At 70.5% G+C, this 56,004-nt stretch carries 54 protein-coding genes, 1 pseudogene and 1 riboswitch (2 of these 56 cut by a window edge); of the genes and pseudogenes, 22 read left to right on the top strand and 33 right to left on the bottom strand.

Annotation, left to right across the window (positions count from 1 at the left end; all coding sequences use genetic code 11):
• The 4 genes from ACZ5NH_RS23835 to ACZ5NH_RS23820 all read left to right on the top strand — a co-directional run.
• Nucleotides 1-610: the end of a sensor histidine kinase gene (locus ACZ5NH_RS23835; RefSeq protein ID WP_468777922.1), read on the top strand. It extends 725 nt beyond the left edge of the window; only the last 610 of its 1,335 coding nucleotides appear in the window; its start codon lies off the left edge, out of view; it ends in the stop codon at nt 608-610.
• A 121-nt stretch (nt 611-731) separates the two neighbouring features.
• A complete protein-coding gene (locus ACZ5NH_RS23830) occupies nt 732-1,421 on the top strand; it encodes a LuxR C-terminal-related transcriptional regulator (RefSeq protein ID WP_468777920.1) in 690 nt (229 codons plus the stop codon).
• 243 nt (nt 1,422-1,664) lie between these two features.
• Nucleotides 1,665-3,593 (top strand): 2-oxoacid:acceptor oxidoreductase subunit alpha, encoded by a 1,929-nt coding sequence (locus ACZ5NH_RS23825; RefSeq protein WP_468777918.1) that lies wholly within the window; start codon nt 1,665-1,667, stop codon nt 3,591-3,593.
• Nucleotides 3,586-4,647 (top strand): 2-oxoacid:ferredoxin oxidoreductase subunit beta, encoded by a 1,062-nt coding sequence (locus ACZ5NH_RS23820; protein WP_468777916.1) that lies wholly within the window; start codon nt 3,586-3,588, stop codon nt 4,645-4,647. Before ACZ5NH_RS23825 ends, ACZ5NH_RS23820 begins: the two co-directional genes overlap by 8 nt.
• A gap of 17 nt (nt 4,648-4,664) precedes the next feature.
• Here the strand turns inward: ACZ5NH_RS23820 and ACZ5NH_RS23815 are convergent, their stop codons facing one another.
• Complete coding sequence (locus ACZ5NH_RS23815) at nt 4,665-5,069, bottom strand: winged helix-turn-helix transcriptional regulator (protein WP_468777915.1); 405 nt, start codon at nt 5,067-5,069, stop codon at nt 4,665-4,667.
• A 101-nt stretch (nt 5,070-5,170) separates the two neighbouring features.
• Between ACZ5NH_RS23815 and ACZ5NH_RS23810 the strand changes: the two genes are divergently transcribed.
• From ACZ5NH_RS23810 to ACZ5NH_RS23800, 3 genes are all read left to right on the top strand, one after another.
• Nucleotides 5,171-6,025 (top strand): SDR family oxidoreductase, encoded by an 855-nt coding sequence (locus ACZ5NH_RS23810; RefSeq protein ID WP_468777913.1) that lies wholly within the window; start codon nt 5,171-5,173, stop codon nt 6,023-6,025.
• 112 nt (nt 6,026-6,137) lie between these two features.
• Nucleotides 6,138-7,088 (top strand): EamA family transporter RarD, encoded by a 951-nt coding sequence (rarD, locus tag ACZ5NH_RS23805; protein ID WP_468777911.1) that lies wholly within the window; start codon nt 6,138-6,140, stop codon nt 7,086-7,088.
• A gap of 37 nt (nt 7,089-7,125) precedes the next feature.
• Nucleotides 7,126-7,593, top strand: a complete 468-nt coding sequence (locus tag ACZ5NH_RS23800; RefSeq protein WP_388619461.1) for a VOC family protein — start codon at nt 7,126-7,128, stop codon at nt 7,591-7,593.
• 29 nt (nt 7,594-7,622) lie between these two features.
• Here the strand turns inward: ACZ5NH_RS23800 and ACZ5NH_RS23795 are convergent, their stop codons facing one another.
• Nucleotides 7,623-8,750, bottom strand: coding sequence for a hypothetical protein (locus tag ACZ5NH_RS23795; RefSeq protein WP_468777909.1), 1,128 nt, complete (start codon nt 8,748-8,750; stop codon nt 7,623-7,625).
• A gap of 194 nt (nt 8,751-8,944) precedes the next feature.
• On the opposite strand from ACZ5NH_RS23795, the gene ACZ5NH_RS23790 reads away from it, so the two are divergent.
• Nucleotides 8,945-9,532 carry a flavodoxin family protein gene (locus ACZ5NH_RS23790; RefSeq protein ID WP_388619457.1) on the top strand — a complete coding sequence of 196 codons (588 nt, stop codon included), beginning with the start codon at nt 8,945-8,947 and terminating at the stop codon, nt 9,530-9,532.
• A 15-nt stretch (nt 9,533-9,547) separates the two neighbouring features.
• Here the strand turns inward: ACZ5NH_RS23790 and ACZ5NH_RS23785 are convergent, their stop codons facing one another.
• The 4 genes from ACZ5NH_RS23785 to ACZ5NH_RS23770 form a co-directional block, all read right to left on the bottom strand.
• Nucleotides 9,548-10,465, bottom strand: a complete 918-nt coding sequence (locus ACZ5NH_RS23785) for an ABC transporter permease (RefSeq protein WP_468777907.1) — start codon at nt 10,463-10,465, stop codon at nt 9,548-9,550.
• Nucleotides 10,452-11,483: an ABC transporter ATP-binding protein gene (locus ACZ5NH_RS23780; protein ID WP_468777905.1), complete on the bottom strand. Its 1,032-nt coding sequence runs from the start codon at nt 11,481-11,483 to the stop codon at nt 10,452-10,454. Before ACZ5NH_RS23780 ends, ACZ5NH_RS23785 begins: the two co-directional genes overlap by 14 nt.
• A gap of 71 nt (nt 11,484-11,554) precedes the next feature.
• Nucleotides 11,555-12,754 (bottom strand): LolA family protein, encoded by a 1,200-nt coding sequence (locus ACZ5NH_RS23775; protein WP_468777903.1) that lies wholly within the window; start codon nt 12,752-12,754, stop codon nt 11,555-11,557.
• Nucleotides 12,755-13,323: 569 nt separating this feature from the next.
• Nucleotides 13,324-14,334, bottom strand: coding sequence for a polyprenyl synthetase family protein (locus ACZ5NH_RS23770; RefSeq protein ID WP_388619446.1), 1,011 nt, complete (start codon nt 14,332-14,334; stop codon nt 13,324-13,326).
• Nucleotides 14,335-14,937: 603 nt separating this feature from the next.
• Nucleotides 14,938-15,119, top strand: a riboswitch (cyclic di-AMP (ydaO/yuaA leader).
• A gap of 3 nt (nt 15,120-15,122) precedes the next feature.
• Here ACZ5NH_RS23770 and ACZ5NH_RS23765 point away from each other — a divergent pair.
• Nucleotides 15,123-15,617, top strand: a complete 495-nt coding sequence (locus ACZ5NH_RS23765; protein ID WP_468777901.1) for a transglycosylase SLT domain-containing protein — start codon at nt 15,123-15,125, stop codon at nt 15,615-15,617.
• A gap of 169 nt (nt 15,618-15,786) precedes the next feature.
• Here ACZ5NH_RS23765 and ACZ5NH_RS23760 read toward each other — a convergent pair whose 3' ends face one another.
• From ACZ5NH_RS23760 to ACZ5NH_RS23750, 3 genes are all read right to left on the bottom strand, one after another.
• Nucleotides 15,787-16,599: an HAD family hydrolase gene (locus tag ACZ5NH_RS23760; protein ID WP_468777899.1), complete on the bottom strand. Its 813-nt coding sequence runs from the start codon at nt 16,597-16,599 to the stop codon at nt 15,787-15,789.
• A gap of 127 nt (nt 16,600-16,726) precedes the next feature.
• On the bottom strand, nt 16,727-17,929 hold the full coding sequence (locus ACZ5NH_RS23755; protein WP_468777898.1) for an FAD-dependent oxidoreductase: 1,203 nt from the start codon (nt 17,927-17,929) through the stop codon (nt 16,727-16,729).
• Nucleotides 17,930-17,976: 47 nt separating this feature from the next.
• Entirely contained in the window at nt 17,977-19,221 is a 1,245-nt protein-coding gene (locus ACZ5NH_RS23750) for a carboxylate--amine ligase (RefSeq protein ID WP_388621014.1), read from the bottom strand.
• Nucleotides 19,222-19,525: 304 nt separating this feature from the next.
• Here ACZ5NH_RS23750 and fahA point away from each other — a divergent pair, with 304 nt between their 5' ends.
• From fahA to ACZ5NH_RS23730, 4 genes and pseudogenes are all read left to right on the top strand, one after another.
• The gene (fahA, locus tag ACZ5NH_RS23745) at nt 19,526-20,743 is read left to right on the top strand and encodes a fumarylacetoacetase (RefSeq protein WP_468777896.1); all 1,218 of its coding nucleotides are present in this window, start codon (nt 19,526-19,528) and stop codon (nt 20,741-20,743) included.
• 480 nt (nt 20,744-21,223) lie between these two features.
• Nucleotides 21,224-22,162 carry a M56 family metallopeptidase gene (locus ACZ5NH_RS23740; RefSeq protein ID WP_468777894.1) on the top strand — a complete coding sequence of 313 codons (939 nt, stop codon included), beginning with the start codon at nt 21,224-21,226 and terminating at the stop codon, nt 22,160-22,162.
• Nucleotides 22,163-22,297: 135 nt separating this feature from the next.
• Nucleotides 22,298-22,816: pseudogene (locus ACZ5NH_RS23735) on the top strand (GntR family transcriptional regulator); the annotation flags it as partial.
• A 26-nt stretch (nt 22,817-22,842) separates the two neighbouring features.
• The gene (locus ACZ5NH_RS23730) at nt 22,843-23,091 is read left to right on the top strand and encodes a HEAT repeat domain-containing protein (RefSeq protein ID WP_468777892.1); all 249 of its coding nucleotides are present in this window, start codon (nt 22,843-22,845) and stop codon (nt 23,089-23,091) included.
• A gap of 36 nt (nt 23,092-23,127) precedes the next feature.
• On the opposite strand, the gene recQ is transcribed toward ACZ5NH_RS23730, so the two are convergent.
• From recQ to ACZ5NH_RS23655, 15 genes are all read right to left on the bottom strand, one after another.
• On the bottom strand, nt 23,128-25,116 hold the full coding sequence (gene recQ / locus ACZ5NH_RS23725) for a DNA helicase RecQ (RefSeq protein ID WP_468777891.1): 1,989 nt from the start codon (nt 25,114-25,116) through the stop codon (nt 23,128-23,130).
• A gap of 210 nt (nt 25,117-25,326) precedes the next feature.
• Nucleotides 25,327-26,976 carry an NADH-quinone oxidoreductase subunit NuoN gene (gene nuoN, locus ACZ5NH_RS23720; RefSeq protein WP_468777889.1) on the bottom strand — a complete coding sequence of 550 codons (1,650 nt, stop codon included), beginning with the start codon at nt 26,974-26,976 and terminating at the stop codon, nt 25,327-25,329.
• A complete protein-coding gene (locus ACZ5NH_RS23715) occupies nt 26,973-28,544 on the bottom strand; it encodes an NADH-quinone oxidoreductase subunit M (RefSeq protein WP_468777887.1) in 1,572 nt (523 codons plus the stop codon). The genes nuoN and ACZ5NH_RS23715 overlap by 4 nt, the downstream gene beginning before the upstream one ends.
• 5 nt (nt 28,545-28,549) lie before the next feature.
• On the bottom strand, nt 28,550-30,490 hold the full coding sequence (gene nuoL, locus ACZ5NH_RS23710) for an NADH-quinone oxidoreductase subunit L (protein WP_468777886.1): 1,941 nt from the start codon (nt 30,488-30,490) through the stop codon (nt 28,550-28,552).
• 15 nt (nt 30,491-30,505) lie between these two features.
• On the bottom strand, nt 30,506-30,805 hold the full coding sequence (gene nuoK, locus ACZ5NH_RS23705; protein WP_023547474.1) for an NADH-quinone oxidoreductase subunit NuoK: 300 nt from the start codon (nt 30,803-30,805) through the stop codon (nt 30,506-30,508).
• The gene (locus ACZ5NH_RS23700; RefSeq protein WP_388619418.1) at nt 30,802-31,644 is read right to left on the bottom strand and encodes an NADH-quinone oxidoreductase subunit J; all 843 of its coding nucleotides are present in this window, start codon (nt 31,642-31,644) and stop codon (nt 30,802-30,804) included. The genes nuoK and ACZ5NH_RS23700 overlap by 4 nt, the downstream gene beginning before the upstream one ends.
• Nucleotides 31,641-32,243 carry an NADH-quinone oxidoreductase subunit NuoI gene (gene nuoI, locus ACZ5NH_RS23695; protein WP_451554339.1) on the bottom strand — a complete coding sequence of 201 codons (603 nt, stop codon included), beginning with the start codon at nt 32,241-32,243 and terminating at the stop codon, nt 31,641-31,643. The genes ACZ5NH_RS23700 and nuoI overlap by 4 nt, the downstream gene beginning before the upstream one ends.
• Nucleotides 32,236-33,600, bottom strand: a complete 1,365-nt coding sequence (gene nuoH, locus ACZ5NH_RS23690; RefSeq protein WP_468777883.1) for an NADH-quinone oxidoreductase subunit NuoH — start codon at nt 33,598-33,600, stop codon at nt 32,236-32,238. Before nuoH ends, nuoI begins: the two co-directional genes overlap by 8 nt.
• A complete protein-coding gene (locus ACZ5NH_RS23685) occupies nt 33,597-36,125 on the bottom strand; it encodes an NADH-quinone oxidoreductase subunit G (RefSeq protein ID WP_468777881.1) in 2,529 nt (842 codons plus the stop codon). The genes nuoH and ACZ5NH_RS23685 overlap by 4 nt, the downstream gene beginning before the upstream one ends.
• Nucleotides 36,122-37,468 carry an NADH-quinone oxidoreductase subunit NuoF gene (gene nuoF / locus ACZ5NH_RS23680; protein WP_468777880.1) on the bottom strand — a complete coding sequence of 449 codons (1,347 nt, stop codon included), beginning with the start codon at nt 37,466-37,468 and terminating at the stop codon, nt 36,122-36,124. The genes ACZ5NH_RS23685 and nuoF overlap by 4 nt, the downstream gene beginning before the upstream one ends.
• On the bottom strand, nt 37,468-38,334 hold the full coding sequence (gene nuoE / locus ACZ5NH_RS23675) for an NADH-quinone oxidoreductase subunit NuoE (protein WP_468777878.1): 867 nt from the start codon (nt 38,332-38,334) through the stop codon (nt 37,468-37,470). Before nuoE ends, nuoF begins: the two co-directional genes overlap by 1 nt.
• Nucleotides 38,331-39,653, bottom strand: coding sequence for an NADH-quinone oxidoreductase subunit D (locus ACZ5NH_RS23670; protein ID WP_388619400.1), 1,323 nt, complete (start codon nt 39,651-39,653; stop codon nt 38,331-38,333). The genes nuoE and ACZ5NH_RS23670 overlap by 4 nt, the downstream gene beginning before the upstream one ends.
• Nucleotides 39,650-40,420: an NADH-quinone oxidoreductase subunit C gene (locus ACZ5NH_RS23665; protein ID WP_468777876.1), complete on the bottom strand. Its 771-nt coding sequence runs from the start codon at nt 40,418-40,420 to the stop codon at nt 39,650-39,652. The genes ACZ5NH_RS23670 and ACZ5NH_RS23665 overlap by 4 nt, the downstream gene beginning before the upstream one ends.
• Entirely contained in the window at nt 40,417-40,971 is a 555-nt protein-coding gene (locus ACZ5NH_RS23660; RefSeq protein WP_143628055.1) for a NuoB/complex I 20 kDa subunit family protein, read from the bottom strand. The genes ACZ5NH_RS23665 and ACZ5NH_RS23660 overlap by 4 nt, the downstream gene beginning before the upstream one ends.
• Nucleotides 40,972-40,984: 13 nt before the next feature.
• Nucleotides 40,985-41,344, bottom strand: a complete 360-nt coding sequence (locus ACZ5NH_RS23655) for an NADH-quinone oxidoreductase subunit A (protein ID WP_003992243.1) — start codon at nt 41,342-41,344, stop codon at nt 40,985-40,987.
• A 752-nt stretch (nt 41,345-42,096) separates the two neighbouring features.
• On the opposite strand from ACZ5NH_RS23655, the gene ACZ5NH_RS23650 reads away from it, so the two are divergent.
• Both ACZ5NH_RS23650 and def read left to right on the top strand, forming a co-directional pair.
• Nucleotides 42,097-42,900: a C40 family peptidase gene (locus ACZ5NH_RS23650; RefSeq protein WP_388619394.1), complete on the top strand. Its 804-nt coding sequence runs from the start codon at nt 42,097-42,099 to the stop codon at nt 42,898-42,900.
• 150 nt (nt 42,901-43,050) lie between these two features.
• Nucleotides 43,051-43,680, top strand: a complete 630-nt coding sequence (def, locus tag ACZ5NH_RS23645; RefSeq protein ID WP_468777875.1) for a peptide deformylase — start codon at nt 43,051-43,053, stop codon at nt 43,678-43,680.
• Between the two features lie 4 nt (nt 43,681-43,684).
• Here def and ACZ5NH_RS23640 read toward each other — a convergent pair whose 3' ends face one another.
• The gene (locus ACZ5NH_RS23640) at nt 43,685-44,977 is read right to left on the bottom strand and encodes a geranylgeranyl reductase family protein (protein WP_468777873.1); all 1,293 of its coding nucleotides are present in this window, start codon (nt 44,975-44,977) and stop codon (nt 43,685-43,687) included.
• 97 nt (nt 44,978-45,074) lie between these two features.
• On the opposite strand from ACZ5NH_RS23640, the gene ACZ5NH_RS23635 reads away from it, so the two are divergent.
• Nucleotides 45,075-45,593, top strand: a complete 519-nt coding sequence (locus ACZ5NH_RS23635; RefSeq protein ID WP_468777871.1) for a GNAT family N-acetyltransferase — start codon at nt 45,075-45,077, stop codon at nt 45,591-45,593.
• A gap of 109 nt (nt 45,594-45,702) precedes the next feature.
• Nucleotides 45,703-46,011, top strand: a complete 309-nt coding sequence (locus ACZ5NH_RS23630) for a PASTA domain-containing protein (protein WP_388619384.1) — start codon at nt 45,703-45,705, stop codon at nt 46,009-46,011.
• 16 nt (nt 46,012-46,027) lie between these two features.
• Here the strand turns inward: ACZ5NH_RS23630 and ACZ5NH_RS23625 are convergent, their stop codons facing one another.
• The 6 genes from ACZ5NH_RS23625 to ACZ5NH_RS23600 all read right to left on the bottom strand — a co-directional run bounded on the left by ACZ5NH_RS23625 (nt 46,028) and on the right by ACZ5NH_RS23600 (nt 52,205).
• On the bottom strand, nt 46,028-46,723 hold the full coding sequence (locus tag ACZ5NH_RS23625) for a demethylmenaquinone methyltransferase (protein WP_468777869.1): 696 nt from the start codon (nt 46,721-46,723) through the stop codon (nt 46,028-46,030).
• A gap of 42 nt (nt 46,724-46,765) precedes the next feature.
• The gene (locus ACZ5NH_RS23620; RefSeq protein ID WP_468777868.1) at nt 46,766-47,365 is read right to left on the bottom strand and encodes an imidazolonepropionase-like domain-containing protein; all 600 of its coding nucleotides are present in this window, start codon (nt 47,363-47,365) and stop codon (nt 46,766-46,768) included.
• Between the two features lie 16 nt (nt 47,366-47,381).
• Nucleotides 47,382-48,581 (bottom strand): cyclic dehypoxanthinyl futalosine synthase, encoded by a 1,200-nt coding sequence (mqnC, locus tag ACZ5NH_RS23615; RefSeq protein WP_468777866.1) that lies wholly within the window; start codon nt 48,579-48,581, stop codon nt 47,382-47,384.
• A gap of 82 nt (nt 48,582-48,663) precedes the next feature.
• The gene (locus tag ACZ5NH_RS23610; protein WP_468777865.1) at nt 48,664-49,404 is read right to left on the bottom strand and encodes a prepilin peptidase; all 741 of its coding nucleotides are present in this window, start codon (nt 49,402-49,404) and stop codon (nt 48,664-48,666) included.
• Between the two features lie 34 nt (nt 49,405-49,438).
• Nucleotides 49,439-51,280, bottom strand: coding sequence for a serine/threonine-protein kinase (locus ACZ5NH_RS23605; protein ID WP_468777863.1), 1,842 nt, complete (start codon nt 51,278-51,280; stop codon nt 49,439-49,441).
• A 76-nt stretch (nt 51,281-51,356) separates the two neighbouring features.
• Nucleotides 51,357-52,205: a menaquinone biosynthetic enzyme MqnA/MqnD family protein gene (locus tag ACZ5NH_RS23600; protein WP_468777862.1), complete on the bottom strand. Its 849-nt coding sequence runs from the start codon at nt 52,203-52,205 to the stop codon at nt 51,357-51,359.
• A 297-nt stretch (nt 52,206-52,502) separates the two neighbouring features.
• On the opposite strand from ACZ5NH_RS23600, the gene ACZ5NH_RS23595 reads away from it, so the two are divergent.
• The gene (locus tag ACZ5NH_RS23595) at nt 52,503-52,706 is read left to right on the top strand and encodes a cold-shock protein (protein ID WP_004984723.1); all 204 of its coding nucleotides are present in this window, start codon (nt 52,503-52,505) and stop codon (nt 52,704-52,706) included.
• A gap of 134 nt (nt 52,707-52,840) precedes the next feature.
• Here ACZ5NH_RS23595 and ACZ5NH_RS23590 read toward each other — a convergent pair whose 3' ends face one another.
• On the bottom strand, nt 52,841-53,416 hold the full coding sequence (locus ACZ5NH_RS23590) for a helix-turn-helix domain-containing protein (protein WP_468777860.1): 576 nt from the start codon (nt 53,414-53,416) through the stop codon (nt 52,841-52,843).
• A 68-nt stretch (nt 53,417-53,484) separates the two neighbouring features.
• On the opposite strand from ACZ5NH_RS23590, the gene ACZ5NH_RS23585 reads away from it, so the two are divergent.
• From ACZ5NH_RS23585 to ACZ5NH_RS23570, 4 genes are all read left to right on the top strand, one after another.
• Entirely contained in the window at nt 53,485-54,174 is a 690-nt protein-coding gene (locus ACZ5NH_RS23585) for an AzlC family ABC transporter permease (RefSeq protein WP_468777859.1), read from the top strand.
• Nucleotides 54,171-54,485: an AzlD domain-containing protein gene (locus ACZ5NH_RS23580; protein ID WP_468777858.1), complete on the top strand. Its 315-nt coding sequence runs from the start codon at nt 54,171-54,173 to the stop codon at nt 54,483-54,485. The genes ACZ5NH_RS23585 and ACZ5NH_RS23580 overlap by 4 nt, the downstream gene beginning before the upstream one ends.
• Before the next feature lie 26 nt (nt 54,486-54,511).
• Nucleotides 54,512-55,216, top strand: coding sequence for a class I SAM-dependent methyltransferase (locus tag ACZ5NH_RS23575; protein WP_468777856.1), 705 nt, complete (start codon nt 54,512-54,514; stop codon nt 55,214-55,216).
• Nucleotides 55,217-55,423: 207 nt separating this feature from the next.
• Nucleotides 55,424-55,627: a hypothetical protein gene (locus ACZ5NH_RS23570; RefSeq protein WP_388619357.1), complete on the top strand. Its 204-nt coding sequence runs from the start codon at nt 55,424-55,426 to the stop codon at nt 55,625-55,627.
• Nucleotides 55,628-55,768: 141 nt separating this feature from the next.
• Here the strand turns inward: ACZ5NH_RS23570 and ACZ5NH_RS23565 are convergent, their stop codons facing one another.
• Nucleotides 55,769-56,004 carry the 3' end of an AfsR/SARP family transcriptional regulator gene (locus ACZ5NH_RS23565; protein WP_468777854.1) on the bottom strand. Its footprint extends 2,806 nt past the window's final position, so the window shows 236 of its 3,042 coding nt (coding positions 2,807-3,042); its start codon lies beyond the right edge, outside the window; its stop codon occupies nt 55,769-55,771.

Genomic DNA, 56,004 nt, shown 5'->3' with positions numbered 1-56,004 from the left:
GGACCGCGGGGTGGTGGTCGACACGGCCGCCGCCGATCTGCGGCGCATCGAGCGGGACCTGCACGACGGGGCCCAGGCGCGGCTGGTCAACCTGGCGATGGACCTGGGGCTGGCGAAGGAGAAGCTGCGGGAGGATCCGCGGGCGGCGGCGGCGATGGTGGAGGAGGCGCACGGCGAGGTGAAGACGGCGCTGCAGGAGCTGCGCGACCTCGCCCGCGGCATCCACCCGGCCGTGCTGACCGACCGCGGCCTGGACGCGGCGCTGTCCTCGGTCGCCTCGCGCTGCACGGTGCCGGTGCGGGTGGAGGTCGATCTGCCGGCCCGCCCGGCACCGGCCATCGAGGGCATCGCCTACTTCACGGTCTCCGAGCTGCTGCAGAACGTCAGCAAGCACAGCCGGGCCCGCTCCGCGTCGGTGGACGTGTGGCGCGCGGAGGACCGGCTGATGCTGCAGGTGATCGACGACGGCGTCGGTGGCGCGGACGCCTCCCGCGGCACGGGCCTGGCCGGTCTCGCCGGCCGCCTGGACGCGGTGGACGGCGTCCTCGTGGTGGACTCCCCGGAAGGCGGACCCACCCGGGTGATCGCGGAACTGCCCTGGCGCACCTGACGCGAGGACCCGGCCCGGCCTTTCCCGCCTCCGCCCCGGGGGCGGGATTGTGCTGGTGCCGCGAGCGGCGCGTACCGAATGCTGGAATGCTGGACCCCCGTACGAGACCTGCGTAGGGACCATGGGGGGCCGGGAGATCGTGGAGGACAGGGTGCGGGTGGTCATCGCCGAGGACTCAGTGCTGCTCAGGGAGGGCCTGACCCGGCTGCTGACCGACCGCGGGCACGACGTCGTGGCCGGCGTCGGGGACGCGGAGGCCCTGGTGAAGACCGTCGCCGACCTGGACGCCCAGGGCGAGCTGCCCGACGTGGTGGTGGCGGACGTACGGATGCCGCCGACGCACACCGACGAGGGCGTACGGGCGGCCGTACGGCTGCGGAAGACCCACCCGGGGCTCGGGGTGCTGGTGCTGTCGCAGTACGTGGAGGAGCGGTACGCCACCGAACTGCTGGCCGGTTCCAGCCGGGGCGTGGGCTATCTGCTCAAGGACCGGGTCGCCGAGGTGCGCGAGTTCGTCGACGCGGTGGTGCGGGTGGCCCAGGGCGGTACGGCGCTCGACCCCGAGGTGGTCGCGCAGCTGCTCGGCCGCAGCCGCAAGCAGGACGTGCTGGCGGGGCTCACCCCGCGGGAGCGCGAAGTGCTGGGGCTGATGGCGGAGGGGCGCACGAACTCGGCGATCGCCAGGCAGCTGGTGGTCAGTGACGGCGCCGTGGAGAAGCACGTCAGCAACATCTTCCTGAAGCTCGGGCTGGCCCCGAGCGAAGGGGACCACCGGCGTGTTCTGGCCGTACTGACCTATCTGAACTCCTGATCCGAAGAACACTGTGTCAGCAGGGCGTCAGACGGTCCGGCTTCTGTGGGAAGTCCGGGTACCCGGATGGAAGACAGGAGGAGGCGACCGGGGAAGGACGCCCTGACACCTCAGTGCCGACTCGATGTCGTCCATTCTGTGGATCGCCTCGGGAAGGCGACCCTAACCGACGTAGGGTTGATCCTGGGATGGTCCGTGGGACGACCACGCCCCGGACAGCCGCCTCGAAGGAGGTCCAGTTCAGTGACCAGCCAGGTCAGCAGCCAGGCGGAGCAGACCGACGGAGCCGTCGTCGGAGAACAGCGCAAACCGGGCGGCGCCAAGGACGTGCGGCGCCTGGACCGGGTGATCATCCGGTTCGCGGGGGACTCGGGTGACGGCATGCAGCTCACCGGTGACAGGTTCACCTCGGAGACCGCGTCCTTCGGCAACGACCTCTCCACCCTGCCCAACTTCCCCGCCGAGATCCGCGCGCCCGCCGGCACCCTGCCCGGCGTCTCCAGCTTCCAGCTCCACTTCGCCGACCACGACATCCTCACTCCGGGCGACGCGCCGAACGTCCTGGTCGCGATGAACCCGGCCGCGCTGAAGGCGAACATCGGCGATCTGCCGCGCGGCGCCGAGATCATCGTCAACACCGACGAGTTCACCAAGCGCGCCCTGCAGAAGGTCGGCTACGACGCCTCCCCGCTGGACGACGGCTCGCTGGACGGCTACAACCTGCACCCGGTGCCGCTGACCACCCTCACGGTGGAGGCGCTGAAGGAGTTCGACCTCTCCCGCAAGGAGGCCGAGCGCAGCAAGAACATGTTCGCGCTGGGTCTGCTGTCGTGGATGTACCACCGGCCGACCGAGGGCACCGAGAAGTTCCTGAAGTCCAAGTTCGCGAAGAAGCCGCAGATCATGGCGGCGAACATCGCCGCGTTCCGGGCGGGCTGGAACTTCGGCGAGACGACGGAGGACTTCGCGGTCTCCTACGAGGTCGCCCCGGCCGCCAAGGCCTTCCCCGTGGGCACCTACCGCAACATCTCCGGCAACCTCGCCCTGGCCTACGGCCTGATCACCGCGTCCCAGCAGGCGGACCTGCCGCTGTTCCTGGGCTCGTACCCGATCACCCCGGCATCCGACATCCTGCACGAGCTGAGCAAGCACAAGAACTTCGGCGTGCGGACCTTCCAGGCCGAGGACGAGATCGCGGGCATCGGCGCGGCGCTGGGCGCGGCGTTCGGCGGTTCGCTCGCGGTGACGACGACGTCCGGTCCCGGGATCGCGCTGAAGAGCGAGACGATCGGGCTCGCGGTCTCCCTGGAGCTGCCGCTGCTCGTGGTCGACATCCAGCGCGGCGGCCCGTCCACGGGTCTGCCGACCAAGACCGAGCAGGCGGACCTGCTGCAGGCGATGTTCGGCCGCAACGGCGAGGCCCCGGTGCCGATCGTCGCGCCGAAGACGCCGGCGGACTGCTTCGACGCCGCCCTGGAGGCGGCACGGATCGCCCTGACCTACCGCACCCCGGTGATGCTGCTGTCCGACGGCTACCTGGCCAACGGCTCCGAGCCGTGGCGAATCCCCGACCTGCACGAACTGCCCGATCTGCGGGTGCAGTTCGCCTCCGGCCCGAACCACACCCTGGACGAGGGCACCGAGGTCTTCTGGCCGTACAAGCGCGACCCCGAGACCCTCGCCCGGCCATGGGCGCTCCCGGGCACCCCGGGACTTGAGCACCGCATCGGCGGCATCGAGAAGCAGGACGGCACGGGCAACATCTCCTACGACCCGGCCAACCACGACTTCATGGTCCGCACCCGGCAGGCCAAGGTCGACGGCGTCGAGGTCCCCGACATCGAGGTGGACGACCCGCACGGCGCGACCACCCTGGTACTGGGCTGGGGCTCCACCTACGGGCCGATCACGGCGGCGGTACGGCGGCTGCGCCGCTCCGGCGAGGCGATCGCCCAGGCCCACCTGCGCCACCTCAACCCCTTCCCGCGGAATCTGGGTGAGGTCCTGAAGCGGTACGACAAGGTGGTCATCCCCGAGATGAACCTCGGGCAGCTCGCCACCCTGATCCGGGCGAAGTACCTGGTCGACGCCCACTCCTACACCCAGGTCAACGGCATGCCGTTCAAGGCGCAACAGCTCGCCGCGGCGCTGAAGGAGGCCATCGATGACTGACACCGGCAACGGGCTGCTGCAGCTGGTCCCCAAGGCCGAGGCCAAGCAGTCGATGAAGGACTTCAAGTCGGACCAGGAGGTGCGCTGGTGCCCGGGCTGCGGCGACTACGCGATCCTCGCCGCCGTGCAGGGCTTCATGCCGGAGCTGGGGCTGGCGAAGGAGAACATCGTCTTCGTCTCCGGCATCGGCTGCTCCTCCCGCTTCCCGTACTACATGAACACCTACGGGATGCACTCCATCCACGGCCGCGCCCCCGCCATCGCCACCGGCCTGGCCACGAGCAGGCGGGATTTGTCGGTGTGGGTGGTCACCGGTGACGGCGACGCGCTGTCGATCGGCGGCAACCACCTGATCCACGCCCTGCGCCGCAACGTCAACCTGAAGATCCTGCTGTTCAACAACCGGATCTACGGCCTGACCAAGGGCCAGTACTCGCCGACCTCCGAGCTGGGCAAGATCACCAAGTCGACGCCGATGGGCTCGCTGGACGCGCCGTTCAACCCGGTGTCGCTGGCGATCGGCGCGGAGGCGTCCTTCGTCGCCCGCACCATCGACTCCGACCGCAAGCATCTGACCGAGGTGCTGCGCGCGGCCGCCGACCACCCGGGCACCGCGCTGATCGAGATCTACCAGAACTGCAACATCTTCAACGACGGCGCCTTCGACGCCCTGAAGGACAAGCAGCAGGCCGAGGAGGCCCTGATCCGGCTGGAGCACGGACAGCCGATCCGCTTCGGGGGCGCCGGCGCGCGCGGCGTCGTACGCAACCGGGTCACAGGTGACCTGGAGGTCGTCACGGTGACGCCGGAGAACGAGGCGGACATCCTGGTCCACGACGCCCACGCCGCGTCCCCGACCACCGCCTTCGCCCTCTCCCGGCTCGCCGACCCCGACACCCTGCACCACACTCCGATCGGTGTCTTCCGCTCGGTCGACCGGCCGGTCTACGACACGGCGATGGCCGAGCAGCTGGACACCGCGATCGAGCAGAAGGGCAAGGGCGACCTGGCCGCGCTGCTGGCGGGCGGGGACACCTGGACGGTCATCGGCTGAGGACGCCCTCGGCTTGGCTACGAGGCCCGGGACCGGACGTCCCGGGCCTCGTCGTATGCCCGGCGGGCGCCGAGGACGTCGTCCATGCGCCGCTCGGTCCACCGGGCCAGTGCGCGCACCTGCTCCGCCGCCTCGCGGCCCAGACCCGTCAGGGAGTAGTCGACGCGCGGCGGGATGACGGGCTTGGCGTCCCGGTGGACGAGACCGTCGCGCTCCAGGGTCTGGAGGGTCTGCGTGAGCATCTTCTCGCTCACGCCACGCCCGCCGAGACCGCTGATCGCCCGGCGCAGTTCGCTGAAGCGGTACGGGCGTTCGAGGAGCTGGATCAGCACCAGCACACCCCAGCGGCTGGTGATGTGCTCCAGGACCAGGCGGTGGGGGCACATGGCCTCGCCGTCACCCTTCCAGTCACTTACCGACATGACCGTACCTTACTTCAAAGTGGCTACTTTCGTTTGGTTAGCGCCCATCCTAGGGTGAGTGTCAAACGAGAGTCACGGCACCCCACAAGGAGTTCTGAACCATGAGCATCGTCGTCACCGGAGCCACCGGACACCTCGGCCGGCACGTAGTGGAGCAGCTGCTGGAGAAGGTACCCGCGGAGCAGATCACCGCCGTCGTGCGCGACGAGGCGAAGGCCGCCGACTTCGCCTCCCGCGGGGTGAAGCCGGCCGTCGCCGACTACAACGCGCCCGAGACTTTCGACGGCCTGTTCGCCGCCGGTGACAAGGTGCTGCTGATCTCGGGCAACGAGTTCGACAGGGGCCGGGTGCAGCAGCACAAGGTCGTCATCGACGCCGCGCAGGCGGCCGGTGTGGCGCTGCTCGCCTACACCAGCGCCCCGGGCAGCCTCACCGCCGCGCTCGCGGACGACCACCGGGCGACGGAGGAGGTGCTGCTCGCCTCCGGCCTGCCGTACACCCTGCTGCGCAACGGCTGGTACCACGAGAACTACACCGAGAACCTGGCCCCGGTGCTGGAGCACGGCGCGGTCGTCCAGGCCGCCGGCGACGGGCGGGTCTCCTCGGCCGCCCGCGCCGACTACGCCGCCGCGGCGGTCGCGGTGCTGACCGGCGAGGGTCACGAGAACAAGACCTACGAGCTGGGCGGCGACGAGGCGTGGGGCTTCGCCGAGTACGCGGCCGAGCTGAGCCGGCAGACCGGCAAGGAGATCGTCTACAACGCGGTCTCCGTGGAGACCTTCGCCGACATCCTCACCGGCGCCGGGCTGCCCGGACCGCTGGCCACGATCCTGGCCGGCGTGGACGCCTCGATCGAGAAGGGCGAGCTGGTGGTCTCCTCCGGCGACCTGTCGCGGCTGACCGGCCGTCCCACCACCCCGCTGACGGAGGCGGTCACCGCCGCGCTCAAGGGCTGAGCGGCCCATGATCCACCGCGGCTGTCATGACCGTATGGCGATACGGCCATGACAGCCGCGGGTTTCGGCGCTACCTTCGTTCTCGCGTGTCTGATGCGAGAGGGAGGGCCCGGTGGCCGGGAAGTCCAAGGGTGAGCACCGAATAGGCCTGCTGAACGGCTTCGCCGCCTACGGCATGTGGGGCCTGGTGCCCCTGTTCTGGCCTTTGCTGAAGCCCGCCGGGGCGGTGGAGATCCTCGCTCACCGCATGGTGTGGTCCCTGCTCGTCGTCGCCGTCGCCCTGCTCTTCGTACGGCGCTGGGCGTGGGCCGGTGAGCTGCTGCGCCGGCCGCGCCGGCTCGCGCTCGTCGCCGTGGCCGCCGCCGTCATCACCGTGAACTGGGGCGTCTACATCTGGTCCGTGAACTCCGGTCATGTGGTCGAGGCCTCCCTCGGATACTTCATCAACCCGCTGGTGACCATCGCGATGGGCGTGCTGCTGCTCAAGGAGCGGCTACGGCCCGTGCAGTGGGCGGCGGTCGCCACCGGCCTCGCCGCCGTCGTCGTCCTGACCATCGGCTACGGCCGCCCGCCGTGGATCTCGCTCGTGCTCGCGTTCTCCTTCGCCACCTACGGCCTGGTCAAGAAGAAGGTCGCCCTCGGCGGCCTGGAGTCGCTGGCTGCCGAGACCGCGATCCAGTTCCTGCCCGCACTCGGCTATCTGCTGTGGCTCGGCGCGCACGGCAAGGCCAGCTTCACGAGCGGCGGGACCGGGCACGCCGCCCTCCTCGCCTCCACCGGCCTGGTCACCGCACTGCCCCTGGTCTGCTTCGGCGCGGCGGCCATCCGCGTGCCGCTGTCCACACTCGGCCTGCTGCAGTACCTGGCTCCCGTCTTCCAGTTCCTGCTCGGCATCCTGTACTTCCACGAGGCCATGCCGCCCGAGCGCTGGGCCGGATTCGCGCTGGTCTGGCTGGCCCTGATGCTGCTCACGGGCGACGCCCTGCGCTCGGCGCGGCGGACCAGGCAATCGCTCGTGGTGGCACGCGGCGACCGGGCCGAGTCCGCGGCGGTGGAGGCCTGACGGCCATTGTCAGTGCCGCGCGCTATAAGTGGCGACCATGTCGACACAGACGCCCGCACCACTGCACTGGAAGCTCGTCATCGACGCGGCCGACCCGCACGCCCAGGCCGACTTCTGGGCCGCCGCGCTGCACTACACGGCCGAGGACAACAGCGCCCTCGTCGAGCGGTTGCTGGCGGCCGGAGCGCTGCCCGGCGGGGCGACCGTCGAGTACCACGGCCGCCCGGCCTTCCGTGACCTGATCGCCGTACGGCATCCCGAGGATCCGTACGACCCGGACACCGGCACGGGGCTGGGCCGGCGCCTGCTCTTCCAACGTGTCCCGGAACCGAAGACGGTCAAGAACCGGCTCCACCTCGACCTGCACGCCGGCCCGGAACGGCGCGCGGCGGAGGTGGCACGCCTGGAGGGGCTGGGCGCGCGGGTGGTTCGCGAGGTGAAGGAGCCGGGCGGGCAGTGGCTGGTGATGACGGACCCGGAGGGCAACGAATTCTGCCTGCAGTAGGCGCGTTGCCCGGCGCCGGGTGCCACAGGTTACGACTGTGCGGCGCGGGCCGCCCGGTCGGTCAGGCGGACCATGCGGGCGCGGGCGGACTCCAGCGGGCGCGGGTCGTCGGCGGCGGGACCCGGCTCGGTGGTGAGGTCCGCCCACAGTGCGATGAGGTCGCGGCCCAGTCGCAGGCCCTCCTCGGGATCGCGCACCGCGCGCCACGCGGTCGCCGCGCTCTGCACGTTGCCGTAGGCGGCCTCCGCGTCCCGCGCCTGCCGGCGCAGCCGCGCGAGGTCCAGGGACTGCCGGCAGGCGCCGACCGGATCGCCTCCCAAGTAGGCGATGTAGGCCGACAGTTCGCGCAGGTGCAGCACCTCGGCATGGCCGGGGCCCAGCACGGTGGCCGCATCGGCGACCGTACGGTCGGCGAGCTGCGCCGCCGCCTCGATACGGCCGGATCGCACGGCCTCGTTGATCCGCGTCATCGGCTCGGTGAGCAACTCGGCCCCCTCCGCGGTCTCGGTCACGGGCTCGTCCCCGAGCACCTCCTCGGCGACGGCGTCGAAGCCCCGGGCGGGGGTCGGGGTCGGGGTGGTGGGGGCGGGCTCGGGCTCGGGGACGTAGGCGACGGGCGCCGGGGCCTTGGTGACCGGCATGACCGGCGCGGGGCCGAACTGTCCCGTCGGCGCCTGCACGGTCCCGGCCGGCACGGACGCCGACTGCTTCGGCGGGGACGCCTCCCGCACGCCCTCCGACGAAGGGTCGGCCGCCTGCGAAGGCACGGCCGCCTGCAAAGCCCCTGCCGCCGGTGGAGGGGCGTCCGCCGTGGTCGGCCGCTCCGGCGAAGCCGCGCCCGCGGCATCAGACTTCGCCGGTGCGGCCACGCGTACCGCCTGCCCCGTGACCCTGCTGGAGCCGTCCGCCGAGACCTCCAGGGGAACCACGCAGCCCGCCAAGTCGTCGCGGATCGTGGCGCGTATGGGGGCGCCGAGGCTTATGGCCAGACGCTGGAGGTGGTTGAGGACGGCCTGCTGGATCTCCTCCCCCGGCGACGCCACCACCGACGTCCCGCCCACCGACGCGCCTCCCGCGCCGAACACCCGGACCGGTACCACCGCCGGATGCGCCATGGGCTGCTGTGCCTGCTTCTTCTCGAAGCTGACTCGAGACATCGGCTTTCCCTCACTCCCCCGGCGTCGCGATCCGGTCGTACGCGTCCTGCCGACCAGTGTGTCGGTTCGCTTCGCTTTCCGCGTCACCGCAGCGTCACAGCCTCGCACCAGCCGCACCCTGGCGCGCATTACTTGCTTGTGCATAAAATGCACACGCCTCTATCTTTGTACGACCGCACACCCCGGGGGATCCCATGAGCCGTCGTTTTCTCTTCGTCCTGGGCAGCGCCCGCGCCGAGGGCAACACCGAACTGCTGGCCCGCGCGGCGGCCGAGCAGTTGCCCGCTGACACCGAACAGCGCTGGATCCGCCTGGCCGAGCACCCGCTGCCCGACTTCGTGGACCTGCGGCACGACAGCGACCACGTACGACCGCCGTCGGACAGCGCGACCGGGCTGCTGCTGGACGCCACCCTGGCGGCCACGGACATCGTGATCGCCTCGCCGCTGTACTGGTACTCGGTGTCCGGCCTCACCAAGCGCTACCTCGACTACTGGTCGGCCTGGCTGCGCACCCCGGACGTCGACTTCAAGGCGACCCTGGCCGGGCGCACCCTCTGGGGCATCGCCGCGCTCGCCCACGCCGAGCAGTCGGTCGCCGAGCCCTACACCGGCACGCTCAACAACTCGGCCGCCTACATGGGGATGCGCTTCGGCGGCGTCCTGCTGGGCAACGGCAGCGCTCCGGGTGACGTACTGAAGGACACCGATGCGCTGGCACGCGCCAAGACCTTCTTCGCCCAGGACGCCCCCTTCGCACGTTTCCCGTACGACATCGCCTGAGACGGCCCAGAGGGATCAGGCACTGATGTCCTTCGTCGTGAACCGCGCCCAGGCCGCCGAGCCGAACACCGCCGCGTACAGCGCCTGCAGGCCGAGGTTCTTCACCAGGTCGTCCCAGTAGACGGGGTCGCGCACCAGGTCGGCGAAGGACAGCCAGTAGTGCGAGAAGAGGTACGGCCGCAGCGCGTGCAACTGGGGTATCTGGTCGAGGATCTGGACCGTGATGACCAGGCCGACGGTGGTCGCCATCGCCGCGATGCCGCTGTTCGTGAGGGTCGACACGAACAGACCGAGCGCCGCCACGCCGACCAGTGAGGCGGCGACCACCAGGGCGATCAGCAGGGCCCGGCCGAGGCCCTCGGCATAACTGATCTGCGTGCCGGATATGGTCGTCAGGTCGCCCAGCGGGAAGAGCAGCGCGCCCACGATCAGCGCCGAGCCGGCGACGACCAGCGTGGCCAGCAGACAGAAGGCCATCACCGTCGTGTACTTGGTGAGCAGCAGCCGGGTGCGGCCGGCCGGGGCGACGAGCAGATAGCGCAGGGTGCCCGCCCCCGCCTCGCCGGCTATCGCGTCGCCCGCGACGACCCCGACCGCCATCGGCAGGAAGAACGGCAGGGTCGCGGCCAGTGCCGTGAACACCAGGAAGAGGCCGTTGTTGGTGATCTGCGTCATGAACGCCGGGCCCTGGCCGCTGTGGTCCACCGTCCTGCCGCCCCGCGTCTGGATCTTCACCGCGATCCCGACCAGCACCGGCACGGCGGCCAGCACCCCGAGCAGGGCGAGCGTGCGCCAGCGGCGGAGGGTCGTGACGAGTTCGCTGCGCAGCAGCCCGAACGTCCACAGCGGGCTCGGCCGACGCACTGCGGATGCGGGGGCCGTCCCGGACCTGGGACCCGTACCGCTCACCGAGGCCGTGTCAGCCCGCGACATCGAAGCCCTCCCCCGTCAGTGCCACGAACGCGTCCTCCAGCGAGGCCCGTTCGACCGTGAACCCCCGGACCCGGACCCCCGCCGCGACCAGGGCCGCGTTCACCTCGGCGAGGTCCCGCCCGGGTGGCTCGCCGGTGACCCGGTCGCCGTCGGCGGTGACGTCCCCGACCCCCTGCTCCTTCAGCACCCGGGCCGCCTCGGCCGGATCCGGGGTGGTCACCACCAGCCGGCCGCGCGCCCCGGCCGCCAGGTCGGCCACCGCGCCCTGGGTGATGAGCCGGCCCCGCGCCATGACCGCCGCGTGGGTGCAGACCTGCTCGATCTCGTCGAGGAGGTGGGAGGAGAGGAAGACGGTCGTGCCGTCGGCAGCCAGCTCCCGGATCAGGGCGCGGATCTCGCGCATGCCCTGCGGGTCGAGACCGTTGGTGGGCTCGTCCAGGACGAGCAGCCGGCGCGGCTGGAGCAGCGCGGCGGCCAGGCCGAGGCGCTGTCTCATGCCCAGCGAGTACGCCTTCGCCTTCTTGCCCGCGGCGGCCGCGAGGCCCACCCGGTCCAGGGCGGCGGCGACGCGGGCGTGCCGGGTGCGCGGGTCGGCGGTCGGGTCGGCGGCGTCGTAGCGCAGCAGGTTGTCCCGGCCGGAGAGGAAGCCGTACAGCGCGGGGCCCTCGATGAGCGCGCCGACCTGCGGGAGGACGGACCGGTCCGCTCGGGGCATCGGGCGGCCCAGCACGTGTGCCGTGCCCGCCGTGGGCTCGATCAGGCCCATCAGCATGCGGATGGTGGTCGTCTTGCCCGAGCCGTTCGGACCGAGGAAGCCGAAGACACTGCCCGCCGGGACGGTCAGGTCGAGGCCGTCGACGGCGAGCTGTCCGCCGCGGTAGCGCTTGGTGAGGCCGCGGGTGGCGATGACGCTCGCCTCCGTCGGCCCCGGAGCAGGCTTCCCCGCGGCCTCCGCCTGCCCGGGGGCACGCTTCCGCGCCTCCCCCGCCTCCCGCTCCATGGCGGACGGTCCGTCCATCGGCTCCCCCTCGATCCGCGCCTCCCTTGAAGAGTGAACGTACGGTCACGGTCCGTAGTTCCCGGACGGGGTCACTTTCCCGCGTTCGCCGCCTTCACCAGGGCGTCCTTGGTCACCGCGCCGGCGTAGACCTTGCCGTCGTCGGTGATCAGGGCGTTGACCAGGCGGGTGGAGAAGACCGTGCCCTTGCCGAACTTGCCGGAGACCTTGTCGCCGAGCGAGCCGAGGAAGCCGCCGAGGTCACCGCCCCGGGAGCCGGTCGGCAGGCCGCCCTTGGCGCCGCTGTCGAAGGTGGCGATGGACGTCCAGCCCTTGCCCAGGACATCGGCGCCGTTCATGCCCTTGGCGAAGTCCTCGCCGGGCTGGGCCGCGTGCTTGCGAGCCGCGGAGTCCTGCTTCTCCTCCGTCGCCTTGGCGCCCTTGGGCGGGGTGAAGGCGAAGGTGGAGCCGGCCGGCCGGCCGAAGGTGACCTGGGTGAAGCCCACGTCGAGGACGGCGGCGCCGCCGCTCTTCGGCGTCAGCGTGAACTTCAGCGGCATGCCCGTCTTCGCGTCGACGGCGATGCTGATGGCGCCCACCGTGGTGCCGGACTGCCTGGGCTTGATCAGCAGCTTGTAGGCGTCGCGGCCGGCGACCCGCTCGGTGCCGTCGACCGTGACGGACGTGGTGCCGTCCACCGACTTCAGCGCCTGGTCGGCGAAGTCCTTCGGCGTGGCCGGGGTCTCGGCCTTGCGGTCCTTGCCGGAGTCGGCCGAGGTGCCGTGGTACACCTCGTTGGTCCTGCTGTTGTAGCCCCATACGTTCTTGCCGTTGTGGATGAGGCTGTACTCGGAGCCGCTCTCCAGCAGCGACAGCTTCTGCTTCTCGGGCCCGTCGGCGGCGACGCGCAACGTGTGCGTGCCGGAGACCAGCGAGGTGAACTGGGACTGCGGGTCGGCGGAGGAGCCGTCGCCGGAGCCCTTGCCGGCGCCGGGGGCCAGGTTGTTCGCCAGGCCACCGAGGTCGGGCAGGCCGAGGTCGGTGTCGGTGCGCACGGTGCCGGACAGCTGCTGCACGTCCGACTTGGCGATCTTCTCGATGAGCTGCTGTGCGGTGATCCTGGGCAGGTCGGGGTCACCGGAAGCGGCGAGCGCCGGGACCAGACCGATCGTGGCCGCGGCGACCCCCACCACGGCGACCGGGACCGCGTAACGGGCCGTCCTGCGGCGTCGGGCGTGCCGCTCCTCGTCCCGAGCGGCGTCCACTGCGTCGTCGGATTCGTACGGTGCCATGTGTGCCTTACCTCCGTCGTCGGCGGCGGCTGTTCTCACGCTGGTCCATCAGAGCCGCCATTCTCACCCGAATCGGTGAGGGGTGGTGAATTCCGTGGTTTCCATCTCACCAAATCGGCCATGAAGAAGCGTCAGACCTCGGGGCCAACTCCGCATACGACTGGGGTATGACACGCGGGAGCAGGAACTCCCCCAACCCGTAGGGGTCTCACCGGAAAGGGGGGCCGTACGGGAGCGCGGGGGGCGTACGGACTCATGGGCGTACGGATCGCAGAGCTGGAGGAGTTGCGCGACGGGCGGCCGGAGGCATGCCGAGGGCGCCGACCCAGCGGCCCGTGGAACGGCCTGAGCGCGGCGAGGGGCACGGCTGGAGACATCCCGGGGCTCGCGGGCTGAACGCGGCGAGTCGCACGGCCGGAAACGCGGAGTGACGGACAGCCGGAAGCGTGCCCCGGGCGCACGGCCTGAACGCTGCGAGGCGCACGGCCGGAATCCCGGCGCGACGGAGGACCCGCAATCGCGCCCGGGGCGCGGCCGGAGCTGTGGTGCGGTGTGTGACAGGCGTCCGGTCAGCCGGCGCGGTGGACCACCGCGTCGCACAGCTCCATCAGCGCGGCCTTGGCGTCGCACTCGCGCAGCGGCGCCAGCGCGGCCCGCGCCTCCTCCGCGTACCGCACGGTGTCCCGGCGGGCCTGCTCCAGCGCGGGGTGGGCGCGCAGCGCGACCAGCGCCTCGGCGTGTCGGGCGTCGTCACTGAGATCGGAGTCCAGCAGCTCGCACAGGGCGATGTCCTCGGCCAGGCCGAGCCGGGCCGCCCGCTCGCGCAGCCGGAGCACGGGCAGGGTCGCGATGCCCTCGCGCAGGTCGGTGCCCGGGGTCTTGCCGGACTCTTGCGAGTCGGAGGCGATGTCCAGGACGTCGTCGGCGAGCTGGAAGGCGACCCCGAGCCGCTCGCCGTACTGGGTGAGCACGTCCACGACCGTCTCGTCGGCACCGGACATCATCGCGCCGAACCGGCACGAGACCGCCACCAGCGAGCCCGTCTTTCCGCCGAGCACGTCCAGGTAGTGCTCGACCGGGTCACGGCCGTCGGAGGGACCGGCGGTCTCCAGGATCTGGCCCGTGACCAGCCGCTCGAAGGCGAGGGCCTGCACCCGGACCGCCTCGGGGCCGAGGTCGGCGAGGATCTGGGAGGCGCGGGCGAAGAGGAAGTCGCCGGTGAGGACCGCGACGGAGTTGCCCCAGCGGGTGTTGGCGCTGTCCACGCCGCGCCGCACGGCTGCCTCGTCCATGACGTCGTCGTGGTACAGCGTGGCCAGGTGGGTCAGCTCCACGACCACGGCCGAGGGCACGATGCCCGGCGCGTAGGGATCGCCGAACTGGGCCGCGAGCATTACGAGCAGCGGCCGGAACCGCTTCCCGCCGGCTCGTACGAGGTGCTGCGCGGCCTCCGTGATGAACGGGACCTCGCTCTTGGTGGCCTCGAGCAAGCCTTCCTCGACAGCCGCCAATCCGGCCTGGACATCGGCTTCCAGAGCCTGGTCCCGCACGCTCAGCCCGAACGGCCCGACGACGGTCACGAGGGGTCTCCTGTCTGCTGGTGTCTGCTGGCGATTACACGGTTTGTCGATAGGTCGCTGCCATCACTCAAGTCAGCGTATCCGGTCCCTGTTCGATCACCGATAGCGCCCACCGGTCCAGCCTGGGCGGTATCAGATCACGACCGGTATGTTTTTGATCAAGTAATAAGAGCGGACATTTGTCGACTTAACAGGAACCCACACACTTTGTCGCGAACCGAGGGGCGAGCGGAGTAATGCCTACACCCCGGACAACGACGGGCGCCACACCGGGGGTTCCGTCACGGGTTCCGCCATGGGCTCCGTCACGGCGTCCGCCGCGGGCTTCCACCGATCCACTCGAATCCATCTTGTCCGATTTGAAATACTTTGTTATTTAGTGAATTGGGTCACGGTGACCTCTGGCACCGAACGCCCACCGAACCCCCTTCCCCCCTTGCACCGTCCGCGAGTTGAGGGTTGGCAGCCGCAAAGGATCAAGTACCCCATATGACACAGACCAAGGTCAAATAGTGCATTGTGCGCATCAGGTACTTGTTTCGGACATGTGCTCTCGCATACGTTCCGGGCCGTCGGGCGGACGCCGAATCCTGCCGCCGCCCGTGTGACCCATCGACGAACTCATTCGTACGGCAGGAGCGGGGGACCCAGGTAAGTCGCCTGACCGGTCGGCATACGCCGCACCGGGACGGCTAGGGGTGAAGCCGTGCCTTCTCACGAAGGCGCGGCCGGGCACCTCCCCGCCCGAACCCGACAGCTCACCTCGTAGGCGACGGAGAGGACTTCCCATGCCTTCTGCCGCTCGGCACCGCCGCCCCCGCACCAACCGTCTCACCCGCACCCTCGCCGTCGTCGGCACCGGAGCCGCCGTCCTCGCCCTGCCGCTCATCGGCGCCGCCGGCGCCTCCGCGGCCACCGGCACGACGACCACCAAGCCGGCCTCCACCACCCTCGCCGGGTACCCGAACAACCTCGACGGCTGGATCCGCCACTCCCTCGCGATCATGGCCCAGAAGGGCATCCCGGGCACCTACAACGGCATCTACCGCAACATCATGCGGGAGTCCTCCGGTAACCCGTACGCCATCAACCTCTGGGACTCCAACGCCGCCAAGGGCATCCCGTCCAAGGGGCTGCTCCAGGTGATCGACCCGACCTTCAACGCGTACCACGTGGCAGGCACCGCCCTCAATCCGTACGACCCGGTCGCCAACATCACCGCGGCCTGCAACTACGCCGCCGCCCGGTACGGGTCCATCGACAACGTGTCCAGCGCGTACTGACCGGTCCCGCCGGCCGGCACGGCATCGGCCGCCCGGTGCGCCCACACCTGACGGAGGGGCGCACCGGGCGGCCGTCGCTTCTTCCCGAGACGGTCGTGCACCAGGACGCCGACTACGGGCCGGGGACGGCTGCGTACGGACCGAGGACGGCCGCGTACTGATGTGCCGGTCAGTCGGTCGGGAACAGCCTTTCGAGGACGACGGCGATGCCGTCGTCCTCGTTCGACAGAGTGATCTCGTCGGCCACCGCCTTCAGTTCGCCATGCGCGTTGGCCATGGCGACCCCATGTCCCGCCCAGTCGAACATCGGGATGTCGTTGGGCATGTCGCCGAACGCCAGCGCCTCCTCCGCCGCGACCCCGAGCCGCTCGGCAGCCAGCGCGAGACCGGTCGCCTTGGTCACCCCGGACGGCTGGAGCTCTACGGTCCCCGGCCCCGACATGGTGACCGTGGCCAGCGAGCCCACCACCGCGCGCGCCGCTTCCGCCAACTCGTCGTCCGACAGGAATGCGTGGCGCAGCAGCACCTTGCTGATCGGCGCGCACCACAAATCGTCGCGCCGGCCGACCCGCACCGCGGGCAGGGTCGGGTGCGGCATCCGGTACCCGGGCTCGATGAGCGTGAGCCCGTCGACCCCGTCCTGGTCGACGGCCGCGTACACCTGCCCCACCTCGGCCTCGATCTTGCCGAGCGCCGTCTCGGCCAGCTCCCGGTCCAGCCGGACCGACCACAGCAGGCGGCCGGTCCCGGCGTCGTACACCTGTGCACCCTGTCCGCACACCGCGAGCCCCGTGCAGCCGAGGTGCGCCAGCAGCGGCCGCACCCGCGGGGCCGGGCGGCCCGTCACCACCAGGTGCCGGGCACCGGCCCGCGCCCCCCGCGCGAGCGCGGCGAGCGACCGGTCGGAGACGGTGTCGTCGCCGCGCAGCAGTGTTCCGTCCAAGTCGGTGGCGATCAGTGAATATGTGGGGGAGGCTGCCATGATCAGAGAATACGGATACTGAGCCCCACCGACTCACCTTGTCGCCCTGCGCACTTACGTACTGGTCCACCCCAAGTAGTGCCCGTCGGCTCCTCGTTGAGAAGGGCGACAGGGCTTGCAGGAGGTCTCAGCCGTGGGCCGCCGCCAGGTGTTTCGTCAGGCGCGGTGAGGCGAACTCCGTGCCGCAGACGAAGCGCATCACCGGTCCGTACGACGACGCCGCCGGCAGACCGGTGAAGTACAGGCCAGGAACGGACGAGACGAAGCCGGGTCCGAGCTTCGGCGTGCCGCGGCTTACCGCGAGCCGGGTGCGCAGTTCGTGCCCGAGGAAGTCCATCGCCGCGATGTCGACCCGGTAGCCGGTGGCGGCGATGACATGGTCGGCGGTGAGCCGCTCGGTGTGCCCGCCGTGGGTGCGGACGGTGAGGACGGGGCTGCCGCCCGGTGCCTCGGCGTTCACGACCCGCTCCACGTCCTGCACCTGCACCGCGCTCTCGAAGCGCTCGCGCAGCCACCAGGCGCCGAGCGGACCGAGGACCCGGCGGACCAGGAAGTGGCGGGTGGCCTCGGGCAGGTAGCGGTAGGGGTGCGGGTAGTAGCTGAACGCCCACAGCGACCAGGCGCGTCCGAACGGGGACTCGGGGCGCAGCTTCGACTGCTTCCAGGGCGGCGCGCCGAAGGCGACCCGGCCGCGGCCGCGCGCGACGACACGCACGCGTGCCCCCGCCTCGGCGGCGAGCGCCGCCGTCTCCAGCGCGGACTGGCCCGCACCGACCACGATGAGCTCCTTGCCGGCGAAGCGGCTCAGGTCGTGGTGCTGGGAGCTGTGCGAGACCGGGCCGGTGGGCGCCGGACCGTCGGCCGCGGCTCCCGCGAGCTCCGCCGGCAGGTGCGCCAGGCCCGACAGGCCGGTGGCGACGACGACCGCGCGCGCGGTGAACATCTCCCCCGAGTCCAGCTTCAGCTCGAAGCCGCCGCTCTTGTCGCGGTCCACGGAGACGACCCGCACCCGCTCCAGGTCGGGGACGAGCTCGTGCTGGAACCACTCGCCGTAGCCGATGAACGTCCCCACCGGGATGATGTCCTCGTCGCCCACCAGGCGGCGGATGCCGGCCGCGTCGCAGTAGTCGCCGAGGGTGTGGCCGGGCTGTGGGCAGTCGAAATTCGAGGCGGCGGGCGTCGACTTCAGGAGCATGCCCTCGGGCATGTGGTCGCGCCAGCTGACCATGGGGTCGCCGAAGACGCGGACGGGGATACCGCGCGCCCGCAGATGGGCGGCGGTGGACAGGCCGAACGGCCCGGCCCCGATGATTGCAACCGGTCGAGTCACGAAGTCCCTCCCCAGGACATGGTGCGCCACTCTCTGTGTGGCTTTGCCTACTTCGTGGAGGTGCTGCTGCCGCGGCGGTTGGTCCGCCACAGCTGATAGAGGTGCTTCGCGCCCGGGCGCACGAAGCGGGCGAGCATCGTGAGGAACGGCAGCGGGTCGTCACCCGCGAGCCAGGCCAGCTCCGTCCCGCTCGCCTTCGCCGGCGCGTGCGGCGTCGTGTAGCCGCTGCGACGGTAGGCGAGAAGGGCGGGGAGGTCGATGTTCTCCACGATGTAGCGGTGGCCGGCGCGCTGTTCCCCCTCCGGAACGGGGCGGCCGGTCAGATTCAGGTGCATCGCGCGTACGACGTCCACACCCGACTCATTCTCGAAGAGCCGGAACTGGGCGCCCATGCGCGGGTTGAAGTCGAGGAGCTTGTACTGTCCGTCGCGCCGGTCGAAGCGCAGGTCGAGGTCGATGATGCCGCTGTAGCCGATCTGTTTGATGAAACGTGCGGCGAGGTCGGTGAGTTCCGGGTTGTCGACGACGTACGCGTTCGCCGTCATGCCGGCGTGCGGCGGCCATGAGCGGACCTTGACCCCGGTGAACAGGGCGACGGGGCTCGCGTCCTGGTCGAAGCAGGCGTGCACGATCCAGTCCTCGGCCTCCTCGCGCGGCAGGTACTCCTGGAGGATCACCCCCGGCCGCTCGCCCCAGTCGCGGGCGAGCGCGAGCAGGCCCTCGCGGGTGGCGATCCGCGTGGTGCCGTTGACTGCGGGCTGTTTGCGCCGGACGAACGCCTCACGGTTCTTGGCCACCACCGGGAAGCGGGCCGTGTCGGCGAAGGCGACGATGTCCTCGTACGACTCCGGGAACGCCGACGCGGGGCTCGCGATGCCGTGCTCCACACACAGTTCGTGCAGACCCTGCTTGCTGGCGAGCCGGCGCGGCAGCGAGGGGTCCACGCGCGGGAAGAGAAAGCAACCAGCCAGATCGTCCTGGTGCTCGGCGATCAGTACGGCGGCCTCCTCGTCGGTCGGGACGAGGACGGCGGGGCGGCCGATCCGGCGGCCGATCCGCAGCAGGCCCTCGACCAGGTGGCCCTGGTCCTCCGCACCGGTCGTCGGCCACACGAAGGCCTTCTTCAGATAACGGGAGGAGGCCGCGGGCGTGTACGCGTCCTCGGTGATGGCGTACATGGGCACGCCGAGCCGGCCCAGGCTGCGGATCGCGCCGACGCCGCCGTGGTGCAGCGGATAGTCGCCGAACTTGACGATCAGTCCTGGTACGTCCCGGTCCGCCTCGAACGGCACGCCGACGGTGTCTCCGGCCACGGGTCCCCCCACGTGTCCCCCCAATGGAACGGACCCACCCCGTCCGTGTCCCAAAGGACGCTAAGCCGGAATTGCCGCCTCCGACAAGGCCTATTCGGACATTGCGAACTCTTTAGACAGGGTGCGAGCAACCTTTCGAAGACCCTGTGACACACATCTTTCGGACACCGTGGCGGGTGCTGCAGAGGGCTCTGCCCAAGACACGCATCGCGGCCGTAACGTGTGGCGCGACTTCATGGAACGATCGCCATGCACGGCCCGGATGAGAGTGAGGCAGCACCCCATGCCCCCCTTCGACGTCCCCGAGGGCGACCCCTTCGGCCCGCACAACCTTCCCTATGGCGTGTTCTCGCCCTCCGGCAGCACGGAACGGAGGGTCGGTGTCCGGCTCGGGGACCAGGTCCTCGACGCGGGCGCCGCGGCCGCCGCCCTCGGCTCGCCGCACCACGCGCTGCTCGCGCGGCCCACCCTCAACGCGCTGCTGGCCGCCGGCCGCCCGGCCTGGTCGGAGGTACGACGCGCCGTCACGTCCTGGGTCACGGACCCCGCGCACCGCGAGGCCGTCGAGCCGCTGTTCCACCCCCTGTCCGAGGTGACCCTGCACCTGCCCTTCGAGGTGGCGGACTACGTCGACTTCTACTCCTCGGAGAACCACGCCCGTAACGTCGGCCGGATCTTCCGTCCGGACGCCGAGGACTCCCTCACGCCCAACTGGAAGCATCTGCCGATCGGTTATCACGGCCGCTCCGGCACGGTCGTCGTCTCCGGCACGGACGTCGTACGGCCGTCCGGGCAGCGCAAGGCCCCGGCCGACCCGGCGCCCGTGTTCGGCCCGTCGATCCGGCTGGACATCGAGGCCGAGGTCGGCTTCGTCGTGGGCGTGCCGTCCGAGCTGGGCAGGCCGGTCGCGCTCGGGGACTTCCGCGACCACGTCTTCGGGCTGTGCCTGCTGAACGACTGGTCCGCGCGGGACATCCAGGCCTGGGAGTACGTCCCCCTCGGCCCCTTCCTCGGGAAGTCCTTCGCGACCTCGGTGTCGGCATGGATCACCCCGCTGGGGGCGCTGGAGCACGCGCGCGTGGCGCCTCCGGAGCGCACGCACCCGCTGCTGTCCTACCTGGACGACTCGGCACCCGGTATCGAGCCCGGCGGCTACGACCTGCGGATCTCCGTCGCCATCAACGGCCACGTGGTCTCCGAGCCGCCCTTTTCGACCATGTACTGGACCGCCGCCCAGCAGCTCGCCCACATGACGGTGAACGGCGCCTCGCTGCGCACCGGCGACCTGTACGGCTCGGGCACGGTCAGCGGCCCCGAAGAGGCTCAGCGCGGCTCGCTGCTGGAGCTGACCTGGAACGGCCGCGACCCCCTCGAACTCCCGGACGGCAAGCGGACCTTCCTGGAGGACGGGGATGTGGTGACCCTGTCGGCCTGGGCCCCCGGCGCGCACGGGCGCCGAGTCGGGCTCGGGGAGGTCAGCGGGCGGGTCGTGTCGGGCTGACCGGCAGCTCGTAGCAGGACACCATCCCGGCGTTCGGCCTGTGCGCGGTCACCAGCGTCCCGGCAGGGACGCGCTGACCGCGCCGACCCGGGAAACCCTCCGCACCACCGGGCTCGCGGCACGCCGCCTCGCTGCCACCGGTCGCCCGCCACCGTGAGGCGCCCGAACCCACCGAGGGAGAACAGGGACTCCATGGCCTGGGCAGCGGCCCTGGGGTTCCGAGCGGACGCCGTACTGGAGGCGGTGCGGCAGGCCTTCCGGGACCCGGAGCCGTAAGGCCTCCGCCCCGGAAACCGGGCAAGCCGGACGCCGGGGAGAGCGTGCGGCCGCAACGGCCCGACGGATCCATGCCGAGACCTGACTCTCGCCGCCCCGCACCGTCATACTGAGCGGACACGCACCACGCGAGGCGCCCTCGGCGCATCGCACCGCACCACCCGACACCCGCACAACTCTCCGACCAGGAACCGGAGCCCCGGCATGACCGTCTGCCTGCTCCTGCTGAGCGTCGTCGCCCTGACGGCCGCTTTGCCGGCGCCGCGCGCGCTGACCCGTGCCGCCTGGACCGAACGGGAACCCGTGGTCGCGTTGTGGGTGTGGCAATGCCTGGTCGCCACCGTCCTGCTGTGCTGCCTGGCCGCACTGGTCCTGGGCACGGCGGCCGTCTTCCACACCGTTCGCGATCGCGTGTTCGCCCCGGCGCCGCCCTCCGTCACCGCCGCCTACGACCTGTCCTCGGCACCAGTGTGGGCCGCCACCCTCACCGTGCTGCTGGCCTGCGGGGCCGCCTGGACAACGGCGATGCTGGCGCGGGAGCTCGTCGAGGCCCGCCGCAGCCGTGGCCAGACCCGCGCGCAGCTGCGAGAGCGCGCCCCCGACCTGCCGGCCGGACTCCCGGCGGCACGCGGCCCGATGCTGGTGCTGGAGGACGAGTACCCGGACGCCTGGTGGATGCCGGGACACCCGCCGCAGCTGGTCGTCACCACCGGTGCGCTCCACCGGCTCACCGACCACCAGCTGGACGCCGTCCTCACCCACGAACGCGGGCACGCGCGTGCCCACCACGACTGGCTTTTGCACCTGTCCACCGCGCTCGCCACGGGCTTCCCGCGCGTGCCGCTGTTCGCCCACTTCTGCGACCAGACGCACCGCCTGGTGGAACTGGCCGCCGACGACACGGCGTCCCGGCGCTGCGGCCACCTCACCACGGCCCTGGCGCTGATCGAGCTGAACCAGCACCGGGGCGTCCTGTCCTGCGACTCCAGCCGCCGCCTCCTCGGCGAACGCGTGGACCGCCTGCTGGAACCGCCGCCGCGGCTGCTGCGCCGGCACCGGGCCCTGACGACGACGGTGGCGGCCCTCGTACCGCTGCTGCCGCTCCTGATCACATTCGCCCCAGGGCTTACGGCACTGTCCTGACCGGCCGACCGGGTGGCAGATCTTCCCGCCCGGGGAGGAAAACCAGCAGCTCAGAGCCGTATCCGAGGCGCCCTCACCTGGCGCAACACTGCCGCAACACGCCATTCCCTACCGAGTAGGTATGGTTCCAGCCAGCCGCCCACCGACCGCCTCCGCGACCACGCCGGTCAGGGAGCCGCGACCACCGTCGCCGCCCACCGCACGCGTCGACGGCTGCGTGCGGACCGGGCCCGGCAGCTCGCCGACCTGCTGCGCCACCAGATCCTCACCGGCGCCTTCCAGAACGGCCCCCTCCCCCACGAGTCGACCCTCGCCACCGACTACCGGGCCTCCCGCAACACCGTCCGCCAGGCCCTGGACCTCCTCAGAGCCGAGGGGCTGGTGGAACGGCTGCCGGGCGCCGGCACCGTGGTCGTCGCCCGGAAGTACCCGCACGGGCTCGACCGTCTCATGGGCCTCGCCGAAACCCTCCGTGAACACGGCCGCGTCACCAACGAGGTCCGCACCGTGGGCCCCGCACCCGCACCCGCCGCGGTGGCCGACCGCCTCCACCTCCCAGCCGGCGCCGATGTCCTCTACCTCGAGCGTCTGCGCCGTCTCAACGGCCTGCCTCTCTCCCTCGACCTCATCTACATCCCGCTCGACCTCGGCACCGCCCGGGGCCGCTCGCCGACCGTGTCGTGGCCGCGCTGTCCGACCCGGCCTGGCAGGTCCGCTCCGGCGCGGCCACCGCGCTGTCGGCCGCGTCCGCCGAGACAGCCGTCCCCGCTATGGCCAAGGCGCTGGCGGACCCCAACGCCGACGTCCGCAAGGCGGTGGTGCTGGCCCTGACCCGGCACCGCGCCGAGGAGGAGGCCCGCGTGGCCCTCGCCATGGCCACGGCCGACACGGACGCGGACGTCAGGGCGTACGCGGCCCGGGCGCTGTGACGGCGACGCTCACGCGTGTCGCCCAGGACCGACGCGCTATATCCAGTCGTCCGGCTCCGGCTCCTCTGCCGGTTCCGGTTCCGGCAAGTCGGCGTGCTGCGCGTCGTCTGCGGTCGGGGCCGGGTCGTCCAGGGCGGCCAACACGGACAGCACGCCGTCCCCGTACGTGGCCAGCTTCTTCTCGCCGACGCCGCTCACCGTGCCGAGCTCCCGCACCGAACCGGGCCTGCGGGTGACGATCTCCCGCAGGGTGGCGTCGTGGAAGATGACGTACGCGGGCACGCCCTGCTCGCGGGCCTGTTCGGCGCGCCAGGCACGCAGCGCCTCGAAGGCGGGGAGGAGTTCGTGGGGCAGTTCGGCCGCGGCGGCCCTGGCCTTGCGGTCGCCGCCGGAGGCGCCGACCGACCGGGACCGGGAGGCGGCCGGCTTCTTCGGCTCCTTGCGCAGCGGCACCTCCCGCTCCCTCCGCAGCACGGAGCCGCTCGCCTCGGTGAGCACCAGAGTGCCGTACTCCCCCTCGACCGCGAGCAGCCCCTGTGCCAGCAGCTGCCGGATGACGCCCCGCCACTCGGCCTCGGTGAGGTCCTGTCCGATGCCGAAGACGGACAGCTGGTCGTGGTCGAACTGGATCACCTTGCCGGTGCGCTTGCCGAGCAGGATGTCGACGATCTGCACGGCACCGAACTTCTGGCCGCGCTCCCGCTGCAGCCGTACCACCGTCGACAGCACCTTCTGTGCGGCGGTCGTGCCGTCCCAGGTCTCCGGCGGGGTGAGGCAGGTGTCGCAGTTGCCGCAGCCCGCTGCGTCGGGGTCCTGGCCGAAGTAGGCGAGCAGCTGGCCGCGGCGGCACTGGGCCGTCTCGCAGAGCGCGAGCATGGAGTCCAGGTGGGCGGTGGCCCGGCGGCGGAACGCCTCGTCGCCCTCGCCGGACTGGATCAGCTTGCGCTGCTGTATGACGTCGTTCAGGCCGTACGCCATCCAGGCCGTGGACGGCAGTCCGTCGCGGCCCGCGCGGCCGGTCTCCTGGTAGTAGCCCTCGACCGACTTGGGCAGGTCCAGATGGGCGACGAACCGTACGTCCGGCTTGTCGATGCCCATGCCGAAGGCGATGGTCGCCACCACGACCAGGCCGTCCTCGCGCAGGAACCGGGCTTGGTGGGTGGCGCGCATGCCCGCGTCAAGGCCTGCGTGGTACGGCACCGCCTCGACGCCGTTGGCGGTCAGGAACTCCGCCGTCCGCTCCACCGAGTTGCGTGACAGGCAGTAGACGATGCCGGCGTCGCCCGCGTGCTCCTCGCGGAGGAAGGCGAGCAGCTGCTTCCTGGGGTCAGCCTTGGGCACGATCCGGTACTGGATGTTGGGCCGGTCGAAGCTGGCCACGAAGTGGCGGGCCGTCGGCAGGTTCAGCCGCTGGGTGATCTCTTGGTGGGTGGCGCGGGTGGCCGTGGCGGTGAGGGCGATCCGTGGGACGTCCGGCCAGCGCTCGCCGAGGAGGGACAGGGTGAGGTAGTCGGGGCGGAAGTCGTGGCCCCACTGGGACACACAGTGCGCCTCGTCGATCGCGAAGACGGAGATCTTGCCGCGCGAGAGCAGGTCGAGCGTGCCCTCCAGGCGCAGCCGCTCCGGCGCCAGGTACAGCAGGTCCATCTCTCCGGCGAGGAACTCGGCCTCGACCATGCGTCGCTCGTCGAAGTCCTGCGTGGAGTTGATGAAGCCGGCGCGCACACCGAGGGCGCGCAGGGCGTCCACTTGGTCCTGCATGAGCGCGATCAGCGGCGAGATCACCACGCCCGTACCGGGTCTGACCAGGGCCGGGATCTGGTAGCACAGCGATTTTCCGCCGCCGGTGGGCATGAGGACGACGGCATCGCCGCCCGCCACCACATGCTCGATGATCGCTGCCTGCTCGCCCCGGAAGGCCTCGTACCCGAAGACCCGGTGCAGCGTGGCCAGCGCCTCGCTGTCGGCCGCGCCCGGCCCCTCGGTCACCTGTGGCATCTCGCTGATCCCGCCCGTCGCACGCATCGTCCTGTCCCCCGTCGGTCCCCCGTGTGTCGTCCTCGACCACTGCCTCCACGATAGGGGGCGGAACCGACAGCCTCGGAGTTATCCACAGGCTCGGTCCGTTCTTCCGTGTAATCGGACGCTGACGTGAGGCGACAAGCGCCCTTCTTTGTCGCCGACAGCACGGCGGCCCGGCACCCCCTGAGGTGCCGGGCCGCCGTGTACCTGGGGTCAGCGCACGAACACGCCGGCCTGGCTGGCCAGGCCCAGGAAGTACTGCGGCGCCACGCCGAGGACCAGCGTCACCGCGACGCCGACGGCGATCGCCGCCATGGTCAGCGGGGACGGGACGGCCACGGTCGGGCCCTCTGGCCTCGGCTCGCTGAAGAACATCAGGACGATCACGCGGATGTAGAAGAACGCGGCGATCGCCGAGGAGATCACACCGACCACGACCAGCGGGGCCGCGCCGCCGTCCGCCGCCGCCTTGAACACGGCGAACTTCCCGGCGAAGCCCGAGGTCAGCGGGATACCGGCGAAGGCCAGCAGGAACACGGCGAAGACCGCCGCCACCAGCGGGGAGCGGCGGCCGAGACCCGCCCACTTGGACAGGTGGGTCGCCTCGCCGCCCGCGTCGCGCACCAGCGTGACCACCGCGAACGCGCCGATCGTCACGAACGAGTAGCCGGCCAGGTAGAAGAGGACGGACGAGACGCCGTCCTTCGACGTGGCGATGACACCCGCGAGGATGAATCCGGCGTGCGCGATGGACGAGTACGCCAGGAGTCGCTTGATGTCGGTCTGCGTGATCGCGATGATCGCGCCGCCGAGCATGGTGATGATCGCCACCGCCCACATGACCGGCCGCCAGTCCCAGCGCATGCCGGGCAGGACGACGTACAGCAGGCGCAGCAGCGCGCCGAACGCGGCGACCTTCGTCGCGGCGGCCATGAAGCCGGTCACCGGGGTCGGCGCGCCCTGGTAGACGTCCGGCGTCCACATGTGGAACGGCACCGCGCCCACCTTGAACAGCAGGCCCATCACGATCAGGGCGCTGCCGAGCAGCAGCAGTGCGTCGTTGCCCATGGTGTTGGCGAGCGCCGGGTCGACGTTGGTGACCGTGCCGTCGACGACCTGGGCGATACGCGCGTACGACACCGAGCCCGCGTAGCCGTACAGCAGGGCGATGCCGAACAGCGTGAACGCGGAGGCGAACGCGCCGAGCAGGAAGTACTTGACGGCGGCTTCCTGCGACATCAGCCGCTTGCGGCGGGCCAGCGCGCACAGCAGGTACAGCGGCAGGGAGAAGACCTCCAGGGCCACGAACAGGGTCAGCAGGTCGTTGGCCGAGGGGAACACCAGCATGCCGGCGATCGCGAAGAGGAGGAGCGGGAAGGCCTCCGTGGTGGTGAATCCCGCCTTCACCGCCGCTTTCTCACTGTCGCTGCCCGGCACGGAGGCGGCCTGCGCGGCGAAGGAGTCGACGCGGTTGCCGTGCGCGGCCGGGTCCAGTCGCCGCTCGGCGAACGTGAACAGGCCCACGAGGCCGGCCAGCAGGATCGTGCCCTGCAGGAACAGGGACGGGCCGTCGACCGCGATCGCCCCCATGGCCGCGATGTGCGCCTTGGTGGTGCCGTAGCCGTCGGCCGCCAGCGCGACCACCGCGGCGAACGCGGCGCACAGCGCGACGACGGACACGAACACCTGGGCGTAGTAGCGGGACTTGCGCGGGACGAACGCCTCGATCAGCACCCCGACCAGCGCCGCACCGACGACGATCAGCGTCGGCGACAATTGTCCGTATTCGATCTTCGGTGCCGGGATCTTCGCGATCGGGTCGGCCGCGGTTGTCCACAGGCTGTGGACGACTGTTGCGCTCACTTGGCCGCCTCCACCGAGGGCTTGGGGTCGGTCTTGTGTACGTCGGACATGGTCTGCTTGACCGCCGGGTTGACGATGTCCGTGACGGGCTTCGGGTAGACGCCCAGGAAGATCAGCAGCACGATCAGCGGGACGACGACGACGAGTTCACGCGCGCGTAGGTCGGGCATCGCCGATACCTCGGGCTTCACCGGGCCCGTCATCGTCCGCTGGTACAGGACGAGCGTGTAGAGCGCGGCGAGGACGATGCCGAAGGTGGCGATGATGCCGATCGCCGGGTAGCGCGTGAACGTGCCGACCAGGACCAGGAACTCGCTCACGAACGGCGCGAGTCCGGGCAGCGAGAGGGTGGCGAGGCCGCCGATCAGGAAGGTGCCGGCGAGCACCGGGGCGACCTTCTGCACGCCTCCGTAGTCGGCGATGAGCCGCGAGCCGCGCCGGGAGATCAGGAAGCCGGCGACCAGCATCAGCGCGGCCGTGGAGATGCCGTGGTTGACCATGTAGAGCGTCGCGCCGGACTGACCCTGGCTGGTCATGGCGAAGATGCCCATGATGATGAAGCCGAAGTGCGAGATCGACGCGTAGGCGACCAGGCGCTTGATGTCCCGCTGGCCGACGGCGAGCAGTGCGCCGTAGACGATGCTGATCAGGGCCAGGACGAGGATGACGGGTGTCGCCCACTTGCTGGCCTGGGGGAACAGCTGGAGGCAGAAGCGGAGCATCGCGAAGGTGCCGACCTTGTCGACGACCGCGGTGATGAGGACGGCGACCGGGGCGGTGGACTCCTGCATGGCGTTGGGCAGCCAGGTGTGCAGCGGCCACAGCGGCGCCTTTACCGCGAACGCGAAGAAGAAGCCCAGGAACAGCCAGCGTTCGGTGCTCGTCGCCATGTGCAGCGAGCCGTTCGCGCGGGCATGCGCGATCTCCTGGAGGCTGAAGTTTCCAGCCACAACGTAGAGACCGATCACCGCGGCCAGCATGATCAGGCCGCCTACCAGGTTGTAGAGGAGGAACTTCACGGCCGCGTACGACCGTTGCGTCGAGGCCGCCTTCTCGCCCTGCGCGTGGGCGCGGTCTCCGAAGCCGCCGATGAGGAAGTACATCGGGATGAGCATGGCTTCGAAGAAGATGTAGAACAGGAAGACGTCGGTGGACTCGAACGAGATGAGCACCATCGCCTCGACGGCCAGGATCAGCGCGAAGAAGCCCTGGGTGGGGCGCCAGCGGCGGCTGCCCGTCTCCAGCGGGTCCGCGTCGTGCCAGCCGGCGAGGACGATGAACGGGATCAGTACGGCGGTCAGCGCGATCAGCGCGACCGCGATGCCGTCGACACCCAGCTCGTACCGCACCCCGAAGTTCTTGATCCAGGCGTGCGACTCGGTGAGCTGGTAGCGGGCGCCGCCCGGGTCGAAACGGACCAGGACGGTGACGGCCAGGGCGAGTGTGGCGAGCGAGACGAGCAGCGCCAGCCACTTCGCGGCGGTGCGCCGCGCGGCCGGTACGGCGGCCGTGGCGACGGCTCCTACCGCCGGGAGTGCCGCCGTCGCTGTCAGCAGAGGAAAGGACATCGGTATCAGACCGCCCTCATCAGCAGGGTCGCGGCGACCAGGAGTGCCGCACCGCCGAACATCGAGACCGCGTAGGAGCGGGCGAAGCCGTTCTGGATCCGGCGGAGCCGTCCGGACAGGCCGCCGAAACCGGCCGCCGTGCCGTTGACGACGCCGTCGACCAGGGTGTGGTCGACGTAGACCAGGGAGCGTGTCAGGTGCTCGCCGCCGCGCACCAGGACCACATGGTTGAAGTCGTCCTGGAGCAGGTCACGGCGGGCCGCGCGGGTGAGCAGCGAGCCGCGCGGGGCGACGGCCGGGACGGGCCTGCGGCCGTACTGGGCCCAGGCGATGCCGACGCCGACGACCAGGCAGACCATGGTGGCGCCGGTGACCGTCGCCGCGCTGACCGGGGAGTGGCCCTCGCTGTGCCCGGTGACCGGCTCCAGCCAGTGCAGGAAGCGGTCGCCGAGGTTGAAGAAGAAGCCGCCGGCCACCGATCCCACAGCCAGCACGATCATGGGGATCGTCATGACCTTGGGCGACTCGTGGGGGTGCGGCTCGGCGTGCTCGCCGCGTGTCTCGGCGGCGGGCTCCACGCTCGGTTCGGTCGGCGACGGGGCGTGCCGCCAGCGTTCTTCTCCGAAGAACGTCATCAGCATCACGCGCGTCATGTAGAAGGCGGTGATGGCCGCGCCCAGCAGGGCCGCGCCGCCGAGGATCCAGCCCTCGGTGCCGCCCTTGGCGAAGGCCGCCTCGATGATCTTGTCCTTGGAGAAGAATCCGGACAGGCCCGGGAAACCGATGATGGCGAGGTAGCCGAGGCCGAAGGTGACGAAGGTGACCGGCATGTACTTGCGCAAGCCGCCGTACTTGCGCATGTCGACCTCGTCGTTCATGCCGTGCATGACGGAACCCGCGCCGAGGAACAGCCCGGCCTTGAAGAAGCCGTGCGTCACCAGGTGCATGATCGCGAAGACATAGCCGATGGGGCCGAGGCCCGCCGCCAGCACCATGTAGCCGATCTGCGACATGGTCGAGCCGGCCAGCGCCTTCTTGATGTCGTCCTTCGCGCAACCGACGATCGCACCGAAGAGGAGCGTGACCGCGCCGACCACGGTGACGGCGAGCTGGGCGTCGGGCGCCGCGTTGAAGATGGCGGCGGAACGGACGATGAGGTACACGCCCGCGGTCACCATCGTCGCCGCGTGGATCAGGGCCGAGACCGGGGTCGGGCCCTCCATGGCGTCGCCGAGCCAGGACTGCAGCGGCACCTGGGCGGACTTGCCGCAAGCGGCGAGGAGCAGCATCAGGCCGATCGCCGTGAGCTTGCCCTCGGAGGTGTCGCCGGTGTGGCTGAGGACCGGGCCGAAGGCGAAGGTGCCGAACGTGCTGAACATCAGCATGATCGCGATCGACAGGCCCATGTCGCCGACGCGGTTGACCAGGAAGGCCTTCTTCGCGGCTGTCGCGGCGCTCGGCTTGTGCTGCCAGAAGCCGATCAGCAGGTACGAGGCGAGGCCGACGCCTTCCCAGCCGACGTACAGGAGCAGGTAGTTGTCGGCAAGGACGAGCAGCAGCATCGCCGCGAGGAAGAGGTTCAGGTAGCCGAAGAAGCGGCGGCGCCGCTCGTCGTGCTCCATGTACCCGACCGAGTACAGGTGGATCAGCGAGCCGACGCCCGTGATGAGCAGGACGAACGTCATCGACAGCTGGTCCAGGCGGAAGGTGACGTCCGCGTGGAAGCTGCCGACCGAGATCCACGTCCACAGGTGCTGGGTCAGCGTGCGGTGGTCGGCGCTCTTGCCGAGCAGGTCGGCGAAGAGGACGACACCGATGACGAAGGAGACGGACGAGAGCAGCGTGCCGATCCAGTGGCCGACGGCGTCCAGCCGCCGGCCGCCGACCAGGAGGACGGCCGCTCCGAGCAGGGGCGCCGCGATGAGCAGCGCGATCAGGTTCTCCACGATTCTTCCGACCCCTTACAGCTTCATCAGGCTAGCGTCGTCGACCGAGGCCGAGTGGCGGGTGCGGAACAGCGACACGATGATCGCGAGGCCCACCACGACCTCCGCGGCGGCGACGACCATCGTGAAGAAGGCGATGATCTGGCCGTCGAGGTTGCCGTGCATCCGGGAGAAGGTGACGAACGCGAGGTTGCAGGCGTTCAGCATCAGCTCGATGCACATGAAGACCACGATGGCGTTGCGTCGGATCAGTACGCCGGTCGCCCCGATCGTGAACAACAGGGCGGCGAGGTACAGGTAATTGACCGGATTCACTTCGACGCCTCCTCGGGCCGCTTGAACGTCGCCGGTTCGATCGACGTGCGCTCCAGGCGTTCCTGCGCGCGCTGCTCCAGCGCCCGCAGGTCGTTGAGTGCCTCCGCCGACACGTCACGGATCTGTCCGCGCTCGCGCAGCGTCTTGCTGACGGTCAGCTCGGACGGGGTGCCGTCGGGGAGCAGGCCCGCGATGTCGACGGCGTTGTGCCGGGCGTAGACACCGGGGGCGGGCAGCGGCGGGACGTACGTGCCCTCGCGGACGCGCTGTTCGGACAGCTCGCGCTGGGTCTTGGCGCGCTCGGTGCGCTCGCGGTGGGTGAGCACCATGGCGCCGACGGCGGCGGTGATGAGCAGGGCGCCGGTGATTTCGAAGGCGAAGACGTACTTGGTGAAGATGAGGGAGGCGAGGCCCTCCACATTGCCGTTCGCGTTCGCCTGGCCGGTGCCGGCGAAATCCTTGAGGGAGGCGTTCCCGATGCCGGCGAGCAGCAGGATGCCGAAGCCGGCCCCGCACAGAAGGGCCAGCCAGCGCTGGCCCTTGATGGTCTCCTTCAGCGAGTCCGCGGCCGTGACGCCGACGAGCATCACCACGAACAGGAACAGCATCATGATCGCGCCGGTGTAGACGACGATCTGCACGATGCCCAGGAAGTAGGCGCCGTTGGCGAGGTAGAACACCGCCAGGACGATCATGGTTCCGGCGAGGCTGAGCGCACTGTGCACGGCCTTCTTCATGAAGACGGTGCACAGGGCGCCGATCACCGCGACGGTGCCGAGGACCCAGAACTGGAAGGCCTCACCGGTGGAGGTGGTGTAGGCGGCGAGCTGCTGGCTCATGCGTCCGCCTCCTGGTCTTCCGGCCGCTCGCCGTTGGAGACGGCGACCTGGCGGACCGTGCCCGGCGCGGCCTGCGTCACCAGGCCCCGGTAGTAGTCCTGTTCGTCGGTCCCCGGGAAGATCGCGTGCGGCGTGTCGACCATGCCCTCCTCAAGGCCGGCAAGGAGCTGTTCCTTGGTGTAGATGAGGTTGGCGCGGCTGGAGTCGGCCAGTTCGAACTCGTTGGTCATCGTCAGCGCGCGTGTGGGGCACGCCTCGATGCACAGGCCGCACAGGATGCAGCGGGCGTAGTTGATCTGGTAGACGCGGCCGTACCGCTCGCCCGGCGAGTAGCGTTCCTCGTCGGTGTTGTCGGCGCCCTCCACATAGATGGCGTCGGCGGGGCAGGCCCAGGCGCACAGCTCGCAGCCGACGCACTTCTCCAGGCCGTCCGGATGGCGATTGAGCTGGTGCCGTCCGTGGAACCGCGGAGCCGTGGTCTTCTTCTGCTCCGGGTACTGCTCGGTCAGCCGCTTCTTGAACATGGCCTTGAAGGTCACGCCGAAGCCGGCCACGGGGTTCTGGAAACCGGGCTTGGTCTCCTTGGGCTCCTCAGCCATCGGACGCCTCCTTTCCATCCGAAGATCCGTCACTGACAGTGTCCGACCCGCCACTGACAATCAGCTGCCGCTCGTGACGCGGGCGGCGCCTCGGCACCGGCGGCAACTCCTGTCCGGGCAGCGGTGGTACGGGGAAACCGCCCGCCAGCGCGTCGAATCCGGCCTGCTCCGTGGCGGGCTGCTCGGCAGCCTTGGCCTTCTCCCGGAACACGTCGGCGACGAAGGAGATAAGCAGCAGGGCGAGGACTCCGCCACCCACGTAGAGGGCGATGTCGGCGAAGTCGTAGTGCTCGTTGCGCAGGGCCCGTACGGTCGCCACCAGCATCAGCCAGGTCACGGAGACGGGGATGAGGACCTTCCAGCCGAGCTTCATCAGCTGGTCGTAGCGGACACGAGGGAGCGTGCCGCGCAGCCAGATGAAGAAGAACAGCAGCAGCTGGACCTTGATCACGAACCAGAGCAGCGGCCACCAGCCGTGGTTCGCGCCCTGCCAGATCGAGCTGATCGGCCAGGGGGCGCGCCAGCCGCCGAGGAACAGCGTGGTCGACACGGCCGAGACCGTCACCATGTTCACGTATTCGGCGAGCATGAACATCGCGAACTTGATGGACGAGTACTCGGTGTTGAAGCCGCCGACCAGGTCGCCCTCGGACTCCGGCATGTCGAAGGGGGCGCGGTTGGTCTCGCCGACCATCGTGACGATGTAGAGGATGAACGAGACCGGCAGCAGCAGGATGTACCAGCGGTCGTGCTGCTGGGCCACGATCGTGGACGTCGACATCGACCCCGAGTACAGGAACACGGAAGCGAACGCGGCGCCCATGGCGATCTCGTAGGAGATCATCTGCGCGCAGGAGCGCAGGCCGCCCAGGAGCGGATACGTGGATCCGGAACTCCAACCCGCCAGCACGATGCCGTAGATGCCGACGGAGGCGATCGCGAGGATGTAGAGCATCGCGATCGGCAGGTCGGTGAGCTGCATGGCGGTGCGCGTGCCGAAGATCGAGATCTCGTTGTCGGCGGGTCCGAAGGGGATCACCGCGATCGCCATGAAAGCCGGGATGGCCGCGACGATCGGCGCCAGGACGTAGACCACCTTGTCGGCGCGCTTGACGATGATGTCTTCCTTGAGCATCAGCTTCACACCGTCGGCGAGCGACTGGAGCATGCCCCAGGGGCCGTGCCGGTTCGGGCCGATGCGCAGCTGCATCCAGGCGACGACCTTGCGCTCCCAGACGATGGAGAACAGTACGGTCACCATCAGGAAGGCGAAGCAGAACACGGCCTTGATGACGACCAGCCACCACGGGTCGCGGCCGAACATCGAGAGGTCTTCAGCTGCGAGGTACGGGCTCATGCCTCCACCTCCTTGGGGGCCGGTTCGGCGGATGCCGCCGGGCCGATGCGGACGAGTGAGCCGGGCCGTGCCCCGGTGTCGGAGGCGACGCCCGTGCCGACGGAGTTCAGCGGAAGCCAGACCACCCGGTCGGGCATCTCGGTGATCCGCAGCGGCAGTTCGACGGTGCCGCAGGGGCCGGTGACCGCGAGGACGTCGCCTTCCTTGACGTCCACCTCGGCCGCCGTCGCCGCCGACACGCGCGCGTGGGCGGCGTGCCGTGTTCCGGCGAGCGCCTCGTCGCCCTCCTGGAGGACGCCCTGGTCGAGCAGCAGCCGGTGCCCGGCGAGTACGGCCTCGCCGGCGGCCGGGCGGGGCAGCGCGCCCGCGGACTCCTGTGGGTCCGAGGCGCGCGGGCCGTCCCAGGGGCCGAGCCGGTCGATCTCCGCGCGTGTGGTGCGCAGATCCGGCAGGCCCAGGTGGACGTCCATGGCGTCGGCCAGCATCTGCAGCACGCGCGCGTCGGTCGGTGCCAGGCGGCGGGTCATCTGGTCGGGCTTGAGAGCGGCGTCGAAGAAGCGCACCCTGCCTTCCCAGTTGAGGAAGGTGCCCGCCTTCTCGGCGACCGCGGCGACCGGCAGGACGACGTCGGCGTGCTCGGTGACCTCGCTGGGCCGCAGGTCCAACGACACCAGGAAGCCGACGCTGTCGAGTGCCTCACGCGCGCGTGCCGGGTCGGGCAGGTCGGCGACCTCCACCCCGGCGACGACGAGCGCCGACAGTTCGCCGGTGGCGGCGGCCTCGACGATGTGGTGGGTGTCGCGGCCGTAGCGCAGCGGGAGTTCGGGGAGCCCCCAGACGGCGGCGACCTCCTCACGCGCGCGTGGGTCGGTCGCGGGGCGGCCGCCCGGCAGCAGCGACGGCAGCGCGCCCGCCTCGACGGCGCCGCGCTCACCGGCCCGGCGCGGGATCCACACCAGCTGGGCGCCGGTCGCGGCGGCGGCGCGTACGGCGGCGGTCAGGCCGCCGGCGACCGAGGCGAGCCGCTCACCGACGACGATGACCGCACCCTCGGTGCGCAGGGCCTCGGCGGCGCGGGTGCCGGGCTCCTCCAGGCCGACGCCGCTCGCGAGGGCGTCCAGCCACTCGGTCTCGGTGCCGGGGGCGGCCGGCAGCAGGGTGCCGCCCGCCTTCTCAAGGCCCCGGGTGGCGTGCGTGGCCAGCGCGAACACCTTCTGCTTGCGCCTCCGCCAGGCCTTGCGCAGCCGCAGGAAGACGCCGGGGGCCTCCTCCTCCGACTCGAAGCCGGCCAGCAGGACCGCGGGCGCCTGCTCCAGGGAGGTGTACGTGACGCCCGTACCGTCGAGGTCACGGCCGCGGCCTGCCACCCGGGCGGCCAGGAAGTCGGCCTCCTCGCCGCTGTGCACGCGCGCGCGGAAGTCGATGTCGTTCGTGTCGAGCGCCACGCGCGCGAACTTGCTGTACGCGTAGGCGTCCTCGACGGTCAGCCGGCCTCCGATGAGGACGCCGGCCCGGGAGCGTGCGGCGGTCAGGCCCCGCGCGGCCGCCTCCAGGGCTTCCGGCCAGGGCGCGGGCTCCAGAACGCCGTCGGCGTTGCGGACGAGCGGGGTGTCGAGGCGGTCCTTCGCCTGCGCGTACCGGAACGCGAAGCGTCCCTTGTCGCAGATCCACTCCTCGTTGACCTCGGGGTCGTTCTCGGCGAGCCGCCGCATGACCTTGCCGCGCCGGTGGTCGGTGCGGATGGCGCAGCCGCCGGAGCAGTGCTCGCACACCGACGGCGAGGAGACGAGGTCGAAGGGGCGGGAGCGGAAACGGTAGGCCGCCGAGGTGAGCGCGCCGACCGGGCAGATCTGGATGGTGTTGCCGGAGAAGTACGACTCGAAGGGGTCACCCTCGCCGGTGCCGACCTGCTGCAGCGCGCCCCGCTCGATCAGCTCGATCATCGGGTCGCCCGCGATCTGGTTGGAGAAGCGGGTGCAGCGGGCGCAAAGCACGCACCGCTCGCGGTCGAGCAGCACCTGCGTGGAGATCGGTACGGGCTTTTCGTAGGTGCGCTTCTTTCCTTCGAAGCGGGACTCGGCGTTGCCGTGCGACATGGCCTGGTTCTGCAGCGGGCACTCGCCGCCCTTGTCGCAGACCGGGCAGTCCAGCGGGTGGTTGATGAGCAGCAGCTCCATCACACCGTGCTGGGCCTTCTCGGCGACCGGCGAGGTCAGCTGGGTCCTCACCACCATGCCGTCGGTGCAGGTGATGGTGCAGGACGCCATCGGCTTGCGCTGGCCCTCGACCTCGACGATGCACTGACGGCAGGCGCCGGCGGGGTCGAGCAGGGGGTGGTCGCAGAACCGGGGGATCTCGATGCCGAGCTGCTCGGCGGCCCGGATGACCAGGGTGCCCTTGGGCACGCTGATCTCGATGCCGTCGATCGTCAGCGTGACGAGGTCTTGCGGCGGGACCGCCGCCTCTCCCCCACCCGTGGGGCGCCGGCCCGCGGCGGAGCCGCTACTGGCCTGCTGTACGGTCATGCGTTCACCTCCGGGCGGTCCGCCCAGGCCGTCGACTTGGCCGGGTCGAAGGGGCAGCCCCGGCCCGTGATGTGCTGCTCGTACTCCTCGCGGAAGTACTTCAGCGAGGAGAAGATCGGGGACGCGGCGCCATCACCGAGGGCGCAGAAGGACTTGCCGTTGATGTTGTCGGCGATGTCGTTGAGTTTGTCGAGGTCGGCCATGACGCCCTTGCCGGCCTCGATGTCCCGCAGCAACTGCACCAGCCAGTACGTCCCTTCGCGGCAGGGCGTGCACTTGCCGCAGGACTCGTGGGCGTAGAACTCGGTCCAGCGGGTCACCGCCCGCACCACGCAGGTCGTCTCGTCGAAGCACTGCAGCGCCTTGGTGCCCAGCATCGAGCCCGCGGCGCCGACGCCCTCGTAGTCGAGGGAGACGTCGAGGTGCTCGTCGGTGAACATCGGCGTCGAGGAGCCGCCCGGCGTCCAGAACTTCAGGCGGTGGCCCGGCCGCATGCCGCCGCTCATGTCGAGGAGCTGGCGCAGCGTGATGCCGAGCGGGGCCTCGTACTGGCCGGGGCTCGCGACATGGCCGCTGAGCGAGTAGAGCGTGAAGCCCGGGGACTTCTCGCTGCCCATCGACCTGAACCAGTCTTTGCCGTTGTTCAGGATCGCGGGAACCGACGCGATCGACTCGACGTTGTTCACAACAGTCGGACAGGCGTAGAGGCCTTCCACCGCAGGGAAGGGGGGACGGAGCCGCGGTTGACCACGGCGGCCTTCGAGCGAGTCCAGCAGTGCGGTCTCCTCACCGCAGATGTACGCGCCGGCGCCCGCGTGCACGGTGAGCTTCAGGTCCAGCCCGCTGCCCAGGATGTTCTCGCCGAGGTAGCCCGCCGCGTAGGCCTCGCGCACGGCCTCGTGCAACCGCCGCAGAACGGGGACGACTTCACCACGCAGATAGATGAAGGCATGCGGCGACCTGATGGCATAACACGCGATCACAATGCCCTCGATGAGGCTATGCGGGTTCGCGAAGAGGAGCGGGATGTCCTTGCAGGTCCCGGGCTCCGATTCGTCGGCGTTGACAACTAGATAGTGCGGTTTTCCATCACCCTGCGGAATGAACTGCCACTTCATTCCGGTCGGGAACCCCGCGCCGCCGCGGCCGCGCAGACCGGAGTCCTTGACGTAGGCGATCAGGTCGTCCGGTGACATGGCGAGCGCCTTGCGGAGCCCCTCGTACCCCTCGTGCCTCCGGTAGACGTCCAGAGTCCAGGACCGGTCCTCGTCCCAGAAGGCCGACAGCACGGGTGCGAGCAGCTTCTCGGGGCTCGTGTCCTTGACCTCGGGTACCACGGTCATCACTCCCCCTCCTCGGCGGTAGGCCCTGCGGGGTGCGCGGAGTCGGAGGCCGATGTCTCCAGCGGCGCGTCATGGGAACCGAGGTGTTCGGCCGGTGACGGCTCGTGCACCCTGTCCTGCGGTTCCTCATGCGGACCTCCGCGCGGATGGACCACGCGCGCGGGTGCGGCCTCTCCCCTTGCCAGGCGAAGGCCCACCAGCGACGCGGGTCCCGCACCGCCGCCCTCCTCGACGGCCCCGGGCCGCTCGTCGGGGAAGCCGGCGAGGATCCGCGCGGTCTCCTTGAACGTGCACAGCCGCGCCCCGCGCGTGGGCTGTACGGGCCGTCCCGCGCGCAGATCGTCGACCAGGCGCTTGGCGCTGCCCGGCGTCTGGTTGTCGAAGAACTCCCAGTTGACCATCACGACCGGCGCGAAGTCGCAGGCCGCGTTGCACTCGATGTGCTCCAGGGTGACCTTGCCGTCGTCGGTGGTCTCGCCGTTGCCGACGCCCAGGTGCTCCTGGAGGGTCTCGAAGATCGCGTCCCCGCCCATCACCGCGCACAGCGTGTTGGTGCAGACGCCCACCTGGTAGTCACCGGAGGGCTTGCGCCGGTACATGGTGTAGAAGGTGGCTACGGCGGTGACCTCGGCCGTCGTCAGGTTCAGCATGTCCGCGCAGAACTGCATTCCGGTGCGCGTGACATGGCCCTCCTCCGACTGCACGAGGTGGAGCAGGGGGAGCAGGGCGGACCGGGAGTCCGGGTAGCGCGCGATGACCTCGCGCGCGTCCGCCTCCAGCCGGGCCCGGACGTCGTCCGGGTAGGCGGGCGCGGGCAGTTCGGGCATGCCCAGGCTGACGCCCCGCTCCGAAGAAGAGGTGGTCACCGGTCGACGCCTCCCATCACGGGGTCGATGGACGCGACGGCGACGATGACGTCGGCGACCTGGCCGCCTTCGCACATCGCCGCCATGGCCTGCAGGTTGGTGAAGGACGGATCGCGGAAGTGGACCCGGTAGGGGCGGGTGCCGCCGTCGGAGACGGCGTGCACGCCGAGTTCGCCCTTGGGGGACTCGACGGCCGCGTACGCCTGTCCCGGCGGGACGCGGAAGCCCTCGGTGACGAGCTTGAAGTGGTGGATCAGGGCCTCCATGGAGGTGCCCATGATCTTCTTGATGTGGTCGAGGGAGTTGCCGAGTCCGTCCGGTCCGAGGGCGAGCTGGGCGGGCCAGGCGATCTTCTTGTCGGCGACCATGACCGGGCCGGGCTGGAGCCGGTCCAGGCACTGCTCGACGATCCTGAGCGACTGGCGCATCTCCTCCAGGCGGACCAGGAAGCGGCCGTAGGCGTCGCAGCTGTCGGCCGTCGGGATCTCGAAGTCGTACGTCTCGTAGTCGCAGTACGGCTGTGCCTTGCGCAGGTCGTGCGGCAGGCCGGTGGAGCGCAGGATCGGGCCGGTGGCGCCGAGGGCCATGCAGCCGGCCAGGTCGAGGTAGCCGATGTCCTGCATGCGGGCCTTGAAGATGGGGTTCCCGGTGGCGAGCTTGTCGTACTCCGGGAGGTTCTTCTTCATCTTCTTCACGAACTCGCGGATCTGGTCCACCGCGCCGGGGGGCAGGTCCTGGGCGAGTCCGCCGGGGCGGATGTACGCGTGGTTCATCCGCAGACCCGTGATGAGCTCGTAGAGATCGAGAATCATTTCACGATCACGGAAGCCGTAGATCATGATCGTGGTGGCGCCGAGCTCCATGCCGCCGGTGGCGATGCACACCAGGTGGGAGGACATCCGGTTCAGCTCCATCAGGAGCACCCGGATGATCTTGGCGCGCTCGGTGATGTCGTCCTCGATGCCGAGGAGTTTCTCGACGGCGAGGCAGTAGGCGGTCTCGTTGAAGAAGGACGTCAGGTAGTCCATGCGCGTGACGAAGGTGGTGCCCTGCGTCCACGTGCGGTACTCGAGGTTCTTCTCGATGCCGGTGTGCAGATAGCCGATGCCGCAGCGGGCCTCGGTGACCGTCTCGCCCTCGATCTCCAGGATCAGGCGGAGCACTCCGTGGGTGGAGGGGTGCTGGGGACCCATGTTGACGACGATGCGTTCGTCGTCGGCGCGGGTCGCGGACTGGACGACCTCGTCCCAGTCGCCACCGGTGACCGTGTATACGGTGCCCTCGGTGGTCTCGCGAGGGGAAGCCTGGGAAGTGCTCACGAGTACGACCTCCGCTGGTCCGGAGCCGGGATCTGGGCGCCCTTGTACTCGACGGGGATGCCGCCGAGGGGGTAGTCCTTGCGCTGCGGGTGGCCCTGCCAGTCGTCCGGCATCATGATCCGCGTCAGGGCCGGGTGACCGTCGAAGACGATGCCGAAGAAGTCGTAGGTCTCGCGCTCGTGCCAGTCGTTCGTCGGATAGACGGAGACGAGGGACGGGATGCGCGGGTCGGCGTCGGGGGCGCTGACTTCGACGCGGATCAGCCGGTTGTGGGTGATCGAGCGCAGGTGGTAGACGGCGTGCAGCTCGCGGCCCTTGTCCTGCGGGTAGTGGACGCCGCTGACTCCGGTGCACAGTTCGAAGCGCAGGGCCGGGTCGTCGCGCAGGGTGCGGGCGACGCGGAGCAGGTGCTCGCGTTCGATGTGGAAGGTGAGCTCGCCGCGGTCGACGACCGTCTTCTCGATGGCGCTGTCCGGGAGGAGTCCCTGTTCCTCCAGGGCGCCCTCCAGCTCGTCGGCGACCTCGTCGAACCAGCCGCCGTAGGGGCGACTCGCCGGTCCCGGGAGTCGGACCGAGCGGACCAGGCCGCCGTAGCCGGAGGTGTCGCCGCCGTTGTTGGCGCCGAACATGCCGCGCTGGACGCGGATCTCCTCGCCACCCTGGCCGCGCTGGCCGGGGAGGTTGGAGGCGGAGAGGTCCTTCTCGGGGTTCACCCCGTTCGCGGACCCGTTGACGCCGCCCGTGCCGTTGCCGTTCGCGTCGCTCACCGCAGCAGCCCCTTCATCTCGATCGTGGGCAGGGCCTTGAGCGCCGCTTCCTCCGCCTCGCGGGCCGCCTCCTCGGCGTTGACGCCGAGCTTGGCGGACTGGATCTTCTGGTGGAGCTTGAGGATCGCGTCCATCAGCATCTCGGGGCGGGGCGGGCAGCCCGGCAGGTAGATGTCGACCGGGACGATGTGGTCGACGCCCTGGACGATCGCGTAGTTGTTGAACATGCCGCCCGAGGAGGCGCAGACGCCCATGGAGATCACCCATTTCGGGTTGGGCATCTGGTCGTAGACCTGCCGGAGCACCGGCGCCATCTTCTGGCTGACCCGGCCGGCGACGATCATCAGGTCGGCCTGGCGCGGTGAGCCGCGGAAGACCTCCATGCCGAAGCGCGCCAGGTCGTACCGGCCGGCGCCGGTGGTCATCATCTCGATGGCGCAGCAGGCGAGGCCGAAGGTGGCCGGGAAGACGGACGCCTTGCGCACCCAGCCCGCGGCCTGCTCGACGGTGGTCAGCAGGAAGCCGCTCGGCAGCTTTTCTTCGAGTCCCATGTCCTAAGGCCCCTCAGTCCCATTCCAGGCCGCCGCGCCGCCATACGTACGCGTATGCGACGAAGACGGTGAGCACGAAGAGCAGCATCTCCACGAGCCCGAAAATCCCCAGGGCGTCGAAGGTGACGGCCCAGGGGTAGAGGAAGACGATCTCGATGTCGAAGACGATGAAGAGCATCGCCGTCAGGTAGTACTTGATGGGGAAGCGCCCGCCGCCGGCCGGCGTGGGGGTCGGCTCGATACCGCACTCGTAGGCCTCGAGCTTGGCGCGGTTGTACCGCTTCGGACCGATCAGCGTGGCCATGACCACGGAGAAGATCGCAAAGCCTGCCCCGAGGGCTCCCAGTACGAGGATGGGCGCATACGCGTTCACCGCTCCTCGCTCCTCTCAGTCGGCGCTGACTGCTGGCGGTTGCATTGGTGCACTGCGCTCCCTTCCGCCTCACAGGCCTCACGAGCCCCCGCCGTCCCGGGCGAAGATCGAGAACATGTGAAGCAGGTCACAAGCCCAGTTGCCACGCATCTTATGCCCGCCACTCTGTGATCTGCGACACGGGGTATTGCACGAGCTTTGTGATCTCCACCACCTGACGAAGGATCATGAAGTCGGATGATGAGTGATCTTCATACGCGAAGCGTTCAGTTGATCACGAGAAGTGACATTCTTGCTCATCACTGCAGGCCGGAGGGTGCGTCTCAATATCAAGAGAGTTCCGCTGCATGCAAATTGGTGCTGGACGCAGGTGCCTGATAGAGGGCCGCGTTCACACATCAGGGTGAGGTGCGGGGTGCGATGTGGACGCGCATCCGGCGCGTGCACGCGTTCACGAGCTCCTCGCGCACGGGACGCCGCGTTTCCGGTGACCGTTCCGTGACCTCCACCACATCGATGAGAGGCCTCTGAGAACCGGGCTTGGCCAATGACCGCAACAAGTGGTAAGCGCGGGGCAATTCGGGCGAAATGATCAAAGGCCGTGATCAAGCCCTTGATCACGGGCGTCCACAATGTCCGTTACGGCGTCAATAAAGAGCGACACGCCCGGGATTCCAGGTCTCGATTGAGCAACTGTGGCGCAGCACACGTTTCTTGAAGATATGAAGGAGCCCCTGATACCGGTTGTTCCCATGTCCCACACCGCTCACATACGCAGCCACCGGAAGCCCCGCCGCAGCGCGTCGACCCTCGCGATGCGGGCCGGAGTTGCCGGTGGCGTCCTCAGCACCCTGGCAGTCGCCGGGGCGTCCGGCTCGGCGAACGCGGCCGAGCCGGTGACGCAGACCCTCGAACTGCCCACCCTGACGGCCGACCTGGCCGCCCAGGCCGCAAAGTCCGCGGACGCCACCCAGCAGGCCGCCGCGAACTACCAGCTCCAGGCCGAGCGCGACGCGGCCGCCGCAAACGCCGCGAAGCAGGCCAAGGCGGACCTCGCGGAGGCCAAGCAGAAGGCCGCCGAGGCCAAGAAGAAGGCCGAGGAGGCCGCCCGCAGGGCCGCCGCCGATCGTGCCTCGCGCAGCGCGGCGCGCACGACGCTCGCCGCCACGGACACCGGCAGCACCTCCACGAGCACGGCGACCGGTTCGGCCGCGTCCGTCATCTCCTTCGTGAAGGCGCAGATCGGCAAGTCCTACGTCCTGGGCGCCTCCGGCCCGAGCGCCTACGACTGCTCCGGCCTGGTGCAGGCCGCCTTCAAGCAGATCGGCGTCAGCCTGCCGCGCGTCTCCCAGGACCAGTCGACCGCCGGCACGCAGGTCTCGCTGAGCAACCTGCAGCCGGGCGACATCCTCTACTGGGGCAGCGCGGGCAGCGCGTACCACGTGGCGGTGTACGTCGGCGACGGTATGTTCGTCGGCGCGCAGAACCCGTCCACCGGCATCGTCGAGAAGCCGTTGTCGTACGACCCGCCGACCGGCGCCGTGCGGGTGCTCTGAGCGACCGCACGTCTCCCAACGCGCGTAGGGCCGCAGCCGCTCGGGGGCAGCGGCCCTTGCGTCGTTCCCGGGGCGCCAGAGGCCCCGTCCTGACAAGCTCTGTTCGGGCCGCCGTCCGGCGGTCCGTCCATGAGCGAAGGAGACCGCGTCATGCCACGCGTGTTCGTACAGGGAAGGCCCGCCGACTACTACCCCCGCCACGCGCCCGAGGCCGGGCGCGGCACGGTTCGCCGGATCACCGAGGTCGGCGAGGAGGTCCTGCACAAGCCGTGCCGGGACGTCACGGAGTTCGGGCCCGACCTCGCCGCACTCGTCGACGACATGTTCCTCACCCTGTATGTCGCCGAAGGGGCGGGACTTGCCGCGAATCAGGTAGGGGTCGATCTGCGGCTGTTCGTGTACGACTGCCCCGATGACGACGGAGTCCGGCATGTCGGGCACATCGTCAATCCGGTGCTCGAAACGCCCACGAGCGGGCGACGGTTGCTGGACGAGCGCGAGGGCTGTCTGTCGGTTCCGGGTGCCGTGATGGCCGTACCGCGGCCGGACCGGGCCGTCGTGCGCGGGCAGGACAGGGACGGCAACCCGATGGTCATCGAGGGCACGGGGTACTTCGCGCGCTGCCTCATCCACGAGACCGACCACACCAACGGGTACATCTACCTGGATCGGCTCTCCAAGCGGGAGAAAAGGGACGCGCTGCGGCAGATGGCGGACCGGCGGGACGAGGTGTTCGCCCGCCGGGCCGCCAGGGCCGAGGAGCTGAGCCCGGCCCGGTAGGGACTCACGCCTTCGGGGCCACCTTGCTCAGGCCGTTGATGATCCGGTCCATGGCGTCGCCGCCCGTGGGGTCGGTGAGGTTCGCCAGCAGCTTGAGGGTGAACTTCATCAGCATCGGGTGGGTGAGGCCGCGCTGGGCCGCGATCTGCATGACCTTCGGGTTGCCGATGAGCTTCACGAAGGCGCGGCCGAGCGTGTAGTAGCCGCCGTAGGTGTCCTTGAGGACGCGCGGGTAGCGCTGCAGGGCGATCTCGCGCTGGGCGGGCGTGGCCCGCGCGTGGGCCTGGACGATGACGTCGGCGGCGATCTGGCCGGACTCCATGGCGTAGGCGATGCCCTCGCCGTTGAAGGGATTCACCAGGCCGCCGGCGTCACCGACGAGGAGCAGGCCGCGCGTGTAGTGGGGCTGGCGGTTGAAGGCCATGGGCAGGGCGGCGCCGCGGATCGGGCCGGTCATGTTCTCGGGGGTGTAGCCCCAGTCCTCGGGCATGGAGGCGCACCAGGCCTTGAGGATCTCGCGCCAGTCCAGCTCCTTGAAGGAGGCGGAGGTGTTCAGGACGCCGAGGCCGACGTTCGACGTGCCGTCGCCCATGCCGAAGATCCAGCCGTAGCCGGGCAGCAGCCGGTCCTGGGTGCCGCGGCGGTCCCACAGCTCCAGCCAGGACTCCAGGTAGTCGTCGTCGTGGCGAGGGCTCTCGAAATACGTCCGGACCGCGACGCCCATCGGGCGGTCCTCGCGGCGGTGCAGGCCCATCGCGAGGGACAGGCGGGTGGAGTTGCCGTCGGCCGCGACCACCAACGGAGCGTGGAAGGTGACCTCGCGCTTCTCCTCGCCCAGCTTGGCGGTGACGCCGGTGATACGGCCGGTGCGGTCGTCGATGACCGGGCCGGAGACGTTGCAGCGCTCGTACAGCCGCGCCCCCGCCTTCTGGGCGTTGCGGGCGAGCTGCTCGTCGAAGTCGTCGCGCTTGCGGACGAGTCCGTAGTTCGGGTAGGAGGCGAGTTCCGGCCAGTCCAGCTGGAGGCGGGAGCCGCCGCCGATGATGCGCAGGCCCTTGTTGCGCAGCCAGCCGGCCTCCTCGGAGATGTCGACGCCCATGGCGACGAGCTGCTTGACCGCGCGCGGGGTGAGGCCGTCGCCGCACACCTTCTCGCGCGGGAACTCGGTCTTCTCCAGGAGCAGGACGTCGAGGCCGGCCTTGGCGAGGTGGTACGCGGTCGTGGAGCCGGCGGGCCCCGCGCCCACGACGATCACATCGGCGGTGTTCTCGGAGAGGGGCTCGTTCTCGACGGTCACGGCGGGATCTCCCCAAGTTCGAAATCTGTGTGCCGACCGGCACTGGACATGGGCAGTCTATGCAGCAGAATTGATCACCCGGCTGAAGGGCTGCCCTGTGAACCGACCTCTCCCCGCGGTACGGCTGCGCGTTCCCACCCATGAGGACGCGATCGCCTGGCACCGGGTCTTCGACGACCCCGAGGTCATGGAGTTCTACGGCGGCAGAGCGGCCGCGCTGTCGGTCTACGAGGAGCTCACCGCGCGGCAGCGGCGGCACGACGCCGAACTCGGCTTCTGCCTGTGGACCATGCTGGACGAATCCGGAGAAGTCATCGGCTTCACCGGAGCGCAGCCCTGGCAGCCGGACTGGGGCCCGGTCGGCGAGATGGAGATCGGCTGGCGGCTGGGCCGCGCGCACTGGGGCAAGGGGTACGTCACCGCGGCCGCGCGCGAGACGCTGCGGCGGGTGGGAGCAGCCGGGGTCAAGGAGGTGGTGGCGATGGTCCGGCCGGGCAACGAGCGGTCGATCGCGGTGACCCGGCGGCTCGGCATGCGCCCGGCGGAGACCTATCCGCATCCCAGCCTGGACGAAGACGCCTTGTGCTTCCGACTGAGCATCGAGCACACAGAGTAGTCGTCTGTCACAGAAAGACACCGGCTCCTTCCGGCCGCGTCGCGTGAGAGTTACCCTTCCAGTACCGCTGGGGGTGACATCTGTGCGCATAACACCCAAAACACCCGAAGTGCGTGTGCCACGGCTGGTCGGGCTGATGGCCGTGGACGCGCGCGAAACCGCCCAGGCGCAGGGCCTGTTCCTCAACGCGCCGGACCGCCCGGACTTCCACCTCGCGGTCGTCGACTACGTCGTACGCCAGTACCCGCAGCCCGGCGCCGAGGTGCCCCGGGACTCCATGGTGTACGTGTGGTTCGACTTCGGTGAGGGAGAGGGCGGCGGAGGCGTGCGCGAGCCGCGCATCCCGCGGCCGCCCAGGGGCGGACTGCAACGCGAGCTCGGTGAGCCGGGGGACGCCTTCGAGACGATCAACCGCTAGGCCCCGGAAGAAGGCCTCAGCTCTCCTTGAAGCCGCGGTGCAGCGCGACCACACCGCCGGTGAGGTTGCGCCAGGCCACCTTCGACCAGCCCGCCTTGCGCAGCCGTTCGGCGAGGGCGGGCTGGTCGGGCCAGGCACGGATGGACTCGGCGAGGTAGACGTACGCGTCCGGGTTCGAGGAGACCGCCCGCGCGACCGGCGGCAGCGCCCGCATCAGGTACTCGGTGTAGACGGTGCGGAAGGGCGCCCAGGTCGGGTGCGAGAACTCGCAGATCACCACCCGTCCGCCGGGCCGGGTCACCCGGTACATCTCCCGCAGGGCCGCCTCCGTGTCCTGGACGTTGCGCAGCCCGAAGGAGATCGTCACGGCGTCGAAGGTGTCGTCCTTGAACGGCAGCCGCGTCGCGTCGCCGGCCGTGAACGGCAGCCAGGTGTGCTTCTTCTTGCCGACCTGCAGCATCCCGAGCGAGAAGTCGCACGGGACGACGTACGCGCCCGTGCGCGCGAAGGGCAGCGAGGAGGTGGCCGTACCGGCGGCCAGGTCGAGGACCTTCTGCGCGGGGCGCGCGTCGACCGCCTTCGCCACCTCCTTGCGCCACACCCGGTCCTGCCCGAGCGACAGCACGTCGTTCGTCAGGTCGTACCGTTCCGCCACGTCGTCGAACATCGAGGCGACTTCATGCGGCTGCTTGTTCAGGGAAGCGCGGGTCACCCGCCCATTCTTGCAGCCCGGGTTCACGCGGCCACGCGCGGCTCAGCGACGCCGGTACACCAACCGCCCGCCGATCACGGTCGCCACGCAGGTGCCGGCGCCGCGACGCACCAGTTCGGCGCGGTCCGCGACGTCGAACACGGCGAAGCGGGCAGGGCCGCCCGGGACGAGCCGCGGCAGCAGGATCAGCGGGGTCGGGGACAGCGCCGGCGGCCCTGGAAGGCGGTCGGGCCGCTGCCCCACGGCGAGCCCGGCCCTGCGCACCGCGTCGACCGCGGCCCGCGACCGCAACTCGCCGGCCACCGCCACGGTGCCGTGCGCCAGCATCCGATGTACCCCGCGTCGCGCGCTCGCACCGAGGCGTGCGGGATCGCCGCGGAAGATCTCCCTGGCCCGCGCCCCGCCGATGGGCTCGGTGCCGAGGATGTCGGCCTCGCGCGGGTCGGGGTGGTAGGTGGTCTCCAGCAGCTCCGGGCCGTACGGGTTCAGCAGCCCCGGGGTGAGGATGCCGGGCCAGCGCCGTACCCTCGCCCGGGGTGCGGCGGCGGCCAGTTCCTCGTACGGGCCGACGGCGGCGACGGACGCACCGTCGACCAGAACAGCCGCCTCGGGAGACCGCTCGGCGAAGTGAAGTGTCAGCACAGTGGGACGGGTTGGACTAGTTGGACGCCAGCAGCTTCAGTTCCGGGTGGGCCGTGCCGCCCTCGATCGCCGTCGAGGAGATGTGGGACATCACCCGCTCGTCGACGGGGTCGTTCGCCGGGTCGTCGTGGACGACCAGGTGCTCGTACGTCGTCGAGCGCTGCGCGGGCACCCGCCCCGCCTTCCTGATCAGGTCGATGATCTCCAGGCGGTTGGAGCGGTGCTTGGCGCCGGCCGAGGAGACCACGTTCTCCTCCAGCATGATCGAGCCGAGGTCGTCCGCGCCGTAGTGCAGCGACAGCTGGCCGACCTCCTTGCCGGTGGTCAGCCACGAGCCCTGGATGTGCCGGACGTTGTCGAGGAAGATGCGGGCGATCGCGATCATCCGCAGGTACTCGAAGAGGGTGGCCTGGGTGCGGCCCTTCAGGTGGTTGTTCTCGGGCTGGTAGGTGTACGGGATGAAGGCGCGGAAGCCGCCCGTACGGTCCTGTACGTCCCGGATCATCCGCAGGTGCTCGATGCGCTCGGCGTTCGTCTCACCCGTGCCCATCAGCATCGTGGAGGTGGACTCCACGCCCAGCCGGTGCGCGGTCTCCATGATCTCCAGCCAGCGCTCGCCGGACTCCTTGAGGGGCGCGATGGCCTTGCGGGGGCGCTCGGGGAGCAGTTCGGCGCCCGCGCCGGCGAAGGAGTCGAGGCCCGCCTGGTGGATCCGGGTGATGGCCTCCTCGACGGACACACCGGAGATACGGGCCATGTGCTCGACCTCGGACGCGCCCAGCGAGTGGATCACCAGCTGCGGGAAGGCCTCCTTGATGGCCCGGAAGTGCTTCTCGTAGTACTCGACGCCGTAGTCCGGGTGGTGGCCGCCCTGGAACATGATCTGGGTGCCGCCCAGCTCGACCGTCTCCGCGCAGCGGCGCAGGATGTCGTCGAGGTCGCGGGTCCATCCCTTCTCCGTGTCCTTGGGGGCCGCGTAGAAGGCGCAGAACTTGCACGCCGTGACGCACACGTTCGTGTAGTTGATGTTCCGCTCGATGATGTACGTCGCGATGTGCTCGATGCCGGCGTACTTGCGGCGGCGTACGGCGTCGGCGGCGGCGCCCAGCGCATGCAAGGGGGCGTCCCGATAGAGGTCGAGCGCCTCCTCGGGCGTGATGCGTCCGCCCGCTGCGGCTCGGTCGAGCACGGACTGGAGGTCGGCCTTCTCGGTCACCGGGCGTCCCTTTCGTCAGGTTCGTCAAGGGGGGTGTGGACGGACCGAACCAGCCTACGCCAGCGCTTTCACCGCACGGACGTCAGGCCGCGTACGCGCCGATCAGCAGCCCGGCGAAGGCCCCGGCCAGCAGGAACGGCCCGAACGGGATGGCGGTCTTCCGGCCCGCCCGCCGCACGGCGACGAGAGCACCGCCGTACAGCGCGCCGAACAGAAAACCGGCGAAGGCGCCGAGCAGCACGGTGGACCAGCCGTACCAGCCGAGTACGGCACCCATGCCGACGGCCAGCTTCACATCGCCGAAGCCCATGCCGGCCGGGTTGATGAGAAACAGCATGAAATAGCCGGCACCGAGGGCCAGAGCGCCGTACAGCGCGGTGAGCCAGTGGCCGGCGTGCTCGGGCAGCAGCGCGACGAGGCCCAGCAGGGCGAGGGCGGCCGCGGCGAGGGGCAGGGTCAGCGGGTCGGGCAGCCGCTGCACCCGGAAGTCCACCACGGCCAGCAGCACCCCGACCGGCGCGAGCAGTAGCCAGACCGCCAACTCCGGCCGGGTGCCGGTCGAGACGGCGAGAGCGGCGCAGGTCAGGGCGGTGACGAGGGAAGCAGTGAGGGCGGCGGGGGGTAGGTCCGTACGGCGGGCCGCCGCCCCGCAGGCGCCGCACGCGATCCGGCCGAGCCAGCCGCGGAGCGGGTGGCCGTCCGGGCAGCGGTCCCGCCAGGGCTCACCGGACGGTACGGCGAAGCGGTAGGCGGCGCGGGGCAGCAGCCCGCCCACCAGCGCGCCCCACAGCGCGGCGACCGCCGCCAGCGCCCCTGTGCTCATCCGGTCCCCCCGACCCCCGTCGCACGCACTGTGCTCATCCGGCCTTCGACAGGCGTGCCACCGGGTTGCCCTCGGCCGAACTGTCCGAGGTGAACCTCAGGTCGTCGCCGACCGGGGTCAACTCGACCTGGTGCGGGGTGGGCACGCAGTGGCCGGGGTTGTCCTTGGCGCCGGTCGAGGTCGCGAGGACCTGGGTCTTCGTCACCTTCTTCAGGGTGAGGACGTCGGTGCACACGCCGCCGATCTGGTCGGTCTGCCGGAGCCGTCCCAACTCCTGTCCCACGGCGGCCTGATGGACGGTGAGCCGGAAGGTGCCCTCGGGCAGATTGCCGCCGAGGCCGGTGGCCTGTCCTTCCCAGGTGCCGAGGTAGCGGGCCGGGATCGCGCCGGGCCCGGAGCCTGTGACGGGGGCGCCGGTGGAGGCATCGGTCGGCGCCGGGGAGCGGGCGGGGCCGCTGCCCGCGCTCTTGTCGCTCCCGTCCTGCCGGGCCCAGGGCTGGAGCAGCACGCCGACGCCCAGGGTCGCCGCGGCCAGCGCACCGGCGACGGCCAGCACCACCGTGCAGCTCAGCCGACGCCCACGGCCGGCCTCGACCGGCGCGGAGGCCGCCGCCACGCTGACGGAGAACCGGCCTGGGGGCACCGCGTCCCGCGGCGCGGGCACGACGGTCGGCGCTCCGGCGGCCGCCCCGTCCACGCCGGTGGCCGGCCCCGGCACCGCTCCGACACCGGTCGGCGCTCCCGAGGGAACCCCGCCAACGCCGTTCGCTGCGGCCGGACCCCCGGAATTCATCACCGGCGCGGGCCCGAAAACCCCGGCTCCGGTGAACGAGTCGAGCTCCGCAGGAGCAGGAGCAGGAGCAGGAGCAGGGGCAGCTACGGCGGCAGAGGCCGGTGCCGCACCCGAAGCAGGCGTCGGCACCGAGGTTCCCGTCACCGCCGGGCTGTCGAAGGGCGCCGGGCCCGAGGGTGCCGTCTCCACCGTGTCCAGGTTCAGGAGGCGTACGGCGCTGCGACTGACCTGCTCCACCAGGGGGCCCGGCAGCCAGCCGCCGGTGACCAGGCGGGCGGCGCCCTCGGGGGCGAGGCGGTGGCTCACCTCGGCGGGGGTGGGCCGGGAGGCCGGGTCCTTGGTCAGGCAGGCCGCCGCCACCTCGCCCAGCTCACCGCCGAGCGAGCCGAGTTCGGGTTCCTCGTGGACGACCTTGTAGAGCAGCGCGGCCGAGGAGTCGCCACGGAAGGGCGGTTCACCGCTGGCCGCGTGGACGAGGACCGCGCCGAGGGAGAAGACGTCGGCGGCGCCCGTCACGCCCTTGCCGAGGATCTGCTCGGGTGCCATGTAGCCCGGAGAGCCGATCGACACACCGGTGGACGTCAGGGACGCCGTGCCGTCCATGGCCCGCGCGATGCCGAAGTCGATCAGCAAGGGGCCGTCGACGGTCAGCAGGACGTTGGAGGGCTTCACGTCCCGGTGCACCAGCCCCAGTTCGTGTACGGCCGTCAGCGCCTCGGCGAGGCCCGCGCCCAGGGCCCGTACGGTGTGCGCGGGCAGCGGGCCGGTGTCCGCGACGGCCGCGGCGAGGGACGGGCCGGCCGCGTACGCGGTGGCGACCCAGGGCACCGGGGCGTCCGGGTCCGCGTCCAGGACGGGTGCGGTCCAGGCGCCGCCGACCCGGCGGGCGGCCGCCACCTCGCGCCGGAAGCGGGCGCGGAACTCCTCGTCCAGCGCGAAGTGCGGGTGCACGATCTTCACGGCGACGGTACGGCCGCCCGCGCTGCGGCCGAGGTAGACCCGGCCCATGCCACCGGAGCCGAGCCGGCCGAGCAGCCGGTAGGGCCCGATGGTGGCCGGCTCGTCCATGTCCAGCGGCTGCATGACGCGCTCCCCCCAACCCCGCTGCCTCACGGCCCGGGCCCGAACGTCTCCCGGGCAGCAGCCTAGTGAGCCATCCTCACCGCTGCAGCAGGTCCACCTTCACGTCCGCCGGGAAGCCGGTCGTCGGGCCGACGCGGCGGGCGAACTCGGCGACCGCCTCCAGTTGGAGGCTGCCGAAGCTGAAGTCGAGGGTGGTGAAGTACTGCGCCAGGGTCGCCTCGTCGAAGGCCTCCCAGCGGGCCGCCTGTTCGGCGACCTTGCCGACCTCCTCCAGGGAGAGGTTGCGGGAGGCGAGGAAGGCCTCGTGGACCTGGCGGGTGATGTCCGGCTCGCGGTCGGCGTAGTCGCGGCGGGCCGCCCAGACCGCGAAGACGAACGGCAGGCCGGTCCACTCCTTCCAGAGCGCGCCGAGGTCGTGCACTTCGAGGCCGAAGCGGGGGCCGTCGAGCAGATTCGCCCGCAGTGCCGCGTCGCCGATGAGGACGGCGGCCTCGGCCTCCTGCATCATCAGGCTGAGGTCGGGCGGGCAGGTGTAGTAGTCGGGCTGGACGCCGTAGCGCTCGGCGAGCAGGAGCTGGGCGAGGCGGACCGAGGTGCGGGAGGTCGAGCCGAGCGCGACCCGGGCGCCGTGCAGGCGGTCCAGCGGGACCTGCGAGACGATCACGCAGGACATCACCGGGCCGTCGCAGCCGACGGCGATGTCAGGGAAGGCGACCAGGTCGTCGGCGTTGCGCAGGAACTCGACCAGGGTGATGGGGCCGATGTCGAGATCGCCGCGCACGATCTGCTCGCTGAGCTTCTCCGGGGTGTCCTTGGTGAGCTCGAAGTCGAGGAGAGTGCCGGTTCTCGCGAGCCCCCAGTACAGGGGCAGGCAGTTCAGGAACTGGATGTGGCCGACGCGCGGCCGGGTGCGAGAATTGTCCACATCGCGAGACTAGACCCCGCGCTGTACGGTGCCGGGACCGACCCCACCGTGGCCGTGCCGTCAAATGGCCGAGTGGATGTTCAAACATCCGAGTGACGTGATCTTGACCCCTATTGCTTTCGGCTGCCCGGATGCTAGGCTTGCCGCAAGTTGCAGTTTGGTTTCCCTTGCAGTACAGAGCCTGCGGAGCATGTAACCGCAGGCTCTAGTCGTTTTCAGACGTATGCAGTTGTGCAGCACCGTTTCACACTTGCAGGTTCTGGAGCAGGGCAACCCTTTTGAGCCCAAGGAGGGCTTATGGCTACCGGAACCGTTAAGTGGTTCAACGCCGAAAAGGGCTTTGGCTTCATCGCCCAGGAGGGCGGCGGCCCCGACGTCTTCGTTCACTACTCCGCGATCAACGCCACCGGCTTCCGCTCCCTCGAGGAGAACCAGCAGGTGAGCTTCGACGTGACGCAGGGTCCGAAGGGCCCGCAGGCGGAGAACGTCACCCCCGTCTGATCACTGCCTGATCGCAGAACCTGAGAGCAGTACCCAAGGAGCCCCGCGCCGTTCCGGCGACGGGGCTCCTGCCTTGCCCTCCGGCCGCCCCGCCTTTCCCCTCCCCGGCCGTCGATGAATTGTGTACGAATTCTCTAGGTGTGCTGCATGACGAGGACGAAGGTCGTGCCCGGTTCCAGCGCCTCGTACGAGTGCGCCACGTCCCCCCGATAGGTCAGGTAATCGCCGGGCTCCAGTTCGACCTCCTGTCCGGCGGGGCCCGCCTTCATCCGGCCGGAGCCGACGATCAGATGCTCGACCGTGCCGGGGATGTGCGGCTCCGACATGCGGGCCGCGCCCGGCTCGGCGCGCAGGCGGTAGATGTCCCGCCGGGCCCCCGGAGGGCTCGCGGACAACAGGGTGGCGACAAAGTTCGCCTGCTCCGAGGCGACCTCGGGGCCGTCGCCGGCCCGGATCACCTGGACCTGCTGCGCGGGCGGCTCGACCAGCGCGCTGAACGGCACCCCCAGCGCGACCGCGAGCGCCCAGAGCGTCTCCACGTTGGGGTTACCGCTCGCCGCCTCCAGCTGGGACAGCGTGGACTTCGCGATTCCGGCGCGTTTGGCCAGCTCGGACAGGGACAGCCCGGTGCGGGCGCGCTCGCGCTTGAGCGATGCGGCGATCCACTCCAGCGGAAGCCGGGCGGGGGTCCCGGGAGACGGCTCGGTCATGTCGTTCGCTCCATCGGTACGATCGTTCGGCTTGACGGACAGATGCGCCGCGTTCCATTGTAGAAAACATGCGTTCGGTACAGCGAACATCCGATGACATGTCCCTGGTGCGCGACAGCTCGCTCGTCTGGCTCGCCAGCGGCGTCGTCGGCGTCTCCTTCGGCGCCGTCTCCGTGGCCGGCGGCCTCTCGGTGTGGGTGCCGGTGCTGATGTCCCTGGTGGTGTACGCCGGCTCGGCCCAGTTCAGCGCGGTGGGCGTACTGCTCGCCGGAGGCGGGCCGGTCGCCGCAGCGGCGACGGGACTGCTGCTCAACACCCGTACGGCCGCGTTCAGCCTGGCGGTCGCGGACATCATCGGCACCGGCCGTGCGAGCCGTCTCCTCGGCGCCCATCTGGTCACCGACGAGACGGTCGCCTTCGCCCTCGCCCAGTCCGGCCCGGTACGGCGGCGCAGGGCGTTCTGGATCTCCGGGCTCGGTCTGTTCGCCGTGTGGAACACCGGGGTGCTGGCGGGCGCCCTCGCCGGGGGCGCGCTGGGGGACACCGCGCGGTACGGACTCGATGCCGCGTTCCCCGCGGTTCTGGTGGCGCTGGTGTTGCCTCAGCTGCGGGCGGACACGGTGGTACGGCGGTGCGCGCTGGTCGGGGCCGCGGTGGCGCTGGCGGTCACGCCCGCCGTGCCTGCGGGGGTACCGGTGCTGCTCGCTCTGGCCGGGCTCTTCCTGCATCGCCCGCAGCCCGTGGCGGCCGCCGTATGAACGCCGGCGTCGTGGTGGTTCTCGCGCTGGCCGTGGGGACGTACGCCTTCCGGCTCGTGGGGCCGGTGCTGCACGGGCGGGTGGAGATACCGGCGCGGGTGCAGGAGCTGGCGTCGGCCGGGGCGGTGGTGTTGCTGGTCGCCCTGCTGGCGACAGGGGCGTTGACCGAGGGCGGGGGGTTCGCCGGGTTCGCTCGGGCGGCCGGGGTGCTGGTGGGAGGTGTACTGGCATGGTTCAGGGCGCCGTTCGTCGTGGTGGTCGTGGGGGCGGCTGCGGCGGCCGCGCTGCTGCGGTTGGCCGGGGTCGCCTAGGCCGCCCGGTTCGTTAGCTTCGGGGCGTGACCGACACCACTGGGTTTCTTGCCGCCACCCGTGTCTTCTACGACGCCATCGCCGAGGACTATGCCGAGCGCTTCCGGAACCAGCTCGTGGACCGGCCGTTGGACCGGGCGTTGCTCGCCGGGTTCGCCGAGCTGGTCGGCGACGGGGCCGTGGCCGATCTCGGGTGCGGGCCCGGCGTCGTCACCGCGTACCTCGCCTCCCTCGGACTCGATGTCTTCGGGCTCGACCTGTCCTCGTCCATGCTGGCCGTCGCCCGGCGCGAGAATCCCGGGCTGCGTTTCGCACAGGGCTCGATGCTGGATCTGGCCCTCGCGGACGGCTCGCTCGCCGGTGTCGTCTCCTGGTACTCCAGCATCCACACCCCGGTCGATCAACTTCCCGTGCTGTTCGCCGAGTTCCACCGGGTGCTGCGCCCCGGCGGACGTCTTCTGGTCGCCTTCCAGGTGGGCGAGGAGCCGCTTCGGCTCGACCGGCCGATGGGTCATCCCGTCGCGCTGGACTTCCAGCGGCGCCGCCCCGAGCGCATCGCCGAGCTGCTCGCGGACGCCGGGTTCGCGCTCGGCTCCAGCACCGTGCGCCAACCGGAGGAGCGGATCGGGGAGTCGGTCCCCCAGGCTCTCCTGATCGCCCGGAAGCCCGGCGATCCCGGCCCCGGAGACCCCGGAGACCCCGGCGATCCAGGCGCCCCTGCCGACTCCTGAGAGGCGATTGAAACAGAGGCGATTGAAACCAGGAGTACCGGTGGCCCGCCCCGCTCCGGGAACCAGCGGGGACGGCATGGGGATCGGCGCCGAAGAGCATCGGTCGCGTCGTCGGGGAGCAACCCGGCGACCGGATCACCTCCGCACCTTCGATCCGTCGTCTCCGTTCCGCCTCTTGCGGTCCGTCTCTTCCTGGGGGATACACCAATGCGCACCATCGCACTGCGTACGAAGACGGTTCTGGCCGCGCTCACCGGCGCGGGTGTCCTCGCGCTCGGCACCATCTGCACCGTCCCGGCGGCCGGCGTGGAGCAGGGTCTGGCGCACATCGCCTCCGACCTGTCCGGCCACCCCGCGCACACCGGCCCGGCCCTGGCGGACGACCACCCTCCGGCCCGGAGCATCGCCTGACCACGCCCTCCCACAGGCCAGGTACAAGCACCGGCACACGCACCACCTCGACGGCACCGGTCGGGCTCGCTCCCACCGGTGCCGTTCCCCATGGCCCAGCGGCTTGCTCCGCGGCTCCCCCGCGCCGGCGGGCGACCGGCCCTACAGCCGCCGCCCCGCCTCCGTGACGCCCATCGCGTCGTACAACCGCTCCGCCTCCCGCTGATAGCGCTCAGCCTCCGGCTCCTCCCCCAGGGCCTTGGCCGATTCCGCCAGGCCCTGGAGGGCGCGGGCCATCTCGATGCGGTAGCCCAGGCGGGAGGCCAGCTCATGGGACTGGCGGTAGAGGTCCCGGGCGCGTTCGGGGGCGTCGGCGCGCAGGTGGACCAGGGCCACCA

This window comes from Streptomyces sp. NPDC031426 (genome assembly GCF_055581585.1).
Note: the sequence above shows the minus strand (reverse complement) of the source record. Positions and strands in the feature narration are given on the sequence as shown.

Excerpts from the sequence above, each read along its gene's own strand:
- ACZ5NH_RS23800 (WP_388619461.1), top strand. The coding sequence starts at position 7,126 with ATGTCGACACAGACGCCCGCACCACTGCACTGGAAGCTCGTCATCGAC.
- ACZ5NH_RS23785 (WP_468777907.1), bottom strand. The coding sequence starts at position 10,465 with ATGTCGCGGGCTGACACGGCCTCGGTGAGCGGTACGGGTCCCAGGTCC.
- def (WP_468777875.1), top strand. The coding sequence starts at position 43,051 with ATGCCACGCGTGTTCGTACAGGGAAGGCCCGCCGACTACTACCCCCGC.
- nuoI (WP_451554339.1), bottom strand. The coding sequence starts at position 32,243 with ATGGCTGAGGAGCCCAAGGAGACCAAGCCCGGTTTCCAGAACCCCGTG.
- ACZ5NH_RS23760 (WP_468777899.1), bottom strand. The coding sequence starts at position 16,599 with ATGGCAGCCTCCCCCACATATTCACTGATCGCCACCGACTTGGACGGA.
- recQ (WP_468777891.1), bottom strand. The coding sequence starts at position 25,116 with ATGCGTGCGACGGGCGGGATCAGCGAGATGCCACAGGTGACCGAGGGG.
- ACZ5NH_RS23820 (WP_468777916.1), top strand. The coding sequence starts at position 3,586 with ATGACTGACACCGGCAACGGGCTGCTGCAGCTGGTCCCCAAGGCCGAG.
- ACZ5NH_RS23605 (WP_468777863.1), bottom strand. The coding sequence starts at position 51,280 with ATGCAGCCGCTGGACATGGACGAGCCGGCCACCATCGGGCCCTACCGG.
- ACZ5NH_RS23650 (WP_388619394.1), top strand. The coding sequence starts at position 42,097 with ATGTCCCACACCGCTCACATACGCAGCCACCGGAAGCCCCGCCGCAGC.
- ACZ5NH_RS23685 (WP_468777881.1), bottom strand. The coding sequence starts at position 36,125 with ATGACCGTACAGCAGGCCAGTAGCGGCTCCGCCGCGGGCCGGCGCCCC.
- ACZ5NH_RS23795 (WP_468777909.1), bottom strand. The coding sequence starts at position 8,750 with ATGTCTCGAGTCAGCTTCGAGAAGAAGCAGGCACAGCAGCCCATGGCG.
- ACZ5NH_RS23740 (WP_468777894.1), top strand. The coding sequence starts at position 21,224 with ATGACCGTCTGCCTGCTCCTGCTGAGCGTCGTCGCCCTGACGGCCGCT.
- ACZ5NH_RS23580 (WP_468777858.1), top strand. The coding sequence starts at position 54,171 with ATGAACGCCGGCGTCGTGGTGGTTCTCGCGCTGGCCGTGGGGACGTAC.
- ACZ5NH_RS23815 (WP_468777915.1), bottom strand. The coding sequence starts at position 5,069 with ATGTCGGTAAGTGACTGGAAGGGTGACGGCGAGGCCATGTGCCCCCAC.
- fahA (WP_468777896.1), top strand. The coding sequence starts at position 19,526 with ATGCCCCCCTTCGACGTCCCCGAGGGCGACCCCTTCGGCCCGCACAAC.
- nuoH (WP_468777883.1), bottom strand. The coding sequence starts at position 33,600 with ATGAGCCCGTACCTCGCAGCTGAAGACCTCTCGATGTTCGGCCGCGAC.
- ACZ5NH_RS23585 (WP_468777859.1), top strand. The coding sequence starts at position 53,485 with ATGCGTTCGGTACAGCGAACATCCGATGACATGTCCCTGGTGCGCGAC.
- ACZ5NH_RS23715 (WP_468777887.1), bottom strand. The coding sequence starts at position 28,544 with ATGTCCTTTCCTCTGCTGACAGCGACGGCGGCACTCCCGGCGGTAGGA.
- ACZ5NH_RS23830 (WP_468777920.1), top strand. The coding sequence starts at position 732 with ATGGGGGGCCGGGAGATCGTGGAGGACAGGGTGCGGGTGGTCATCGCC.
- ACZ5NH_RS23590 (WP_468777860.1), bottom strand. The coding sequence starts at position 53,416 with ATGACCGAGCCGTCTCCCGGGACCCCCGCCCGGCTTCCGCTGGAGTGG.
- ACZ5NH_RS23660 (WP_143628055.1), bottom strand. The coding sequence starts at position 40,971 with ATGGGACTCGAAGAAAAGCTGCCGAGCGGCTTCCTGCTGACCACCGTC.
- ACZ5NH_RS23765 (WP_468777901.1), top strand. The coding sequence starts at position 15,123 with ATGCCTTCTGCCGCTCGGCACCGCCGCCCCCGCACCAACCGTCTCACC.
- ACZ5NH_RS23775 (WP_468777903.1), bottom strand. The coding sequence starts at position 12,754 with ATGGCACCGTACGAATCCGACGACGCAGTGGACGCCGCTCGGGACGAG.
- ACZ5NH_RS23790 (WP_388619457.1), top strand. The coding sequence starts at position 8,945 with ATGAGCCGTCGTTTTCTCTTCGTCCTGGGCAGCGCCCGCGCCGAGGGC.
- ACZ5NH_RS23610 (WP_468777865.1), bottom strand. The coding sequence starts at position 49,404 with ATGAGCACAGGGGCGCTGGCGGCGGTCGCCGCGCTGTGGGGCGCGCTG.
- nuoF (WP_468777880.1), bottom strand. The coding sequence starts at position 37,468 with ATGACCGTGGTACCCGAGGTCAAGGACACGAGCCCCGAGAAGCTGCTC.
- ACZ5NH_RS23780 (WP_468777905.1), bottom strand. The coding sequence starts at position 11,483 with ATGGACGGACCGTCCGCCATGGAGCGGGAGGCGGGGGAGGCGCGGAAG.
- ACZ5NH_RS23570 (WP_388619357.1), top strand. The coding sequence starts at position 55,424 with ATGCGCACCATCGCACTGCGTACGAAGACGGTTCTGGCCGCGCTCACC.
- ACZ5NH_RS23810 (WP_468777913.1), top strand. The coding sequence starts at position 5,171 with ATGAGCATCGTCGTCACCGGAGCCACCGGACACCTCGGCCGGCACGTA.
- ACZ5NH_RS23700 (WP_388619418.1), bottom strand. The coding sequence starts at position 31,644 with ATGAGCCAGCAGCTCGCCGCCTACACCACCTCCACCGGTGAGGCCTTC.
- ACZ5NH_RS23595 (WP_004984723.1), top strand. The coding sequence starts at position 52,503 with ATGGCTACCGGAACCGTTAAGTGGTTCAACGCCGAAAAGGGCTTTGGC.